Source organism: Methylobacterium ajmalii (genome assembly GCF_016613415.1).
Lineage (GTDB): Bacteria > Pseudomonadota > Alphaproteobacteria > Rhizobiales > Beijerinckiaceae > Methylobacterium > Methylobacterium ajmalii.
Genome location: NZ_JACWCT010000113.1, coordinates 1 through 54,908, shown reverse-complemented (window position 1 = coordinate 54,908; position 54,908 = coordinate 1). Strand labels below are relative to the sequence as shown.

At 71.8% G+C, this 54,908-nt stretch carries 57 protein-coding genes and 1 pseudogene (1 of these 58 running past the window's edge); 43 read left to right on the top strand and 15 right to left on the bottom strand.

The features are described from left to right. Both rplM and HPY23_RS21475 read right to left on the bottom strand, forming a co-directional pair. Positions 1-328 carry the 5' portion of a 50S ribosomal protein L13 gene (rplM, locus tag HPY23_RS21480; RefSeq protein ID WP_060847471.1) on the bottom strand. The gene continues 134 nt to the left of window position 1, outside the view, so only the first 328 of its 462 coding nucleotides appear in the window; the start codon lies at positions 326-328; the stop codon falls past the left edge of the window. Positions 329-513: 185 nt separating this feature from the next. Further along, positions 514-930, bottom strand: coding sequence for a PaaI family thioesterase (locus tag HPY23_RS21475; RefSeq protein ID WP_091891312.1), 417 nt, complete (start codon positions 928-930; stop codon positions 514-516). Between the two features lie 157 nt (positions 931-1,087). Between HPY23_RS21475 and HPY23_RS21470 the strand changes: the two genes are divergently transcribed. Both HPY23_RS21470 and HPY23_RS21465 read left to right on the top strand, forming a co-directional pair. Continuing rightward, a complete protein-coding gene (locus HPY23_RS21470) occupies positions 1,088-1,870 on the top strand; it encodes an enoyl-CoA hydratase (protein ID WP_091891315.1) in 783 nt (260 codons plus the stop codon). Next, complete coding sequence (locus tag HPY23_RS21465; protein WP_060847473.1) at positions 1,867-2,391, top strand: CoA-binding protein; 525 nt, start codon at positions 1,867-1,869, stop codon at positions 2,389-2,391. The genes HPY23_RS21470 and HPY23_RS21465 overlap by 4 nt, the downstream gene beginning before the upstream one ends. A gap of 84 nt (positions 2,392-2,475) precedes the next feature. On the opposite strand, the gene HPY23_RS21460 is transcribed toward HPY23_RS21465, so the two are convergent. The 3 genes from HPY23_RS21460 to HPY23_RS21450 are packed head-to-tail and all read right to left on the bottom strand — an operon-like array spanning position 2,476 to position 4,024. Continuing rightward, positions 2,476-3,051, bottom strand: coding sequence for a DsbE family thiol:disulfide interchange protein (locus HPY23_RS21460; protein WP_060849402.1), 576 nt, complete (start codon positions 3,049-3,051; stop codon positions 2,476-2,478). A gap of 20 nt (positions 3,052-3,071) precedes the next feature. Then, positions 3,072-3,242 carry a heme exporter protein CcmD gene (ccmD, locus tag HPY23_RS21455; protein ID WP_091891362.1) on the bottom strand — a complete coding sequence of 57 codons (171 nt, stop codon included), beginning with the start codon at positions 3,240-3,242 and terminating at the stop codon, positions 3,072-3,074. Positions 3,243-3,256: 14 nt separating this feature from the next. Further along, positions 3,257-4,024 (bottom strand): heme ABC transporter permease, encoded by a 768-nt coding sequence (locus HPY23_RS21450; RefSeq protein WP_091891318.1) that lies wholly within the window; start codon positions 4,022-4,024, stop codon positions 3,257-3,259. Positions 4,025-4,171: 147 nt separating this feature from the next. Between HPY23_RS21450 and HPY23_RS21445 the strand changes: the two genes are divergently transcribed. From HPY23_RS21445 to HPY23_RS33630, 4 genes are all read left to right on the top strand, one after another. Then, on the top strand, positions 4,172-4,345 hold the full coding sequence (locus HPY23_RS21445; protein ID WP_048429188.1) for a DUF1328 domain-containing protein: 174 nt from the start codon (positions 4,172-4,174) through the stop codon (positions 4,343-4,345). Between the two features lie 45 nt (positions 4,346-4,390). Next, the gene (locus HPY23_RS21440; RefSeq protein WP_091891321.1) at positions 4,391-4,852 is read left to right on the top strand and encodes a GNAT family N-acetyltransferase; all 462 of its coding nucleotides are present in this window, start codon (positions 4,391-4,393) and stop codon (positions 4,850-4,852) included. Positions 4,853-4,931: 79 nt separating this feature from the next. Continuing rightward, positions 4,932-5,207 carry a BrnT family toxin gene (locus tag HPY23_RS21435; protein WP_091891324.1) on the top strand — a complete coding sequence of 92 codons (276 nt, stop codon included), beginning with the start codon at positions 4,932-4,934 and terminating at the stop codon, positions 5,205-5,207. Positions 5,208-5,259: 52 nt separating this feature from the next. Beyond that, positions 5,260-5,514: a BrnA antitoxin family protein gene (locus HPY23_RS33630; protein WP_175540094.1), complete on the top strand. Its 255-nt coding sequence runs from the start codon at positions 5,260-5,262 to the stop codon at positions 5,512-5,514. 2 nt (positions 5,515-5,516) lie between these two features. On the opposite strand, the gene ccmB is transcribed toward HPY23_RS33630, so the two are convergent. Both ccmB and ccmA read right to left on the bottom strand, forming a co-directional pair. Beyond that, complete coding sequence (ccmB, locus tag HPY23_RS21425; RefSeq protein ID WP_091891330.1) at positions 5,517-6,185, bottom strand: heme exporter protein CcmB; 669 nt, start codon at positions 6,183-6,185, stop codon at positions 5,517-5,519. After that, positions 6,185-6,832, bottom strand: a complete 648-nt coding sequence (ccmA, locus tag HPY23_RS21420) for a heme ABC exporter ATP-binding protein CcmA (RefSeq protein WP_091891333.1) — start codon at positions 6,830-6,832, stop codon at positions 6,185-6,187. Before ccmA ends, ccmB begins: the two co-directional genes overlap by 1 nt. Before the next feature lie 407 nt (positions 6,833-7,239). Here ccmA and acnA point away from each other — a divergent pair, with 407 nt between their 5' ends. The 10 genes from acnA (at position 7,240) to HPY23_RS21370 (ending at position 17,794) form a co-directional block, all read left to right on the top strand. Next, a complete protein-coding gene (gene acnA / locus HPY23_RS21415) occupies positions 7,240-9,939 on the top strand; it encodes an aconitate hydratase AcnA (RefSeq protein ID WP_091891336.1) in 2,700 nt (899 codons plus the stop codon). A gap of 146 nt (positions 9,940-10,085) precedes the next feature. Beyond that, complete coding sequence (locus tag HPY23_RS21410; protein WP_048429181.1) at positions 10,086-10,391, top strand: hypothetical protein; 306 nt, start codon at positions 10,086-10,088, stop codon at positions 10,389-10,391. Positions 10,392-10,464: 73 nt separating this feature from the next. Then, positions 10,465-11,667, top strand: a complete 1,203-nt coding sequence (locus HPY23_RS21405) for a glycosyltransferase (protein ID WP_091891339.1) — start codon at positions 10,465-10,467, stop codon at positions 11,665-11,667. 226 nt (positions 11,668-11,893) lie between these two features. Beyond that, positions 11,894-12,613, top strand: coding sequence for a metal ABC transporter permease (locus HPY23_RS21400; protein WP_236012497.1), 720 nt, complete (start codon positions 11,894-11,896; stop codon positions 12,611-12,613). Positions 12,614-12,953: 340 nt separating this feature from the next. Further along, positions 12,954-13,166: a NepR family anti-sigma factor gene (locus HPY23_RS21395; RefSeq protein ID WP_060847481.1), complete on the top strand. Its 213-nt coding sequence runs from the start codon at positions 12,954-12,956 to the stop codon at positions 13,164-13,166. Positions 13,167-13,342: 176 nt separating this feature from the next. Next, positions 13,343-14,575 (top strand): dienelactone hydrolase family protein, encoded by a 1,233-nt coding sequence (locus HPY23_RS21390; RefSeq protein ID WP_091891341.1) that lies wholly within the window; start codon positions 13,343-13,345, stop codon positions 14,573-14,575. A 130-nt stretch (positions 14,576-14,705) separates the two neighbouring features. Continuing rightward, complete coding sequence (locus HPY23_RS21385; protein WP_091891344.1) at positions 14,706-15,311, top strand: glutathione S-transferase; 606 nt, start codon at positions 14,706-14,708, stop codon at positions 15,309-15,311. 202 nt (positions 15,312-15,513) lie between these two features. After that, positions 15,514-15,747 carry a hypothetical protein gene (locus HPY23_RS21380; RefSeq protein ID WP_210344619.1) on the top strand — a complete coding sequence of 78 codons (234 nt, stop codon included), beginning with the start codon at positions 15,514-15,516 and terminating at the stop codon, positions 15,745-15,747. Between the two features lie 131 nt (positions 15,748-15,878). Then, the gene (locus HPY23_RS21375; RefSeq protein ID WP_060847485.1) at positions 15,879-16,667 is read left to right on the top strand and encodes an SDR family NAD(P)-dependent oxidoreductase; all 789 of its coding nucleotides are present in this window, start codon (positions 15,879-15,881) and stop codon (positions 16,665-16,667) included. Between the two features lie 239 nt (positions 16,668-16,906). After that, positions 16,907-17,794 (top strand): DUF3313 domain-containing protein, encoded by an 888-nt coding sequence (locus HPY23_RS21370; RefSeq protein WP_060847486.1) that lies wholly within the window; start codon positions 16,907-16,909, stop codon positions 17,792-17,794. A gap of 124 nt (positions 17,795-17,918) precedes the next feature. Here HPY23_RS21370 and HPY23_RS21365 read toward each other — a convergent pair whose 3' ends face one another. Further along, positions 17,919-19,100, bottom strand: coding sequence for a hypothetical protein (locus HPY23_RS21365; protein WP_058618370.1), 1,182 nt, complete (start codon positions 19,098-19,100; stop codon positions 17,919-17,921). A 297-nt stretch (positions 19,101-19,397) separates the two neighbouring features. Here HPY23_RS21365 and HPY23_RS21360 point away from each other — a divergent pair, with 297 nt between their 5' ends. From HPY23_RS21360 to HPY23_RS21335, 6 genes are all read left to right on the top strand, one after another. Beyond that, positions 19,398-20,486, top strand: coding sequence for a lysylphosphatidylglycerol synthase domain-containing protein (locus tag HPY23_RS21360; protein ID WP_060847488.1), 1,089 nt, complete (start codon positions 19,398-19,400; stop codon positions 20,484-20,486). A gap of 4 nt (positions 20,487-20,490) precedes the next feature. Further along, complete coding sequence (locus tag HPY23_RS21355; RefSeq protein WP_244537681.1) at positions 20,491-21,132, top strand: MlaC/ttg2D family ABC transporter substrate-binding protein; 642 nt, start codon at positions 20,491-20,493, stop codon at positions 21,130-21,132. Positions 21,133-21,241: 109 nt separating this feature from the next. Continuing rightward, on the top strand, positions 21,242-22,426 hold the full coding sequence (gene hpnI, locus HPY23_RS21350; RefSeq protein WP_091891349.1) for a bacteriohopanetetrol glucosamine biosynthesis glycosyltransferase HpnI: 1,185 nt from the start codon (positions 21,242-21,244) through the stop codon (positions 22,424-22,426). Positions 22,427-22,517: 91 nt separating this feature from the next. Next, complete coding sequence (hpnJ, locus tag HPY23_RS21345; RefSeq protein WP_048429196.1) at positions 22,518-23,954, top strand: hopanoid biosynthesis associated radical SAM protein HpnJ; 1,437 nt, start codon at positions 22,518-22,520, stop codon at positions 23,952-23,954. A 192-nt stretch (positions 23,955-24,146) separates the two neighbouring features. Then, positions 24,147-25,007, top strand: a complete 861-nt coding sequence (gene hpnK, locus HPY23_RS21340; RefSeq protein WP_091891352.1) for a hopanoid biosynthesis-associated protein HpnK — start codon at positions 24,147-24,149, stop codon at positions 25,005-25,007. Positions 25,008-25,077: 70 nt separating this feature from the next. Beyond that, entirely contained in the window at positions 25,078-25,869 is a 792-nt protein-coding gene (locus HPY23_RS21335) for a molybdate ABC transporter substrate-binding protein (RefSeq protein WP_091891355.1), read from the top strand. Between the two features lie 51 nt (positions 25,870-25,920). Here the strand turns inward: HPY23_RS21335 and HPY23_RS21330 are convergent, their stop codons facing one another. Beyond that, a complete protein-coding gene (locus tag HPY23_RS21330; protein ID WP_200602035.1) occupies positions 25,921-29,055 on the bottom strand; it encodes an autotransporter family protein in 3,135 nt (1,044 codons plus the stop codon). Positions 29,056-29,389: 334 nt separating this feature from the next. Between HPY23_RS21330 and HPY23_RS21325 the strand changes: the two genes are divergently transcribed. The 8 genes from HPY23_RS21325 (at position 29,390) to HPY23_RS21290 (ending at position 36,386) form a co-directional block, all read left to right on the top strand. Continuing rightward, complete coding sequence (locus HPY23_RS21325; protein ID WP_060847494.1) at positions 29,390-29,815, top strand: DUF2852 domain-containing protein; 426 nt, start codon at positions 29,390-29,392, stop codon at positions 29,813-29,815. Positions 29,816-29,993: 178 nt separating this feature from the next. After that, entirely contained in the window at positions 29,994-31,244 is a 1,251-nt protein-coding gene (locus HPY23_RS21320) for a GTP cyclohydrolase II (protein WP_060847495.1), read from the top strand. Between the two features lie 57 nt (positions 31,245-31,301). Beyond that, positions 31,302-32,531, top strand: a complete 1,230-nt coding sequence (locus HPY23_RS21315; RefSeq protein WP_244537680.1) for a URC4/urg3 family protein — start codon at positions 31,302-31,304, stop codon at positions 32,529-32,531. Positions 32,532-32,569: 38 nt separating this feature from the next. Next, entirely contained in the window at positions 32,570-33,232 is a 663-nt protein-coding gene (upp, locus tag HPY23_RS21310; protein ID WP_060847497.1) for a uracil phosphoribosyltransferase, read from the top strand. Between the two features lie 73 nt (positions 33,233-33,305). Then, positions 33,306-34,313 carry an NAD(P)H-quinone oxidoreductase gene (locus HPY23_RS21305; protein ID WP_091891280.1) on the top strand — a complete coding sequence of 336 codons (1,008 nt, stop codon included), beginning with the start codon at positions 33,306-33,308 and terminating at the stop codon, positions 34,311-34,313. Positions 34,314-34,424: 111 nt separating this feature from the next. Then, positions 34,425-34,742, top strand: a complete 318-nt coding sequence (locus HPY23_RS21300) for a hypothetical protein (RefSeq protein ID WP_091748768.1) — start codon at positions 34,425-34,427, stop codon at positions 34,740-34,742. 190 nt (positions 34,743-34,932) lie between these two features. Then, the gene (locus tag HPY23_RS21295) at positions 34,933-35,844 is read left to right on the top strand and encodes a dienelactone hydrolase family protein (protein WP_139235077.1); all 912 of its coding nucleotides are present in this window, start codon (positions 34,933-34,935) and stop codon (positions 35,842-35,844) included. 122 nt (positions 35,845-35,966) lie between these two features. Then, the gene (locus tag HPY23_RS21290; protein WP_060847500.1) at positions 35,967-36,386 is read left to right on the top strand and encodes a response regulator; all 420 of its coding nucleotides are present in this window, start codon (positions 35,967-35,969) and stop codon (positions 36,384-36,386) included. Between the two features lie 5 nt (positions 36,387-36,391). Here HPY23_RS21290 and HPY23_RS33220 read toward each other — a convergent pair whose 3' ends face one another. Genes HPY23_RS33220 through HPY23_RS21280 form a run of 3 tightly spaced genes read right to left on the bottom strand, consistent with a single transcriptional unit; the run spans position 36,392 to position 38,470 of the window. Beyond that, positions 36,392-36,868 (bottom strand): RidA family protein, encoded by a 477-nt coding sequence (locus tag HPY23_RS33220; RefSeq protein WP_060847501.1) that lies wholly within the window; start codon positions 36,866-36,868, stop codon positions 36,392-36,394. Positions 36,869-36,893: 25 nt separating this feature from the next. Further along, positions 36,894-37,319, bottom strand: a complete 426-nt coding sequence (locus tag HPY23_RS33215) for a hypothetical protein (protein ID WP_091891277.1) — start codon at positions 37,317-37,319, stop codon at positions 36,894-36,896. Between the two features lie 23 nt (positions 37,320-37,342). Beyond that, positions 37,343-38,470 (bottom strand): AI-2E family transporter, encoded by a 1,128-nt coding sequence (locus HPY23_RS21280; RefSeq protein WP_091891274.1) that lies wholly within the window; start codon positions 38,468-38,470, stop codon positions 37,343-37,345. Positions 38,471-38,707: 237 nt separating this feature from the next. On the opposite strand from HPY23_RS21280, the gene HPY23_RS21275 reads away from it, so the two are divergent. The 10 genes from HPY23_RS21275 (at position 38,708) to HPY23_RS21230 (ending at position 47,276) form a co-directional block, all read left to right on the top strand. Continuing rightward, a complete protein-coding gene (locus tag HPY23_RS21275; RefSeq protein WP_060847504.1) occupies positions 38,708-38,995 on the top strand; it encodes an acyl carrier protein in 288 nt (95 codons plus the stop codon). Positions 38,996-39,019: 24 nt separating this feature from the next. After that, positions 39,020-39,484, top strand: a complete 465-nt coding sequence (locus HPY23_RS21270; RefSeq protein ID WP_060847505.1) for a 3-hydroxyacyl-ACP dehydratase FabZ family protein — start codon at positions 39,020-39,022, stop codon at positions 39,482-39,484. Further along, positions 39,481-40,632, top strand: a complete 1,152-nt coding sequence (locus HPY23_RS21265) for a beta-ketoacyl-ACP synthase (RefSeq protein WP_091891271.1) — start codon at positions 39,481-39,483, stop codon at positions 40,630-40,632. The genes HPY23_RS21270 and HPY23_RS21265 overlap by 4 nt, the downstream gene beginning before the upstream one ends. Then, positions 40,629-41,903, top strand: coding sequence for a beta-ketoacyl-ACP synthase (locus tag HPY23_RS21260; protein ID WP_091891268.1), 1,275 nt, complete (start codon positions 40,629-40,631; stop codon positions 41,901-41,903). Before HPY23_RS21265 ends, HPY23_RS21260 begins: the two co-directional genes overlap by 4 nt. Further along, entirely contained in the window at positions 41,900-42,664 is a 765-nt protein-coding gene (locus tag HPY23_RS21255; RefSeq protein WP_091891264.1) for an SDR family oxidoreductase, read from the top strand. Before HPY23_RS21260 ends, HPY23_RS21255 begins: the two co-directional genes overlap by 4 nt. 12 nt (positions 42,665-42,676) lie before the next feature. Next, a complete protein-coding gene (locus HPY23_RS21250) occupies positions 42,677-42,979 on the top strand; it encodes an SH3 domain-containing protein (protein WP_091891261.1) in 303 nt (100 codons plus the stop codon). Positions 42,980-43,192: 213 nt separating this feature from the next. Continuing rightward, complete coding sequence (locus HPY23_RS21245; RefSeq protein ID WP_091891258.1) at positions 43,193-44,215, top strand: zinc-binding dehydrogenase; 1,023 nt, start codon at positions 43,193-43,195, stop codon at positions 44,213-44,215. 144 nt (positions 44,216-44,359) lie between these two features. Continuing rightward, a complete protein-coding gene (locus tag HPY23_RS21240; RefSeq protein ID WP_060849407.1) occupies positions 44,360-45,346 on the top strand; it encodes a lipid A biosynthesis lauroyl acyltransferase in 987 nt (328 codons plus the stop codon). A 40-nt stretch (positions 45,347-45,386) separates the two neighbouring features. Beyond that, positions 45,387-46,169 carry a DUF1223 domain-containing protein gene (locus HPY23_RS21235; RefSeq protein ID WP_091891255.1) on the top strand — a complete coding sequence of 261 codons (783 nt, stop codon included), beginning with the start codon at positions 45,387-45,389 and terminating at the stop codon, positions 46,167-46,169. Positions 46,170-46,238: 69 nt separating this feature from the next. Continuing rightward, on the top strand, positions 46,239-47,276 hold the full coding sequence (locus HPY23_RS21230) for an NADP-dependent oxidoreductase (protein WP_197682131.1): 1,038 nt from the start codon (positions 46,239-46,241) through the stop codon (positions 47,274-47,276). Between the two features lie 19 nt (positions 47,277-47,295). Here HPY23_RS21230 and HPY23_RS21225 read toward each other — a convergent pair whose 3' ends face one another. The 3 genes from HPY23_RS21225 to HPY23_RS21215 form a co-directional block, all read right to left on the bottom strand. After that, complete coding sequence (locus HPY23_RS21225) at positions 47,296-48,540, bottom strand: aminopeptidase (protein WP_091891251.1); 1,245 nt, start codon at positions 48,538-48,540, stop codon at positions 47,296-47,298. A gap of 273 nt (positions 48,541-48,813) precedes the next feature. Then, positions 48,814-49,125, bottom strand: coding sequence for a DUF2218 domain-containing protein (locus HPY23_RS21220; protein ID WP_082742546.1), 312 nt, complete (start codon positions 49,123-49,125; stop codon positions 48,814-48,816). Continuing rightward, a complete protein-coding gene (locus HPY23_RS21215) occupies positions 49,122-51,476 on the bottom strand; it encodes a xanthine dehydrogenase family protein molybdopterin-binding subunit (protein ID WP_091891248.1) in 2,355 nt (784 codons plus the stop codon). The genes HPY23_RS21220 and HPY23_RS21215 overlap by 4 nt, the downstream gene beginning before the upstream one ends. Before the next feature lie 152 nt (positions 51,477-51,628). Here HPY23_RS21215 and HPY23_RS21210 point away from each other — a divergent pair, with 152 nt between their 5' ends. From HPY23_RS21210 to HPY23_RS21200, 3 genes and pseudogenes are all read left to right on the top strand, one after another. After that, a complete protein-coding gene (locus HPY23_RS21210; protein ID WP_060847513.1) occupies positions 51,629-51,871 on the top strand; it encodes an acyl carrier protein in 243 nt (80 codons plus the stop codon). Further along, complete coding sequence (locus HPY23_RS21205) at positions 51,868-53,724, top strand: HAD-IIIC family phosphatase (RefSeq protein WP_091891244.1); 1,857 nt, start codon at positions 51,868-51,870, stop codon at positions 53,722-53,724. The genes HPY23_RS21210 and HPY23_RS21205 overlap by 4 nt, the downstream gene beginning before the upstream one ends. Positions 53,725-53,850: 126 nt before the next feature. After that, positions 53,851-54,908 (top strand): annotated as a pseudogene (locus HPY23_RS21200) (heparinase II/III domain-containing protein); the annotation flags it as partial.

Below are 54,908 nucleotides of genomic sequence, written 5' to 3'. Positions count from 1 at the left end.
GCATGCGCTCCACGGCCTTCTCGACGACGCGCTCGGGGAAGCGGCCCTCGAGAATGAACTTGGCCGAGCGCTCCTTGATGCCGCCGGCGTAACCAGTGTGGTGGTAGTACACCTTCTGGTTATACTTGCGGCCGGTGAACTTCACCTTCTCCGCATTGATGACGATGACGTTATCGCCGCAATCGACGTGGGGCGTGTACTGGGGCTTGTGCTTGCCCCGCAGACGCATCGCAATGATCGACGCCAGGCGGCCGACCACGAGGCCCTCCGCGTCGATGATCACCCACTTCTTGTCGACGTCGGCGGGCTTCAGCGAAAAGGTCTTCATCGCGGATAAGTCCCGGAAGTCTTGACGAAAAAAACAGGACGCCGCCGCGGTCAGTGACGAGCGCGCAGCGGCGATGGCCGGGTCAGTAACCGAGGAACGCGCCGGCGTCAAGCGAACCGAAAAACCCGAAACGGGAAAAATGCGAGCGTTTCGAGGGGCTTCGCCACAGAGGTATCATGATACCGCTATTTTGGCGGGATCGCGTAGGTGCCGGTGGCGTGGCAGACCAGCTCCTCCCGATCGAGGCTGCGGATCAGCACCTCGCCCACGGCGAGGGAGCGCCCGAGCTTGAACAGGCGCGCCTCGGCGACGAGGTCGCGTTGCGCGGGCTTGCGCATGAAGTTGAACGACAGGTTGGTGGTGACCGCGAGCGCCACCGGACCGATCTGGGCCAGGATCGCCACGTAGAGCGCCACGTCGGCGAGCCCCATCATCGCCGGGCCGGAGATCGTGCCGCCCGGGCGCAGGTGGCGCTCGTGGTAGGGCAGGCGCATCGTCGCGGTCATCGGCCCGACGCTCTCGACCACCGGGCCGGGTCCGCCGTGATGGATCTGCGGAAACGCCTCGTCGAGGAAGGCCGAGACCGCGTCGCGGTCCATCATCGGGGCGGGGGAGATCGGGGCGGGGAACTCGGGAACGGAAGGCATGCGCGGGGACGTTTCCGGTTATCGTTATGCACGATCTTGCAGCACGGCGCCCGGCACCGGACAATAGGCCATCCGTGTCGCCCCCGATCCGAGCCCGCGAACCCGAGCCGATATGTCAGACCTTCTGATCCTCCGCGACGACCGCGACGGCGTCGCGACCCTGACGCTGAACCGCCCACGGGCCCGCAACGCCCTGTCCCACGCGATGCTGACCGCCCTGTCGGAGGAATTCGCCCGGCTCGCCGCGGACGGGAGCGTTCGCGCCGTGGTGCTGGCGGCCGAGGGCTCCGCCTTCTGCGCCGGCCACGACCTCAAGGAGATGACCGCCTATCGCGGCGAGGCCGATCGCGGTGCGGCCCGGTTCGCGGCGCTGTTCGACCTCTGCTCGTCGGTGATGATGGCGATTCCGGCCCTGCCGCAGCCGGTGATCGCCGCGGTCGAGGGCATCGCGACCGCCGCCGGCTGCCAGTTGGTGGCCTCCTGCGACCTCGCGGTGGCGGGCACCGAGGCGCGGTTCGCCACGCCCGGCGTGCAGATCGGCCTGTTCTGCTCGACCCCGATGGTGGCGCTCTCGCGCAACCTGTCGCGCAAGGCCGCGATGGCGATGCTGCTCACCGCCGAGATGGCGGAAGCCGAGGAGGCCAAGGATCTCGGCCTCGTCAACCGGGTGGTGCCGGCCGGCACGGCGCTGTCCGCCGCGCAGGACCTGGCCGCCGGGATCGCGGCGCGCAGCGCCTACACGGTGCGGGTCGGCAAGCGCGCCTTCTACGAGCAGCTGGAGATGCCGCTGGCGCGGGCCTACGCCCATGCCGGCCGGGTGATGACCGAGAACATGCTGGCGCGCGCGGCGGAAGACGGCATCGCGGCCTTCCTCGACCGGAAGGCCGCCCGATGAGCCACGACCGCTACGACGACGAGGCCCTGAGAAAGATCCTCCAGCGGGTGCGCAGCATCGCGCTCGTCGGCGCCTCCGCCAACCCGGCCCGGCCGAGCTGGATCGTCACCAAGTACCTGCTGGAACGCGGCTACCAGGTGATCCCGGTCAATCCGGGGCTCGCCGGCGGCGAGATCCTGGGCCGGCCGGTGGTGGCGCGGCTCGCCGACCTCGCCCAGCCGGTCGACATGGTCGAGATCTTCCGCAATTCCGAGGCCGCCGGCCCCCTCGTCGACGAGGCTTTGGCCCTCGACCCGCTGCCCCAGGTCATCTGGATGCAGCTCGGCGTGCGCAACGATGCGGGAGCGGCCCGCGCCGAGGCGCGGGGCGTCACCGTGGTGATGAACCGCTGCCCGAAGATCGAGTACGGGCGCCTCTCGGGCGAGATCGGCTGGACCGGGGTGAACTCCCGCATCCTCAGCGCCAAGCGGCCGAAGCTCGCGGCGAAGGGCTTCCAGAAGCTGACGATCGAGGAGCGCTGACGCCGCCCGGGTCTCGACACTGCTGGCGGTCGCATCCCGAGCGCCACGCCGTTCAGGGCCTGTGATGCTCGCGAGCCCCGCCCGCTACTTCATCGCCCGCACCCGCGCCAGGAAGGCGTCGTAGGTCTCCGGCGTCAGGATGCCGACGAGCTTCTCGCGGATGCGTCCGTCGGGCCCGATCACGAAGGTCTCCGGCACGCCGTAGACCCCGAGGTCGATGCCGACGCGGCCGGCCTCGTCTGCACCGACGGCGCGGAACGGGTTGCCGTGGCGGCCGAGGAAGCGGCGACCGTTCTCGGGCTGGTCCTTGTAGTCGATGCCGACGAGGTTCACCCCGTCGCGGGAGAGCCGCATCAGCATCGGGTGCTCGATCTGGCAGGGCGCGCACCAGGACGCCCAGACGTTGAGCACCGTCACCTTGCCCTTCAGGTCCGCCGCCGTCAGGCCCGGCACCGCGGCGCCGTCCACCGCCAGGCCGGGAACCGGCGGCAGCGCGAAGTCCGGCACCGGCCGGCCGATCAGCGCCGAGGGGATGGCCGAGGGGTCGTAGCCCTTCGTCAGCAGCTTGCCGAGGAAGATGCCGGCGAGCGCCGCGAAGGCGAGGAGCGGCAGCAGGAAGATCAGCCGGGAGCGGCGCGGCGCCTCGTCGGCGGGCTCGATCGGGTGCAGGGGGGCGTCGCTCACCGGGCGCCCCGCGCGGAGTCCCGTTTGAGTGGCTCCTTCGCCAGGCGGGCGAGCGCCCGCTCCTGCGCCCGCCGGTCGAGGACCGCGTGCGCGACGAGGCCGAGGATCACCAGGGCGGTGAAGCCGTAGGCGCCGAGGATGAAGGCGGCGTGGGGGCCGAGATTCATGCCGAGATCCATGGTCAGGCCGCCTGCGGCGCCATCAGGGCGGCGTCGAGCCGCTCGGCCTCGAGAATCGTGAGCGTGCGCACGCGCCGGCGCAGGATCTCGGTGCGCATCGCCTGGAGGTGGAGCGCGATGCCGAGCACCGAGGCGGCGGCGATCATGACGAGCAGGGGATAGAGCATCGAGGCGTAGATGGTCGGCCCGCCCATCCGCAGGATCGAGGCCGGCTGGTGCAGGGTCGACCACCAGTTCACCGAGAACTTGATGATCGGCAGGTTGACCGCGCCGACCAGGGTCAGGATCGCGACCGCCCGGGCGGCCCGGCTCGGGTCCTCGATGGTCCGCCACAGGGCGAGCAGCCCGCAATAGATCAGGAAGAGCACCAGCATCGAGGTCAGGCGCGCGTCCCAGACCCAGTAGGTGCCCCACATCGGCTTGCCCCAGAGCGAGCCGGTGACGAGGCAGATCAGCGTGAAGGCGGCGCCGATCGGGGCGGCGGCGCGCTGGGCCACGTCGGCGAGGGGATGGCGCCAGATCAGGGTGCCGAGCGCCGAGACCGCCATGGCGCCGTAGAAGAACACCGCCATCCAGGCCGCCGGGACGTGGATGTACATGATCCGCACCGTCTCGCCCTGCTGGTAGTCGGGCGGCGCGACGAACCAGGTCAGGTACTGGCCGACGGCCAGCAGCACGACCGCGAGACCCGCCACCCAGGGCAGCAGGGCCCCGGACCAGCGCATGAAGTGGCCGGGCTGCGCCAGCCGGGTGAGGAAACCCATCGCCATGGTGGCGGTGTAGCCCGCGCGGGCCTCCCCGAGCAATGCGGACGAACGGCGCAGACGGGCGCGGCGCGCCCGGACGGGCGCCGGAACGAAGCGTGGCGGTGGCGGTTATCGCTGCGACTTGTCGCAAGGCACCGGAGTACCGCCGCGATGTTGAAATGGGCGATCATCTTCTTCGTGATCTCGCTGGTGGCCGGCGGCCTCGGCTTCACCAACGTGGCGTCGGGCGCCCGCGGCATCGCGCGGTTACTGTTCGGGCTCTTCCTGGTGATCGCGGTGGTGATCGTGATCGCCGCGGTGCTGATGGGCCAGGCGGTGTTCTAGCCGCGGCGGCGCTCCCCCGGTGCGCGGCGCCGGGGGAGGGTGCGCATGGCGTACGCGATTCGCGCAGCGGTGACGGACGATGCGGCAGCAATCAGCCGCGTCGTCCTCGCCGCGTTGCACGAGACCAACAGCCGTGACTACGGGCCCGAGACGATCGCGCGGATTGCCCTCGGCTTCACGCCGGAGGGAATCGCCGCGCAGATCGCGGCGCGACAGGTCTTCGTCGCCCTCGACGGCGACCGCATCCTCGGCACCGCGAGCCGCGACGGAGAGGTGGTGCGCGCCGTCTTCGTGACGCCCGAGGCGCAGGGACGCGGCATCGGCAGAGGCCTGATGGGCGAGGTCGACCACGCCGCGCGGGCGGCCGGCGTTGCGACGCTGACCCTGCAATCCTCGCTGACGGCGGTCGGCTTCTATGTGCAGCTCGGGTTCCGGGCGGTGCGCGAGCACCGGCACGGGCAGGAGCGGACCGTGGTCGTGGAACGGGATGTTCCCACGACGGCATGACCGCCGCGAGCCCTACAGATACGTCGCGATTGCTGCAGTCCATATTTTCGTATATACGAAAATATGGAAGACACGAACCATGACGTTCGTGTGGGACGAGCCGAAACGACAGGCAAACCCCACGAGGCACGGCTTCGACCTCGCGGACTTCGAGGATGCGTTCAGCGTCGAGCGCTTCCTCACCATCGATGCCACACAAAGCGAAACCGGACGTGCTAGATTCAAACTGATCGGCACTTGGTACGGAGAGGTCGTCGTGGTGGCGATCGTCTCTCCGCCCGGGTCGGAAGCCACCGCTGTCGTCAGCGTGCGCCGCGCCCACAGGACCCAAAGGGCCGCCTATGCCGTCCCATGACCACGCACCCGGATACGTCCCGAACCCACTCTACTCGCAGGACGATTGGGATGTGGTCGCCGACACCCCGCCGCTGACGGGCGACGAGCTGGCGCGGGCGCGTCCGGGGCCCGACGGCATGCCGGACGAGCTGGCGGCCGCGTTCCGGAGCCGTGCCGGCCGGCCAAGATCGGAGACGCGGCGCGTTCCGGTGTCGTTGCGGATCGATCGCGAGATCCTCGAGACCTTCAAGGCGACCGGTCCGGGCTGGCAGACGCGCATGCACGAGGTGCTGGCCGAGGCGGCCCGAAAGCTGAAGGCGGCCTGAACCTACTCCCCCCACCGCAACGCCGCCGCCGCCGCCAGCGTGCCGATGACCCCGGCCGCGAGGCTCAATGCGCCCAGGATCGCCAGCGGCGTCGTGAACGGCACGGTGCCGCCGAGCGCCGCGTCCGTCGCCGAGACGCCGAAGATCAGGGTCGGCACCATCAGGGGCAGCACCACCACGGCGAGGATCAGGCCGCCGCGTCGGATCGAGGCGGTGAGCGCCGCGCCGACGGCGCCGATGAAGGTGAGCGCCGGGGTGCCGACCAGCAGCGTCAGGCTGGTCGCCGCCATGCCGGTCGGGCTCAACGCCACCAGGAGCCCGAAGAGCGGGGTGGCGAGCGCCAGCGGCAAGCCGGTGGTGAGCCAGTGCGCCGTGACCTTGGCCAGCACCAGCAGCTCCAGAGGTGCCGGGGCGCCGGAGAGGAGGTCGAGGGAGCCGTCCTCATCGTCGGCCTGAAACAGCCGGTCGAGGCCGATCAGCGTCGCCAGCACCGCGGCGATCCACAGGATGCCGGGGCCGATCCGGGCCAGCAGGTTGAGGTCGGGCCCGAGACCGAACGGCACAAGGGCGACGATCATCAGGAAGAAGACGAGGGACAGGGCCCCCGAGCCGCCGATGCGGCCGGCGAGCCGCAGGTCGCGGGCGACCACCGCCAGGAAAGCGCGGCCCATCAGACGATCTCCGCGAAAGGATCGGCGGCGAGTTCGGCCCGGCCGGCGCGAAATCCCTCGACGGAGAGGTCGCGGGCGTTCTCCAGCCCGAGCGCCTGGTGGGTCGCGGCGACGACGAGGCCGCCTCCCGCCAGATGCGCCCGCATCAGCCCGGCGAGCGCGGCTTGCGAGGCGACGTCGAGGGCGGCGGTCGGCTCGTCGAGGAGCCAGAGCGGCCGGCGGCAGACGAGGAGCCGGGCGAGCGCCACCCGCCGGCGCTGGCCGGCCGAGAGATAGGCCACCGGCAGGCCGGCCGCGTGGGCGAGGCCGAGGCGGGCCAGCGCCGCGCGGGGCTCGAGGTCGGCGTCGCTCAGGAGGTCGCGGGCGAAGGCGAGGTTCTCCTCCGCGGTGAGCGCGCCTTTGAGCCCGTCGCGGTGGCCGACGACGTGGAGGCATTCGGGGATCGTGCGCTCGCCCACCCCCTCGGCCGCGAGCCGGCCGGCCTCCGGCCGCAGCCGCCCGGCGAGGATCGCGAGCAGCGACGACTTGCCGGCACCGTTGCGGCCGGTGACGGTCAGCGCCTCGCCGGCCTCCAGGGTGAAGGAGAGCCCGGCGAAGATGCGGCGGCCGGAGCGCCGGCAGGCGAGGTCCTCGGCGATCAGGCGCAAGGGCGGGGGTCCAAGGGCAAGGGCTCCGAGGGGAGGCGCTCCGAGGGGAGGGGACTCCGCGGGCGGGGAGGAGACCGCCCGCGTTTACGCTATGGCCGCCCCGTCGGGAATGACCGACTGCGCGGCCGAGAGACCCGTAGCGGCCAGTTTCGAAGTGTTCTATACGCATCCCCGGCTGCGCCGCGCGACCTTCAGAGGCGTCCAAACCGTCCTTCGCGCATCCCAGTCCGGGCACCCCCGGGGCGGCGCGCGCACCGTTCGATTCTTGGCCGGAAGGCGAGGGCGGGCGGCACACGGGTGTTCCTTGCGTCACGCGAGGCGAACCCGCAGCGCATCCGGCCGAACACTTCGTTGTGGCGCAGGTCGTGCCTGCGCCGTGTTCGACAACCCCTCGCGAGGACCACGCCGTGGCATCGATCGACAGCTTCAAGGCCCGCCAGACCATCCAGGCCGGCGCCAAGACCTACACCATCTACGCGATCCCCCAGGCCGAGAAGAACGGCCTGCCGGATGCGAGCCGCCTGCCCTTCTCGATGAAGGTGCTGCTCGAGAACCTGCTCCGCTACGAGGACGACCGCTCGGTCAAGAAGGCCGACATCGAGGCCGTGGTCGGCTGGCTCGAGAACCGCGGCAAGACCGAGGTCGAGATCGCGTTCCGTCCCTCGCGCGTGCTGATGCAGGACTTCACCGGCGTGCCGGCGGTGGTCGATCTCGCGGCGATGCGCGACGCCATGGTGGCGCTCGGCGGCGACCCGCAGAAGATCAACCCGCTCGTCCCGGTCGACCTCGTCATCGACCACTCGGTCATCGTCGACGAGTTCGGCACCCCGAAGGCGCTGGCCGACAACGTCGCGCTCGAATACGAGCGCAACGGCGAGCGCTACACCTTCCTCAAGTGGGGCCAGTCGGCCTTCGACAACTTCTCGGTCGTGCCCCCGGGCACCGGCATCTGCCACCAGGTCAACCTCGAGTACCTGTCGCAGACCGTGTGGACCAAGCCCTTCGAGGGCCATGAGGTCGCCTACCCGGATTCGCTCGTCGGCACCGATTCGCACACCACGATGGTCAACGGCCTCGCCGTCCTCGGCTGGGGCGTCGGCGGCATCGAGGCCGAGGCCGCGATGCTCGGCCAGCCGCTCTCGATGCTGATCCCCGAGGTCGTCGGCTTCAAGCTGTCGGGCAAGCTGCCCGAGGGCACCACCGCCACCGACCTCGTGCTCACCGTCACCCAGATGCTGCGCAAGAAGGGCGTGGTCGGCAAGTTCGTGGAGTTCTACGGCCCCGGCCTCGACGACATGTCGGTCGCCGACCGCGCCACGATCTCCAACATGGCGCCGGAATACGGCGCGACTTGCGGCTTCTTCCCCGTCGACCAGAAGACCATCGACTTCCTGAAGGTCACCGGCCGCGCCGACGACCGCGTCGCCCTCGTCGAGGCCTATGCCAAGGCGCAGGGCATGTGGCGCGACGCCCAGACCCCGGACCCTGTCTTCACCGACACGCTCGAGCTCGACATGGGCGACGTGAGGCCGTCGCTGGCCGGCCCGAAGCGCCCGCAGGACCGGGTGCTCCTCGACGGCGCGAAGCCCGGCTTCGCGCAGTCGATGGAGACCGAGTTCAAGAAGGCGGCCGACATCGCCAAGCGCTATCCGGTCGAGGGCGCGAACTTCGACATCGGCCACGGCGACGTGGTGATCGCCGCGATCACGTCCTGCACCAACACCTCGAACCCGAGCGTGATGATCGGCGCCGGGCTTCTCGCCCGCAACGCGGTGGCCAAGGGCCTGCGCTCGAAGCCGTGGGTGAAGACCTCGCTCGCCCCCGGCTCCCAGGTGGTGGCGGAGTATCTCGACAAGGCCGGCCTGCAATCGAGCCTCGACGCGCTCGGCTTCAACCTCGTCGGCTTCGGCTGCACCACCTGCATCGGCAATTCGGGCCCGCTGCCGGCGGCGATCTCGAAGTCGATCAACGACAACGACGTGGTGGCCGCCGCGGTGCTCTCGGGCAACCGCAACTTCGAGGGCCGGGTGAACCCCGACGTGCGGGCGAACTACCTCGCCTCGCCGCCGCTCGTCGTCGCCTACGCGCTCGCCGGCTCGATGCAGATCGACATCACTACCGAGCCCCTCGGCACCGGTTCGGACGGCAAGCCGGTCTACCTGAAGGACATCTGGCCCTCGACCGCCGAGGTCCAGGAGTTCATCGAGGCCAACATCACCTCGACCCTGTTCAAGTCGCGCTACGCCGACGTGTTCGGCGGTGACCAGAACTGGAAGGACGTCGAGGTCACCGAGGCCGAGACCTTCGCGTGGAACGGCGGTTCGACCTACGTCCAGAACCCGCCCTACTTCGTCGGCATGGAGAAGACCCCGAAGCCGGTGGAGGACGTGGTCAATGCCCGCATCCTCGGCCTGTTCCTCGACTCCATCACCACCGATCACATCTCCCCGGCCGGCAACATCCGGGCGGCGTCTCCGGCGGGCGCCTACCTGCAGGAGCACCAGGTCCGGGTGCAGGACTTCAACCAGTACGGCACCCGCCGCGGCAACCACGAAGTCATGATGCGGGGCACCTTCGCCAACATCCGCATCAAGAACCAGATGGTGCGCGACGAGGCCGGCAACGTGGTCGAGGGCGGCTACACCCTCTACCAGCCGTCGGGTGAGCGGATGTTCATCTACGACGCCGCGATGCGCTACGAGCAGGAGGGCACCCCGCTGGTGGTGTTCGCCGGCAAGGAATACGGCACCGGCTCGTCGCGCGACTGGGCGGCGAAGGGCACCAAGCTCCTCGGCGTCCGCGCCGTGATCGCCGAGAGCTTCGAGCGCATCCACCGCTCGAACCTCGTCGGCATGGGCGTGGTGCCGCTGGTGTTCCAGGGCGACGCGTCCTGGGCCTCGCTCGGCCTGAAGGGCGACGAGACCGTGACGATCGAGGGCCTGGCCGGCGAGCTGAAGCCGCGCCAGACGCTCACCGCCAAGATCACCTCGGCCGACGGCTCGGTGAAGGAGGTCCCGCTGACCTGCCGCATCGATACGCTCGACGAGCTCGAGTACTTCCGCAACGGCGGCATCCTTCCCTACGTCCTGCGCCAGCTCGCCGCGTAAGGACCGGGTTCCGGCCGCTCCTCCCCGGGGGAGCGGCCGACCGCCGATCCGGGCCCTCGTGGCGGGGGCCCGGCACCAGCAACCGGCGACGGGGGCCTTTTCCGAGCGGGAAGGGCCCCTTTCGCATCTTCGGGAGACCCCGCGCGATGAGCCAGGACGACAAGATCACCGGCCTGACGACCCTCTCGGCCCATCACGGCGAGATGATCGCCCGGCTGTCCGAGGCGCAGTCCGACGTCGCCGTGAAGCAGGTAGCCCTGCAGATGGCGGTGCGCTTCGTCGCCGGCATCCTGCGCGGCATCGATTCCGATCATTACCGCCACCAGCTCGGCAGCTACCTCGCCATGCTGGAGGACGCCCTGAACCGAGAGGATCCGGATTCCGACCTCGCCCGGCGGGTGCTCGAGACCGTCAAGGCGACCCTGGAGCCGGAAGAGGCCGAGGAGGAGTAGGCTCTTCGTCGATCGGGCCGTGCGGCTCCCTGGGCGAGGCCGATTTCGCAAGTCATCCGTCGCGAGGCATGTCGTGAGCCTTCCCGAGATCGTCGTCATCGGACGCAGCGCATTCGACATCAAAAGTCCCGGCCCCGATATCGACGTCGAAACGAGGGAATTGAGCTGCTCGTTCTACCCGGACGATCGCGACCTTGAACGAATCCTCATCGCCAAGCGACCGCACGTCATCGCGACGTTCGGAGAAGAAGCCAGGTTCCAGAACCTGATGCGCGCGCCGTACGAGGTTCGCAAGCGCTGGATCAATTTTGCGGCGGACGTCGATGCCGAGGAGGTCGGGCGGCAGATCTTCTACTGCTTTTTGGACAATGCGACCGCCTTTCGACGCTCGCGCCCCCTGGTGAGCGTCTTCACCCCGGCCTATCGGTCGGGAAGCCAGATCCTGCGCCCGTTCCACTCCCTGCGATCCCAGACCTACGTCGATTGGGAATGGGTCATCGTCGACGATTCCGACGACGACGGCGCGACCTTCTCGGAGCTCGAGGCGCTCGCAGCCCAGGACCACCGCATCCGCGTGTATCGCCCGCACCGCCCCTCGGGCCGCATCGGCGACGTGAAGCAGACCGCCTGCCGCCTGGCCGGTGGCGACCTCCTCCTCGAGCTGGACCACGACGACGAGCTGACGTCCGGCAGCCTGGAGGCGGTGACGCTGGCCTTCCACCAGCATCCCGAGGCCGGGTTTCTCTACACGGACTGGGCCGAGGTCTTCGAGGACGGGCGCAATGCCACCTACGGCGAGCATTGGGCCTTCTTCTACGGCAAGGACCGGACGGAATCCTACAACGGCAGAGAGTACATCGTCCACGAAGCGCCGAGAATCAACGCCAAGACGATACGGCACATCGTCTCCGCCCCGAACCACATCAGGGCGTGGCGCAAGGATTTCTACCACGAGATCGGCGGGCACAATCCGGACCTGGCCGCCGCCGACGATTATGAACTGTGCGTGAGGACATTTCTCAATACACGGATGATTCTTCTGCGAAAATTCTGCTACATTCAATATTACAACACCGCCGGCAACACCCAGAGACTGCGCAACAAGGACATCCAACGACTGACGCGGGCGGTCAGCGAGAAATACGATGCGCGCATCCATCGACGTTTCGTCGAGCTCGGCGTCGACGACTTCACCTGGGATGCCGACCGCAATGCCACGGACTGGTCGCGCGCCAACCCGGCCACCGAGCCGCATTGCAGCCTGATCGTCGGATGAGGGCGGCGCGCGATACTCCCGCCCCCGACGCCGACGATCGGAAACCCCGCGAGGGATCGCGAATCGCGGCGCCCTGCCGTCGTCTCTCGTCGCCGGGGGAGCCGAGCGACGCCGGTGGCGGGGTCCTGCTCCCGTTCACGTGTGCGCGAGACGCATATCCTCCGCCGCGAGGCGAACCATAACGGCCGGGGCACAGATCCCTGAGCCCTGCTTCCCGGAGTTCCCTATGCCCCTTCTCAGGACGTTCGCGGCCGCCGGCCTGATGCTCGCCGCCGGCGGCCCGTTCGCCGCGGCGCTCGCCGCCCCGCAGGTCGAGCGCCTGCGCGGCACGATCGAGCGCGTCGAGGGCGACGCGGTCACCATCCGCACCCGTGCCGGCACGATCGAGACCGTGCGGCTCGGCACCGGCACGCGGGTGGCGCAGCTCGCCCCGGCGAGCCTCGACGACGTCAAGGACGGCAGCTTCATCGGCACCGCCGCCAAGGCCGGGCCGAAGCCCGGCGACCCGCCGGTCGCCCTCGAGGTACTGATCTTCCCCGAGGCCCTGCGGGGCGCAGGCGAGGGGCACTACCCCTGGGACCGCCTGCCCGACGGTGCCGCCAGCGGCCCGGTCGAGACCAGCATGACCAACGGCACCGTCAAGGCGCCGGAGGTCGAGACCAGCATGACCGACGGCACCGTCAAGGCACCGGGCGTCGAGACCACCATGACCAACGGCACCGTCGCGGGCGCGCCCGGCGCCGCGCGCAGCCTCACGGTGTCCTACAAGGGCCAGAGCCTCGCGGTCGCGGTGCCGCCGGGCACGCCGATCGTGAGGCTGGAGCCCGCCGACCGGGCGGTGCTGGTGCCGGGGGCCAAGGTCTTCGCCTCGGCCGTGCGCGAGGGCGACCGGCTGGAGGCGCGCAGCGTCTCGGTCGGCAAGGACGGCCTGACGCCGCCGATGTAGGGTGATCGACAGACAACCAGGACGGGTGGCGCAAGGGAGGTGCGACGCGACGCCCCTGACGGCCGGGGCGAGGCGACGCGGGAATGCCCCGCCGAGAGATCGAGGCGCCACCGCCCCGGTTCCAAGATAGAATCGGCCGCGGCAATGGACTTCGTCATCATCGCCGCGGCCGTCGGACCGGCCGTGCCCGAAAAAAGGGCGCAACTGCACCCCTTGACGCGCGTTGTTCTGTCGAGCCGGCACACCCGGTGCCTCCATAACCTGCACGGGTACGGGCCCCGTGCAACGAACGCCGCCCTCGTCTTGACGGAGCCGGGACCCTGGTCCCGTTTGACGCGCCATGAAGCTGATCCCGAGCAATCACGCCGCGAGCTACGGCCAGACGCGCACCACCGCGTCGTCGCTCGCCGATGCGCTGCTGCTCGCCAAGATCGGGCAGGACCTGCGGGCAATGTACGACGACGTGAGCGACGGTCCGGTCCCCCGCGAGCTCGACGCGCTGGTCGAGCAACTGCACGCCGTCCTCGGCGGCGAGCCCGAAACACGGCGCTGAGGTCGGGCACTCCACGGGAGAAGTCGTTCGCCACCGGCCATGGATGCGTGACCTGTACCGCGGAAACGACAAGACCGGCAGGAACGGGCCCGGCCGGAGCGATCGTGCCTTGAGTACGGGCGCGAAACAGTGTGGGGTGCGGCTCCCGAGCCGCAAGCCCGTCAGCCCCCAGCCTCATGCCGCCGCTTCCCTTCACCCGCCTCGCCCTTTCGCTCGTCCTGGCCTTCGCGGTTCTCGGCGGCGCACCCGGCGCCGGTGCCGCCACGCCGCCCGCCCAGCCCAAGGAGGGACCGGGCGGCCAGGCTTATGCCAGCGCGAGCGTGGTGAAACGGGTGCTCGGCCGGGCCGGCGCGGTCACGCTGGCCTATTACGGCAACGGCGCCGCTCCGGCGCAGGGGCGGCCGGTGGCGGTGGTGCTGCACGCCTGGGGGGCGGTGAACCCGCAGGCTTACGGCTCCTTCATCGAGCATCTGGCACGCTCGGGCTATCTCGTGCTGTTCCCGCGCTTCCAGGAGGTGGGCCGCACCCGGCCGGTGGATGCGAGCGGCTTGGCGGCGACCCTCGTCAAGGACGCGCTCGCCGAACTCGCCGGCGACCAGGAGGCCAAGCCCGACACGACCCGGGTGGCGCTGATCGGCCACCTCGCCGGCGTGCCGCTAGCTGCCAACCTCGCGGCCCACGCGCGTGAGACCGGGCTGCCGGTGCCGCGGCTGATCTTCGGCGCCATGCCGGGCGGCATCGCCCGGGACGACAAGGCGCGGGGCATCGCCCTCCACGACCTCAACGCCATCGACCCCGCGACGCTGATCGTCACGGTGATCGGCGACCGGGACGCCCGGGCCGCCGACGTCGCCGCCCGTCGGGTGATGCGGGAGGCGAGCGCCGTACCGACCGACCACAAGCTGATGGTCCGGGCGCTCTCCGACGACCACGGCTTCCCGGCGTTGTCGGCCACCCTGGCCTCGCCCGCCGGCGTCAACGCGGCCTACGACGTCGCGCAGCTGAAGCTGCCGACCCCCGATCCGAAGCAGAAGCCGGCCCCGTTCAAGTGGTCGGCCGACATGACGCTCACCGGCGAGCAGACCGTGCTGGTGGGGCAGATCAACGGCGCCGGCACCGACAGCCTCGACTACCTCGCGGTCTGGAAGACCTTCGACATGGCGGCGGCCGCCGCCTTCTCGGGCCAGACCGCCACCAGCCTGAAGAGCAACCCGCGCTTCACCGACATGGAGCGCTGGAGCGACGGCTGGCCGGTGCGCCGGCTCTCCGTCGAGACCCCGCGCCCGCCGGCGCCGCCGAAGCCCGGGGCGGCGGTCGCCGCGCCGGTCCCGGCCAAGCCGGTCGCGGCGCCGGGCAAGCCCGCCGCCAAGCCGGCCGCGAAGCCGGCGGGCTCGGCCCGGGGGCAGTGAACGGCCGGCCGACGACGGCGACCGGAACGGGTCCCGCCGTCGCGCCCGCACCGTGACGGGGCGCCTCGTCCGCCGAGCGGAGGAGGCGCCCCGACGACGACGAAAAAGAAGAGAATCCGGAGGAGACCCGATGAAGCTGTTCTACGCCAAGGCCTCGCCCTTCGTCCGCAAGGTGCTGGTCGCCGCCCACGAACTCGGCCTGGCCGACCGGATCGAGCTGCTGCCGGCGGCGGCCCACCCGATCAACCGCGACGCCACGATCCGGGCGGAGAATCCGCTCGGGCAGGTGCCGACCCTGATCCTCGACGACGGCACGGCGCTCGCCGACAGCCGGGTCATCTGCGAGTACCTCGACCATCTCGGGCAGGGCGGCCTGTTTCCGGCGGCGGGGCCGGCCCGCTGGGCGGCGCTGACCGCGCAATCGACCGGCGACGGCCTGCTCGATGCGGCTCTGCTCTGCGTCTACGAGACCCGGGTCCGCCAGGAGGGCGAGCGCTCCGCCGGGTGGGTGACCGGCCAGCGCGAGAAGATCGGCGACGCGCTCGCGCGGATCGACGCGGCGGCGGGCGAGTTCGGCGAGCGGGTCGACATCGCCACCATCACGTATGGCTGCGCCCTCGGCTACCTCGACCTGCGCCTGCCCGACCTCGGCTGGCGCGAGCGCGCCCCGGCGGCGGCGGCCTGGTACGCCCGATTCGGCGAGCGCCCGTCGATGCAGGCGACCCGCCCGGACTGAGCGACGCTCCCGATCGCCGTCGTCGCCCGGTGCGGCGGCGTCGGCCCGAACGGCGTGCCATGAGCGGTACCGAGGCGCCCGGAAGACGTGTGCCGCCGGATAGACGTGGCGCGGCCCTTGCAGGACTCCGGGGCGACGGCCCGGCACAAGCCTGGCCGCGCTACCCTGGCGCCGCACCGCCCCGCCCGCGGGCGGCGCAAAGGTGTCCTCGCCCACGGGGGTCTCGCTCGTGCACGACTTCGTCGCCCTCCTCCTCGCCGCCCTGACCTTCTGCCTCGGCTACTGGATCGCCGGGACCCTCGTGCGTCTCGCCGTGCGGCACGGCCTCGGCCACGCCCATCTCGGCGAGGGGAGCCTGGCGCAGGTCGCCCTCGCGCTGGTCGTCGGCCTCGCCGCCTGGCGCTGGGCCCGGGGCGACCGGCCCGCCGGGGCCTGACACGAGCCGACGGGCAGGGCCGGCGATACCGGTGCAGACATGCGGGCCGAGACTGGCCGCCCTGCTTCCCCGCCGGTTGCGCGCCCACCGCGTTTGCCGCGACTCTCGCCGACGAGCGCGGAGGCCGGGCCATGTCGACACGCCTGCTGAAGAAGGTCGCGATCGTGTTCGGGGCCGGCTCGTCCGGTACCGGCTGGGGCAACGGCAAGGCCGTCGCCGTCGCCTTCGCCCGGGAGGGCGCCCGGGTGATCTGCGTCGACCGGGGGCTCGCCGCCGCCGAAGAGACCGCGCAGATCATCGCCGAGGAGGGCAACGAGGCCGAGGCGCTCGCCGCCGACGTCACCGATTACGACGCGGTGGCCCGTGCGGTCGCCGCCGGCGAGGCCCGCTTCGGCCGCATCGACATCCTGCACAACAACGTCGGCCAGCCCGAGGCCGGCGGGCCGGAGGACCTCGACGAGGAGAGCTGGCACCGGGCGATCGAGGTGAATGTCGGCGGGGTCTGGCGCACCTGCAAGGCGGTCCTGCCGGGAATGCGGGCGCGGCGCTCGGGCGCCGTCGTCAACATCTCGTCGATCGCGGCGCTGCGCTGGGCCGGGGCGCCGTCCTTCGCCTACGCGGCCGCCAAGGCGGCGGTGAACCAGGCCACCGTCTCGGTGGCGATGCAGTATGCCCGCGACGGCATCCGGGCGAACGCGATCCTGCCGGGGCTGCTCGACACTACCCTCGCCGACGAGTGCCGCGGCGCCGGCACCCCCGAATCGGGCCGCGACCGCCGGGTGCCGCTCGGGCGCCTCGGCGAGGCCTGGGACATCGCCCACGCGGCGGTCTTCCTCGCCTCCGACGAGGCCCGCTTCATTACCGGGGTCTGCCTGCCGGTGGATGGCGGCCAGAGCTGCAGCATGGCGGCCCTGGCGTGAGCGGCCATTAGGGGTCCGGCGAGCGGAAACAATGTGGCCGAAGCGTTACAGCCCGGAGCGAAGCGCCGACTCCGGCCAAGCTCGGCTTCCCGACCCGCACGGCGAGGGTTAGGCTTCAGGACATAACGGTGCGGTGGCCCCTCGCGGGGCTCGCCCTGCACCGCCGGGAGCCGGCCTCCGGGAAGCCTCGCCAGGGGCGTCCGCGGAACCGGCTTCGCGCGATCCGGGAAAGCGACCGAATGCGGACGACCATCAAGGCTGGCTTGGGCGCGCGGGCCGCCCGCCGCGTCGCGGCCGTGACGACCCTGGCGCTGCTCGCCGGCTGCGCCACGCCGGTGCTGACCCAGACCGGCCTCCTGACGAGTTACGCCCACCTGACGCCGAGCGAAGCCACCGCCACGAAGTCGCGGATCTTCATCGACAAGGCGGCGATGGCGCGGGTGCGCACCGTGCGCATCATCCCCACCACCTTCCCGGCCGCGGTCGCGGGCCCGACCCTGACCGACAAGGAGCGCCACGTCGTCGCCAACGCGGCCGACCGGGCGCTCTGCTACGAGCTGTCGCTGCGCTACGACGTGGTGTCGTCGGGCCCCGCCGACCTGACCGTGCGGGCCAACGTCACCCGCGCCGGCCTCACCAACGTGCCCGCCTCCGGCGCCGCCATCGGCGCCTCGGCGGCGATCACCATCGCGGCGCAGGTCGGCGTCGGCTTCGCCGACACGATCGGCAAGGTGCCGGTGCCGCGCCTGCCGATCGGGCTCGGCGACCTCACGATCGAGGCCGAGGCCCTGGATGCGCGGCGCCAGCAGCGCGCCGCGATGGTCTGGGCCGGGGGCGCCAACTCCTTCACCAACCAGGCCCGGTTCTCGCAGATCGCCGACATCTACGACCTCGCCGGCGATTTCGGCCAGGATTTCGGCTCCTACCTCGCCACCGGCGAGGATCCGTTCGAGTCCGAGCTGACGATCCCGACCTACGAGCGCATCCGCGTGACGATGCTGGGCGAGATGCCCCGCGATCCCGATTGCCAGGCCTTCGGCCGGGCGCCCGGCGTCGACGGCATCGTCGGCGATTCCTTCGGCCTGCCGCCGGACTGGACCGACAAGGGCGCGACCGCCGGGCGCTGACGACGGCGGCCGACGCGTCCGCGCAGACCAGAAGAGGCCCGCCACCGGAAGGTGGCGGGCCTCTTCGCATGTCGGCACCCGTAATGATGCCCGGCCCGCCCGCGGCGAGCCGGATTTACCGATCCTAGAAGTACGACTTCAGCGGGCCGCGCCGGCGCACGTCGAGCGTGGCGCAATGGAACGAGCCGCCGAACGGGCCGTAGGACAGGAACGGCGTCGGGATCGGGTCGAAGCCCCAGTCCTTGAGCGCCTTGATCAGCGTCGGCTGGCTCGCGTCGACGACGATCTTCTTCTCGTCGATGGCGAGCACGTTGATCGAGGTCCAGGGCGAGCACATCGAGATCTTGCTCATGAAGCCCTCGACGGGGTCGGGGCGCGGGGCGATCAGCACGTCCCACTTCTTGAGCACCGCCGGCAGCTTCTCGACGTCGATGTAGTCGGGGTTGACCAACACCTTGCCGGGGGCGAGCGGCATGAACGACGAATCGATGTGCATCGGCTGCGGGCAGCGGCTCTCGATCTCGTGGATGCGGAAGCCCGGCCCGAGGTGGCGGCGCAGCCACTCGATGCCCATCAGGTTGGTCACGTTCGAGCGGGTGACGAACAGGTCGCGGCCGCAGCGCACGAAGTCGGCCGCGTCGAAGACCGGCTCGAACTCGTTGACCGTGAACTGCATCGGCTCGCCGGCCTTCAGGTTCGGCACCCGGTAGTCGTAGTTGTAGAGATCGTCGGTGAGCTGGGGCCGCGGCGCCGAGGTCCAGCGCGCGCCGGCCCGGAAGTACTCCTTGAACAGCGAGCGGTAGGCGTCGCCCTCGAAGTAGCGCGAGCGCCAGCACATCGGGCTCTCGATGATCTCGTCGCCGATCACCAGGTACGGGTCGCGCGGGCAGGCGACGCAGAAGCCGCGCGAGGACCAGCGCGGCGCCTTGAACTTCTTCGAGAAATCCACCGAATCGGGACGGCGGATCTTCACGCCCTCGCCGGCCAGGATCTTGATGAAGCCGTCCAGCTCCTGCTGGGCCAGCTTCTTCATGAAGCCCGGGTACTTCCAGCCGGAGGCGAGCCGGTAGAACGGCTGGGCCGCCCGCGGCAGGTTGAAGATCACCGTCAGGTGGTGGGTCGGGATCGTGGCGCCGTCGAGCGAGCCGACGATCACCTCCTCCAGCGGATCCCACTCGTTCCAGGCCATGACCGGCGATTGCGGCGCCGGGGCGCGGTCGGCGCCGCCCTGGAACGCCGAAAGGTCGTGCGTGGCCGCATCGTCGAGCGCGCCGCGCTCGGCCTCGAAGGTCGTCTCCCGGTCCATGCCTCGTCCATCCCCTGACGGCCGTCACAAAGCGGCCACTCCTCGCGCGATCCGGCCCCGCCGGCGTGGCGCCGGCCGGTCTCGAAGACGCGCCATAACATAGGCTTGCGGCGATGCTTGGGCGGGCTCGCCGCGCCCGCGGATCGTGCCGCTTTCACCGGCACTGTGTCCGGGCGGTGATAGACAGCGCCCATCAAAGCTGCAACGTGCCGGGATGCAACGGCGCTGCTTTGTTTCGACTCCGTTGCCGGAATGGCGCGCCCCCGGGGCTGCCGCCGCGACGACAGAAAGAGGGTCATGAAGCGACTGACGACACTGGGCCTGATCGCCGGCCTGTGCACCGTGATCGGCCTGTTCGTCTCCTCGGGACCGGAGGCGGTCGCGGCGGCCCTGTGGGCGTCGGGCTGGGGCGCGGTGCTGGTCGTCGTGGCGCGGTTCGTCGCCGTGGCCTGGGCGGGCCTCGGCTGGTGGGTGGTGTTCCCCCGCGGCGAGAGGCCGCTGCTGCGCGACTGCGTCAACGTGCGCTTCGTGCGCGAGGGGGTCAACACCCTGCTGCCGGTGGCGCAGGTCGGCGGCGACCTGATCGGCGCGCGTCTCCTCACCCGCTACCGGGTCTCGGGCGCGCTGTCGGGCGCGACGACCCTCGTCGACCTGATGGTCCAGGCGCTCACGCAGTTCCTGTTCACGGTGGCCGGCCTCGGCGTGCTGGTGGCGCTCGGCGGCGACGGGCCGATCGTGCACTACGTGGGCCTGGGCCTCGTGATCGCGGCGCCGGCGCTCGTCGCCTTCTACCTGGTCCAGCGCCGCTTCGGGCAGAGCCTGCTCCAGGCCGCCATCAACCGCTTCGCCGGCGGGCGCGAGTGGCGGATCTTCGGCGCCGTCGACGTGCTGTTCGAGCGCCTGCGCGGCCTCTACGCCGCCCGCGGCCGCATTCTCACCGCCATCGGCACGCATCTGTTCGGCTGGATCATCGGCACCCTCGAGGTCTGGATCGCGCTGCGCTTCATGGGCTACGAGGTCGGCTTCCTCGAGGCGATCGTGATCGAGAGCCTGGCCCAGGCCGTGCGCGGCGCCGCCTTCGCGGTGCCGGGTGCGCTCGGCGCCCAGGAGGGCGGCCTGATCGCGCTCTGCGCGGTGTTCGGCATCCCGGCCGAGGCGGCGCTGGCGCTGTCGCTGATCAAGCGGCTCGCCGACCTCGCGGTCGGGCTGCCAAGCCTGATGCTCTGGCACGCGATGGAAGACGACAAGGCCGAGCCGGGCCGCCCCGCGGCCGGGTTCGGCGCGGCCCTGCGCGCGTTCATCCGCCCGCGCCGGGCCGGTGGCGGCGGGACGCACGCGCCCGCCTTCGGCTATGCCGCGGCGCCCGCCGACGGCAAAGGAGAGTGACCCGGTGCAGACCCGACGCGAGACCCTGCGCAGCCTGACGATCGCCACCTGCCTGGCGGCGGCGTGGCCGGCCCTGGCCCAGACCCCCGCGGCCCCCGCGGCCGGGGAGGGCGACCCGGCGGTCGCGACCGTGCGCAAGATGACCGACGCCCTCGAGGCGGCGCTGAAGGCCGGCGACGTGCGCGCCCGGGCCGAGACCCTGTCCGGCCCGATGAAGGAGACCTTCGACCTGCCGGCGATGCTGCGCCTGGGCGTCGGCACCCGCTGGAAGGACATCCCGGCCGCCAAGCAGCAGGAGCTGACCGCGGCCTTCGGCCCCTACCTGTCGGCGACCTACGCCACGCGACTCGGCGCCGCGGCCGGTAGCACCTTCGCCATCGATCCCAAGAGCGAGGCCCGCGGCGCCGGCCGCATCGTGCACGTCACGGTGACGGACGGCAGCGGCGACACCTCCCCGGTCGACTACGTGCTGAACGCCGACAACCGCATCACCGACGTCTTCCTCCAGGGCACGGTCAGCGAGGCCGGCACCCTGCGCACCGGCTTCTCGGAGCCGCTGCAGGAGGGCGGGGCCGACGGCCTCCTCGCCCACCTCAAGAAGTCCACCGAGACGATGCTCGCGGCGCCGGCCCCCAAGGCCAAATAAACGCCGGCCCGCCTCCCGACGGCATACCGGCCGTCAACCCTCGGACAAGCATCCTCAACAAGACTGTCCGCCGCGCACCCAGCGCCGCCAACTCCTCCCAGGGATCGCCATGGACTGGACCTGGATCTCCACACTCCTGCTCGTCCTGGCGCTCGCCGGGTGCGGCTACGGCCTGACCACCGCATGGCTCGCCGGACGGCTCGCCCGGCAGCCGGTGCCGCGCCTGCCCGCCGACGCGGCCCGCCCCACCGTGACCCTGCTCAAGCCGCTCTGCGGCGACGAGCCGAACCTGCACCACAACCTGACGACCTTCTGCACCCAGGCCTATGCCGGCGCCGTGCAGGTGATCTTCGGGGTGCAGAACGCGACCGACCCGGCGATCGCCGTGGTGCACCGGCTCCAGGCCGAGCACCCGTCCCTGCGCATCGACCTCGTGGTCGACGCCCGCCAGCACGGGGCGAACCGCAAGGTCTCGAACCTCATCAACATGGCGGGGCTGATCGCCCACGAGATCGTGGTGCTGGCCGACAGCGACATGGTGGTGGCGCCCGACTACCTGGAGCGGATCGTCGCCGAGCTGGCGCGGCCCGGCGTCTCCGGCGTCACCTGCCTGTATCACGGCGTGCCGGCCAATCGCGGCGTCTGGGCCCATCTCTCGACGCTCGCCATCGACACCCAGTTCCTGCCCAACGTCCTGATGGGCACCGGGCTCAAGCTCGCCGATCCGTGCTTCGGCTCGACCATCGCGTTCCGCACCGCGTGCCTTGCCCGCATCGGCGGGTTCGAGGCGATCCGCGACGACCTCGCCGACGACTACGCGCTCGGGGCGGCGCTGCGGGCCGAGGGCGGGATCGTGGCGATCCCGAACTTCACCATCGGGCATACCTGCGTCGACACCTCGCTCGCCGGCCTGTGGCGCCACGAGACGCGGTGGAACCGCACCATCCGCAACGTCGATCCGGCGGGCTATGCCGGCACGCTCGTCACCCACGCCTTCCCGCTGGCGCTGATCGCCGCGCTCCTGCCGGATGCCGGGGCCTACACGCTCGCCACCGCGGCGCTCGCGCTCGCCTGCCGGATCGTGCTGTGCATGCGGGTCGAGCGGGCCTTCGGCCTCGAGCCGCACCCGTACTGGCTCTTGCCGATCCGCGACCTCCTGTCCTTCGCCGGCTTCGTCTGGTGCTTCGCCTCCGGCGCCGTGACTTGGAAAGGTCATGATTATCGGGTCGTTGCGGACGGTACGCTGATCCCGGAATCCGGCCTCGCCCGCGAGTCCGGCGCTCCCTCGACCTGAAGACCCATCGGGCCGCCCGGCGGCCTCACCGGCCGCGACGCGGCCCCACCGGCCGCAAGCGGCCCCGATCAAGAAGACGACACTCCCGATGATGCGGACCCTCTTCCTCCAGGCCCCCACCTTCGACGGCTTCGACGGCGGCGCCGGCTCGCGCTACCAGGCCAAGCGCGAGATCAAGTCGTTCTGGTACCCGACCTGGCTCGCCCAGCCGGCCGCCCTGGTGCCGAACTCCAAGCTGATCGACGCCCCCCCGCACGACATCAAGCTGCCGGAGATCGTGGCTCAGGCCGACGACTTCGACCTCGTGGTGCTGCACACCTCGGTCCCGTCCTTCAAGTCGGACGTGAAGACCATCGAGGCGCTGAAGGCCAAGAACCCGAAGCTGATCGCCGGCCTGATCGGCGCCAAGGTCGCGGTGGACGCCGCCGGCTCGATGGCCCAGGCCCCGGCCGTCGATTTCTGCGCCCGCAACGAGTTCGACTTCACCGTCAAGGAGGTCGCCGAGGGCGTGCCGATGGCGGAGATCAAGGGTCTCTCGTACCGCAACGCCGACGGCGTCGTGGTCCATAACGAGGACCGCGAGATCATGACCGACATGGACCAGCTGCCGTTCGTGACCTCGGTCTACAAGCGCGACCTGGAGATGGAGAAGTACTTCATCGGGTACCTGAAGCACCCCTACATCTCGTTCTATTCGGGCCGGGGCTGCAAGTCGCGCTGCACGTTCTGCCTGTGGCCGCAGACGGTCGGCGGCCACACCTACCGCACCCGCTCGGTCGCGCACGTGATCGAGGAGATCAAGTACTGCCTGAAGGAGTTCCCCCAGACCAAGGAGTTCTTCTTCGACGACGACACCTTCACCGACAACCTGCCGCGCGCGGAAGAGATCGCCCGCGAGCTCGGCAAGCTCGGCGTGACCTGGTCGTGCAACGCCAAGGCCAACGTCCCGCGCAAGACCCTCGAGGTGCTCAAGGCCAACGGCCTGCGCCTGCTGCTCGTCGGCTACGAGTCGGGCAACCAGCAGATCCTCAACAACATCAAGAAGGGCATGCGGGTCGAGGTCGCCGAGCGGTTCACCAAGGATTGCCACGAGCTCGGCATCGCCATCCACGGCACCTTCATCCTCGGCCTGCCGGGCGAGACCCGCGAGACGATCCAGGAAACGATTGCCTTCGCCAAGCGGATCAACCCGCACACCATCCAGGTCTCGCTCGCCGCGCCCTACCCGGGCACCTTCCTGTACAAGCAGGCGGTGGAGAACGGCTGGCTCGACAAGGACAACGCCGAGCTCGTCGACGAGAACGGCGTGCAGATCGCCCCGCTGCACTACCCGCACCTGTCTCACACCGAGATCTTCAACTCGGTCGAGGCGTTCTACAAGAAGTTCTACTTCCGCGCGCCGAAGATCGCCTCGATCGTCAGCGAGATGGTGCGCTCGCCCGACATGATGAAGCGGCGCCTGCGCGAGGGCGTCGAGTTCTGGCACTTCCTGCGCGAGCGCCAGGGCGTGGCTAAGAAGGCGGCGTAAGCGTCCCGGAGACTAGAGCATTTTCGGACGAAGTGGATGCCGGTTCGTCGAAGAAAATGCGGCAAAACAAATACTTAGAGAGCTTCGCGATCGCAGCGTGATCGTGAAGTGCTCTAGGCGTCCCGCCTGGAGCGGGTGCGAGCCTCCCCGTCCGGCCGGACGGGGAGGCTCTTTCACGTCACGAGACCGAGCATGAGCACGCCCACATCCGCCAAGCGCCTCGTCGTCACCTCGGACGATTTCGGCCTGTCTCTGCAAGTCAACGAGGCGGTGGAGCGGGCGCATCGCGACGGCATCCTCACGACTGCCAGCCTGATGGTCTCCGCGCCCGGTGCCGCCGATGCGGTGGCCCGGGCGCGCGCCGTGCCGTCGCTGCGGATCGGCCTCCACCTCGTGATGGTCGAGGCCTGGCCGACCCTGCCGGCCTCCGACCTGCCCGACCTCACCGACGGCGCCGGGCTGATGCGGGCCGACCAGGCGACGCTCGGGCTCGACCTCGCCCGCAATCCGCGCGCGCGCCGCCAGCTCGCCGCCGAGATCCGGGCGCAGTTCGAGGCGTTTCGCGCGACCGGGCTGCCGCTCGACCACGTCAACGCGCACAAGCACTTCCACATCCACCCGATCATCGCCGGGATGGTGCTGCGGATCGGACGCGACTACGGCATGCGGGCGATCCGGGTGCCGCGGGAATCGCGCGAGACCCTGCGCCGGGCCGAACCGGGGGCGAAGCCCGGCCTCGCCCTCGACACCGCGCCCTGGGCGGCGCTGCTCCGGTTCCGGGCCCGGCGCGCCGGCCTCCTCGTGCCGGACGGCGTGCTCGGCCTCGCCTGGTCGGGCGCGATGACGCCCGCCCGGGTCGAGGGATTGCTGCGCCACCTGCCGGACGGGCTGACCGAGCTCTACCTGCACCCCGCCACCGCGGGCGGCTTCCCGGGCGAGGCACCGGGCTACGCCTACGCGGCGGAACTGGCCGCGCTCACGGCGCCGGAGAGCCGGGCGGCCCTGGCGGAATCGGGCGCGGTGAGCGGCGGCTTCTCGGATTTCGCTCGCTGACGGGGAGGGCGGTCGGCTACCGAAGGGGCAGGGGCCGGAGACACGGCCCGTCCGCCGGGAGCCTCCGCGCATGCGCCGCACCACGAATCTGACCCGAATCCTGCGACGCGCGAGCGGGGCGGGGTGCCTCGCCCTCGCGGTGCTTGCCACGCCGGCCCGGGCGGCCGAGATCATGCTTCTCACCACGGGCGCCTACAAGCCGGTCGCGGCGGCTTTGGTCCCCGGCTTCGAACGGCGCACCGGCCACCACGTCGTGATCCGCAACGAGACCGCCGGGGCGGTGGCGCAGGCGATCCGCGACGGCGCCCGGACCGACCTCGTGGTGCTGACGCCGAACGGTTTCGACGCGCTGATCCGCGACGGGCGCCTGTCCGGCGCGCCGCCGGTACCGCTGGCCCGGGTCGGGATCGGGGTGGCGGTACCCACCGGCGCGTCCGTGCCCGGGATCGGAACGGTCGCGGGCTTTCGCGAGGCGCTGCTCGCGGCCCGCGCGGTGGCGATGGTCGATCCGGCCTCGGGCGGGTCGAGCGGCATCTACCTCGCGGGGCTGTTCGAGCGTCTCGGCATCGGGGAGGCGATGAAGGCCAAGCTCGTCTTGGTGCGCGGCGGCCTCGCCGCCGCGCGCCTCGTCACCGGCGAGGCGGACATGGCCCTGCAGCAGACGAGCGAACTGCTCGCCGTCGAGGGCGCCCGCCTCGTCGGCCCGATCCCCGCGGAGGTGCAGGCCTTCACGATCTACGCGGGGATGGTCCCGGCGGGAGCCGCGCAGGCCGAGGCCGCGTCGGCGCTCCTGCGCGATCTCGCCGGCCCCGACGCCGCACCTGTCCTGGCAGCGAAGGGGATGACGCCGCCGGGCCCATGATGGGGAAGGGCGCGGCTCGCGCCGCGCCCGTCACCGGGTCCGTCCTCGGGCTCAGAACCGGTAGGTGAAGCTGCCCTTCACCGCGTGATCCTCCGCCCGCGCTCCGACCTGGCCGGTGTACGACACGCCGAGCGCCGCCGCCGCCGACACCCGCAGGTCCACCCCCGCCGAGGCCACCAGCGCGTCCCGGGTGATCGGGATCCCCGCCGTCACGAAGCTCGGGCCGGTCCCGAAGGCCAGTAAAGCCGTCGGGATCACGTCCCCGAACGCGCGCCGGTAGCCCACCAGACCGTGCAGCGACACCGGGGCGCCGAGGCCCGGATCCACCTCGGTCTGCCCGCGCACGCCCGCCGTCAGGGTCGGGATCTCGGACAGGCGCGAGGCGCCGCTCAGCGCCGCGACGCCGCCGGTCTCGGCGAACCGGTCGCGGTCGATGCCGACATAGGCCCCGCCCACGAACGGCTCGATATATGAGAGAGGCGCGGACCGGCCGGGCAGGCCGGCGCCGAGCGCGATCCGGTAGCCGATCTCGCCGAAACCCTGCACCGTCGAGCCGCCGTAGCGGGCGCTCTCGGTCTCGGAGATGCCCGGGACGATGACCGAGCGGCGCAGGCGCAGGCCGTTGTCGGCGTAGACCGCGCCGAGCCGCAGGGCGAAGGGACCGGCCTCGTACCCGCCGTAGACGCCGCCGAACCCGCTCTCGATCGACCCGCTCGCCGTCTGGCCGGGCGCATCGAGGTTGGTGCGGGTGTAGCCGCCGGCCACGCCGAGCCGGATGCCGCTCTCGAGCCGGACATCGGCGCCGAGCACGAAGCCGGCGGTGTCGCGGTTGAGGGTGACGGCGTTGCCGTCGCTGCGTGCCTGGCCGAAGCTGCCGAAGCCCTGGCCCCACAGGGCGAACACCCGGGGATCGAGGACGCGCACCGGCACCGGGGCGGCGCGCCCGGGCAGGTCGGCGGTGTAGGTGGCCGGCAGGTTGCCGTAGTCGCGGGTCGCCTCGCCCGTCCAGCGCAGCCGGTCGAGGATGGCTTCACGGACGAAGAAGGCGGTCTCGTAGGCGGCCGAGACCGAGCTGGCGTGGATGTCGCCGGTGAGCGCCTGGAAGGCGGCGACGGCCTCCGGGGTGGTGAGCCCGACCGTGCGGTCGTAGAGGCCCGCGCCCGCGCCGGCCCCCTGGATGGCGGTGGCGACGGCGGCCTGGTTGCGGGATTGGGCGATGGTGGCGAAGGCGACGTCGTTGCGGGTCAGCGTCAGGTCGATTTCGGCCGGCTGGTAGCGCAGCGTCGGGGTGAGGAAGGCGAGGTTGGAGGAGACGCCCGCGAAGGTGCCGGAGACGCCGCCCGCGGCCGACAGGATGGTGTAGCCGGTGCGGGGGGCGTAGGCGCCGTTTTGCGCCAGCACCCGGACGGTGCCGCCCTGGATCGTGGCGGTGCCGGTGGCGGCGAGGCGGTCGGACTGGCCGCCCGCATCGGTCTCGACCTGGAAGGTCGAGCCCGCGGCGAAGCTGGCGTTGCCGGCGACCGTGAGGGTGCCGAGGGAGTTGCCGGGGGCGATCGTGGCGCCGGATTGCGCCGCCACCCCGCCGACCGTGCCGGTGCCGCCGAGCAGGCCGCCCGCGCCGACCGTGACCTGGCCGGCCACGGTGCCGTTGGCGTAGAGCGCGCCGGTCTGGCCCACCGTGACGTCGGTGGTCAGCCGGTCGGATGCCGCCATCTGCAGGCTGCCGATTACGTTCCCGAAGTAGCCGGCGGCGGCGTAGAGATCGACGCGGCTCCAGTAGCTCAGCGGCGTGCCGTAGAGCGCCGCGATCGCGTTCGACTCGGTGTTGACGACGATCTGGTTGATCGTGTCGGTGGCGAGGCTGCCGGCGAGGCCGCCGGTCGGGGCGATCCGCTGGGCCGCCGCCGAGCTGCCGCCGTAGATCGGGGCGAGCAGGATCGAGGCGTCGGGCCCGCCCGCGGGCGCCGCCTCGCGCGGCCCTTGAGCGAAGGTCAGGGTCGGCAGGCCGAAGCTCTGGCGCTGCTGGTAGAGGGCCTGGTTCGCCGCCGAGGGCAGGTAGGGGTTGTTGGTGGCAACCCCCGCGCAGGCCGCCACCGAGGCGCCGCACTGGGCCGACAGGTAGCCCTGCATCTGCCCGGCGGCCTGATTGTAGAGGCTCGGCAGGTCGATGGCGGTACCGGTGGTCGCCGCGTTGTTGATGTAGAGCGGGTTGGTGAAGGCCTGCGCCAGGTCGTAGGTCGCCAGCGCACGGCCGCCGATGATGTCGAGCGGGTAGTGCACCCCGAGCACGATGCGGCTCTCGCCGTATTCGGAGGCCCGCAGCAGCATGGACCGGTAGGCCTGCGGCGTGGTCATCGCCAGCAGGATGCCGTCGGTGAAGGCGTAGGTGGTGTGGCCGCTCGGGAAGGACGGGTTGGTGGCGATGCCGTTCAGCGCCGTCGGATCGAAGATCGTGTAGCGGCCCGGCGCGACCTGGATCGGCCGCGACGAGCCGTAGACATCCTGGCCCGGTTGCGTGCTGGTCACGCCGTAGGCGAGGTCGTAGACGCTGTCGCGGGTATTGGGCAGGCCGTTGAAGGTCGGGATGGTGTAGCCCGCCGGCGCCGCGGCCGGGACCGGCACGTAGCCCGCGGGCGTGGTGCTCGGGTTGCTGGCGGCACCGTTGGCGAAGTAGTTCTTGGCGACGCCGAGGTCGTTGCCGGTGAAGCCGTAGGCGCGCGTCAGCAGGTTGACCACGCTGCCGAGGGGGCCGCTCGTGCCCGCGGCGCTGCCGGCGACGTAGATCGGGCCGAGCACCGGGCCGAGGCCGCCGACCGGCTGCTGCGGCGTGATGCCGTTGATCACGGTCTGGGCCGGCAGGCCGCCGGCCAGGTTGGCGCCGGCGCCGTAGAGGCCGAGGCCCACCGACGCGAGGTTGTTCGTCGCCGAGCCGAGCAGGTTCTTGTCGCTGATCGCGAGCTGCTGCTGGCGCAGGCTCGCCCCGTTGTTGTAGCCGACCGCCTGGTCGAGGTTCGCCTGCAGGGCCGTCCGGCCGGTCGCCGTGGCGTTCAAGCTCAGGAAGGGGCTGAGCAGGTTCAGCACGTTGGCGCTGGTCGGCGCGATGGTGGCGGTCTGGGCGCGGGCGCCCTCGGCCGAGAGCGCGGCCGCGGCGAGCGCGACGAGCGAGACGCTGTGTCTGAAGAGCATGGCGAGATCCCCCGGGCTGCCGACCCTCCGGCTCCCCCGTCCGAGGCGCACGCTTAAGAAATAGACACACTCAGCGCATGTTCATAATCTTGTCATAATTTTCGTCGTGCCGGATTGTTGTTGCAAAAACACGATTTGTTGCTGAATTATTCGAGAATAATTTCTGATCTGTACGAGAGAGTATGATGATTTGCCGGCTGGGGCAAAAGCAGACGCGGCCGTACCCCGCCTTTCGGAAGGCGGTGCGATTTTGGCACCGCGCCCTCCTTGAAACCGCCCGGCCGACCCCGCATGTAAATGTCGTTCACATTTACATCCCGCGGGAGATCGTGACGTGTCGTATTCCTCTGCCCCCTGGTCGAGCGGCCGCGCCTGCCGCAACGGCCCGTTCCCGCGCCGCTCCCTCGAGATCGGCGCGATCGTGATCGGTTTCATCTATGCGTGGCCGTTGGCCGCGGCCTACGTGGTGTGGAAGCTCATGGGGTACCCGGCCTTGAACGAGATGAAGTCCTTCGCCGAGCGCTCCTTCCGGAACGGCTTCTCGGGGTTCCCGGGCTTCGGTGCCGCCCGCCACGACAGCGGCAACTGGGCCTTCGAGGAGTATCGCCGCAAGGAGATCGAGCGCCTTGAAGAGGAGCGCCGCCGCCTCGAGGAGGAGAGCCGCGCCTTCACCGAGTTCGTGGACGAGCTGAAGCGCGCCCGCGACCGCGAGCAGTTCGACGCCTTCATGGCCCGCCGCCGCGCCGGCTCGAACTTCTGATCACCGGAGGAGGGTGGTCCCGACGGGGCGGTTCTGCCGCCCCATTGGGCGAAACGGCGCCTCAGGCTTGAGCTTGACGCGCCGAATCGGCTGGGCCACCCTCGTTCAGGTCAAGCACTCGACAGGCTCCTCGCGGCCCCCGCGGGGAGCCTTCTCCGTTGAAGGACGGCGCGTCCGCATGACCAGTTCCAACCGCTCGTCGCATATCCGGCTCACCTCGCACCCGGAGCCGGGCGCCGCCCGCTGGCCGATCCGCTGGGGCGCCGCCGACCCGCGCGAGCGAGGGCCGATCATCGGCACCGTCACCAACCCGGCCGACCGCAACGTGATCGGGGCCAATGGCGGCGCCTACTCGCTCTACCGGGCGCTCGCCATCGCCGGCCGGGCGCTGAACCCCCTGGCTCGGCCGGACCTCACCAACACCCATCCGGTGGTCGGCATCGGCCCGCACCCGCAATGGGCCGACCCGGACAAGATCGTCTCCCTCGACCCCTGGGGCCACATGCCCGGCGAGGTGTTTCGCGACGCGATCGGCACCGGCACCGACATCCGCCCGACCATCGCGGTCACCAAGGCGCGGTTGAACCTGCCGGAGATCCTGGCGGCGATGGGCGCCCACCGGCTCGCCGCCGACGGCACGGTGCTGCACGCCTCCGGCGACATCTCGGTCACCAAGATCGCGGTCGATCCGGTCTGGTACCTGCCGGGCGTTGCCGCCCGCTTCGGCACCAGCGAGACGGCCCTGCGCCGCACGCTGTTCGAGCAGACCGGCGGCATGTTCCCGGAACTCGTGACGCGCCCCGACCTCCAGGTCTTCCTGCCGCCGATCGGCGGCTGCACCGTCTACGTCATCGGCGAGATCGAGGGCCTGTCCGACCCGCGGCGGCGCATCGCCTGCCGGGTCCACGACGAGTGCAACGGCTCCGACGTGTTCGGCTCCGACATCTGCACCTGCCGGCCCTACCTGACCCACGGCATCGAGGAATGCGTGCGCGAGGCGCAGACCGGCGGCACCGGCGTCATCGTCTACAACCGCAAGGAGGGCCGGGCGCTCGGCGAGGTGACCAAGTTCCTGGTCTACAACGCCCGCAAGCGCCAGGAGGGGGGCGATTCCGCCGCCACCTACTTCGAGCGCACCGAATGCGTCGCCGGCGTGCAGGACGCCCGCTTCCAGCAGCTGATGCCCGACGTGCTGCACTGGCTCGGCATCCGCCGCATCGACCGGCTGATGTCGATGTCGAACATGAAGTACGACGCCATCACGGGCTCGGGCATCGAGGTCGGCGAGCGGGTGCCGATCCCGGCCGACCTGATCCCGCCGGACGCCTCGGTCGAGATGGAAGCCAAGAAGGCGGCGGGCTATTACGCGCCGGACGGCGTCACGGAAGCCCTCGATACCGTGAAGGGCCGCGACCTCGAGCGGTTCTGAGGAACCGAGTGGATCCGAGGCCGCCAGTGGCGACGCGAACTATCCCTGGAGATGCCCGTGCCTGAGTTTACGACCGCCCGCAGCCTGCTCTCGGCCCGGGCGGTGCGCGCCCGCGCCGAGACCCTGCTCCAGGCCGGGCTCGACGGGCGGCTGGGTCACTTCGTGGTCGACCTCGACCGCCTGGGTGCGTGCGCCGACGCGGTGGTCGAGACCATCCGCGAGGCCTATCCCGACCTCGCGATCCCGTATCATGCCCGCTGGCGCCATTTCTCGGTCGGCGGGTTCGAGCGCTGGGGCTCGCTCGTCCACGCGGCGCCCTTCGAGGACCCGGCCGAGCAGGCCCGCGCCGCCTTCGACCTCGTGGTGGTGAGCGTGCTGCTCGATGCCGGCGCCGGCCCGACCTGGCGCTACGAGGAGGGCCGCACCGGCGAGACCTACGCCCGCTCGGAAGGCCTGGCGGTGGCGAGCTTCGACATGTTCGTGTCGGGCCTGTTTTCCTCCTCCCCCGAGGACCCGTTCCGGGCCGATGCGCGGGCGCTCGCCAGCCTGACCGAGGCCGAACTCGCCGAGGGCTTCCAGGCCGGTCCGACCAACCCCCTCGTCGGCCTGTCGGGCCGCACGGCGCTCCTCAACCGCCTCGGCCAGGTCGCGGCGGCGGACCCGGAAGGGTTCGGACCCGACGCCCGGCCCGGCTTCCTGTTCGACCGCATCAAGGCCCGCTCCCGCGACGGCGAGGTCCCGGCGGAGGCGGTGCTGGAGGTGCTGCTGACCCATCTCGGCCCGATCTGGCCCGGCCGCATCGTCCTCGACGGCGTCGATCTCGGCGACACCTGGCGCCACCCGCTCGCCGGCGGTACGGGGCCGACCGAGGGGCTGGTGCCGTTCCACAAGCTGTCGCAGTGGCTCGCCTACTCGCTCCTGGAGCCCTTGGAGGAGGCGGGCCTCGCCGTCACCGGCCTCGACGCCCTGACCGGCCTGCCCGAGTACCGCAACGGCGGCCTGTTCCTCGATACCGGCGTGCTGGCCCTGCGCCGGCACGAGGAGGCCGCGCAGGCCCACCCGGTCGACTCGCGCCTCGTCGTCGAGTGGCGGGCGCTCACCGTGGCGCTCCTCGACCGGCTGGCGCCGCTGGTGCGCGAGCGGCTGGAGATCGAGGATCCGGCCGACCTGCCGCTCGCCAAGGTGCTGGAAGGCGGTACCTGGGCCACCGGCCGGCGCTTGGCGAAGGCCCTGCGGCCGGAGGGCGCGCCGCCGCTCTCGATCGCCAGCGACGGCACCGTATTCTGACATCATTCGAGAGCGTGAACGTGAGCGGGGAGACGACGATGCAGGGTGCGGGTGCGCGCGGGGAGACGGGTGTGGCGCCGGTCACGGTGGTCGACCACCCGCTGGTGCAGCACAAGCTGACCCTGATGCGGGACAAGGCGCGCTCGACAAAGGGCTTCCGCCAGCTCCTGAACGAGGTCGGGATGCTGCTCGCCTACGAGGTCACCCGCGACCTGCCGCTCGAGCCGGTCGAGATCGAGACCCCGATGATGACCATGCAGGGCGCCCAGATCGCCGGCAAGAAGCTCGTCCTGGCGCCGATCCTGCGCGCCGGCGTCGGCTTCCTCGACGGGATGCTGTCGCTGCTGCCCTCGGCCCGCGTCGCCCATGTCGGGCTCTACCGCGACCCGGATTCGCTGGAGGCGGTGGAGTACTACTTCAAGGCCCCGTCCGACCTCGGCGACCGCACCGTGCTGGTCCTCGACCCGATGCTGGCGACGGCGAACTCGGCGGTCGCCGCGGTCGACCGGCTCAAGGAGCGCGGCGCCCGCGACCTGCGCTTCGTCTGCCTGCTCGCCGCGCCGGAAGGCCTCGCCAAGTTCCAGGGCTCCCATCCCGACGTGCCGGTCTGGACCGCCTCGATCGACAGCCACCTCAACGAGCACGGCTACATCCTGCCGGGCCTCGGCGATGCCGGCGACCGGATGTACGGCACGCGCTGAGCCGTCTGCCCCTTGCCGGCTCCCGGCCCGCGCGGCAGGTAAGGGCTCACGATCCCGTCGCTCGGAGCCGCCCATGCCCTCGATCCCCGCCACCATGCGCCAGGTCCGCTTCAACGGGGCCGGCGGTCCGGAGGTGATCGGGATCGAGACCGTGCCGGTGCCCCGGCCCGGCCCGAACCAGGTGCTGGTCGAGGTCGTGGCGGCGGGCGTGAACCGGCCCGACTGCCAGCAGCGCGCCGGCAAGTACCCGCCGCCGCCCGGCGCCACCGACGTGCCGGGCCTCGAGGTCGCCGGGCGCATCGTCGCCCTGGGGGAGGGCATGACCGACCTCGCCGAGGGCCAGGAGGTCTGCGCCCTGACGATCAGCGGTGGCTACGCCGAGTACGCCGTGGCGGAGGCGGCTTTGTGCCTGCCCAAGCCCGGCCCGCTCTCCCTCGTCGAGGCAGCCGGCCTGCCGGAGAATTACTGGACGGTCTGGACCAACGTGTTCGAGCGCGGCCGCCTTCGACAGGGCGAGCGCTTCCTGGTCCATGGCGGGTCGAGCGGCATCGGCTCGACGGCGATCCAGCTCGCCAAGCGGTTCGGCGCCGAGGTCTTCGCCACCGCCGGCTCGGCCGAGAAATGCGCCTTCTGCGAGACGCTCGGCGCCGACCACGCCATCAACTACCGCGAGGCCGACTTCGCCGCCGAGGTGAAGCGCCTGACAGACGGCAAGGGCGTCGACGTGATCCTCGACATGGTCGGCGCGGCCTATCTCGAGCGCAACGTGAAGTCGCTGGCGCTGGAGGGCCGGCTCGTCATCATCGCGTTCCTGCAGGGCTTCCTGGCCGAGAACCTGAACCTGACGCCGATCATGATCCGGCGCCTCACCGTGACCGGCTCGACCCTGCGCCCGCGCACCGTCGCCCAGAAGGCCGCGATCGCCGACGGCCTGCGCCGGGAGGTGTGGCCGATGCTCGAAACCGGCACGGTCAAGCCGGTGATCCACGCGACCTTCACGCTGGACCAGGCGCGGGAGGCCCATGCCTTGATGGAATCGAGCGCCCATCTCGGCAAGATCATGCTGCTGACGGGCAAGTAGAGGCCGCCGCCGCACGGGTGGACAGGAACCTCGGCCGATCGGTGACGTTGGCCCGTCATGACGATCACCGCTCGGCGAGATTCTCCGCCGGGCCTCAACCCGAGGTTCCCCATGGATCCCAACCGCACCGTCGAGACCCCGACCGCGGCCCGCCAGGGCGCGAAGGGCCGTCCCGTCCTCTACGTGCTGATCGGCAGCCTGGCCCTGCTCGCCGTCGCCATGGTGGCGCTGCTCGGCTGGAACGGCGCGAACGCCCCGAAGGACTACGCCAGCCAGAGCCAGGACGCCTCGCGCCAGCAGATCACCGGCTCGCCGACCGGCAGCGCCAACGGCGTCTCGTCGGCGAACAGCAGCGGCGTCCCGGCCGGCAACCCGGCCTATCCGGCGCCGGCCGAGCCTAAGTCGACGGGCTCGACCAACGCCAAGTAGGATTTCACGGCATCGCCGGCGCATCGATCGCGCCGGCCGCACGAAGGGCCGCCCCGCACCGGGGCGGCCCTTCGCCGTTCGGAGCGGGCCTGACCGAATCGTGACCGTACCGGGCCCGTTCGCCCTTGCCACGCAGGTATCGGCACGCATGATCGCGCCGCGGGGCGAACCCCGATCGGGAGGGCACGGCATGGCAACGAGCGACGCGGCGCGGCAAGGTGGGCGGCAGGACGGATCGACCGATCTCGAGCAGCTCGACGGCCTGGTGATCCCGCCCTTCTCCCGGCGCGGCTTCGTGATGACGAGCCTGATGACCGGCCTGACGCTGGCCACCACGCGGGTCGAGGCGCAGGCCATCCGCACCGACGAGGCCGGCATCGTCGCCGGGGAGGTGCGGATCCCGGTCGGCGACGGGCCGATGCCGGCCTACCGGGCGATGCCGGAGGGAGCCGGGCCGTTCCCGATCGTCCTGGTGGTCGAGGAGATCTTCGGGGTCCACGACTACATCAAGGACATCTGCCGGCGGCTCGCCAAGGCCGGCTACACCGCGGTGGCGCCCGAGCTCTTCGCCCGCCAGGGCGACGTCTCGAAGATGACCGACGTACAGGAGATCGTCCGCGAGGTGGTGTCGAAGACCCCGGACGCGCAGGTGATGGGCGACCTCGACGCCACCGCCGCCTGGGCGGCCTCGGAGGCCAAGGGCGACGCCGGCAAGGTCGGCATCACCGGCTGGTGCCGCGGCGGGCGCACCGTGTGGCTCTATGCCGCCCACAGCGCCAACCTGAAGGCCGGTGTCGCCTGGTACGGCAATTTCGGCGGTACCCGCAGCGCGATCCAGCCCAAGACCGCCGCCGACGTGATCGCGGACATCCGCGCACCGATCCTCGGGCTCTACGGCGCTGCCGACACCGGCATCCCGGTCGCCGACGTCGACAAGGCGCGGGAGGCGGCGAAGGCCGCCGGCAAGGACGTCGAGATCGTGGTCTTCCCGGACGCGCCGCACGGCTTCCATGCCGATTACCGCCCGAGCTACCGCAAGGGCCCGGCGGAGGACGGCTGGGGCCGGATGCTGGCATGGTTCCGGCAGCACGGCGTCGCCTGAGCATCCGTCCGAATCCCCGTCGGTGTCGCGGTAAGCCTTGCATTGCCGCAACACCTCGGGAAGGATGAACACAGGGTCCCGGGAGCTATGCAACCAGTGGGCCGCAAGCTCGTTCCCTGCTCATGACCGAGTCCAGCGCCGCCGCGAAGACACAGCCCGTGATCCTGGTCGTCGAGGACGAGCCGGAGGAGCGTTTCCTGGCGGCTACGCTGCTGGAGGAGACGGGCTTCCGGGTCATCGAGGCCGAGACGGCCGAGAAGGCCCTGGCGATCCTGCGCGAGCGGGGCGACGAGGTGAACGTCGTCTTCTCGGACGTGCGGACCCCGGGCCAGATCGGCGGGTTCGAGCTCGCCCGCATCATCGGCGTCACCTGGCCGCGGGTCCACGTCCTGCTCACCTCGGGCGATGCCGGCGACCAGCCGAGCGACCTGCGGATGTCGGCCACCTTCATCCCGAAGCCCTGGCGCGCCCTCGATGTTCTCACCCTGGTCGAGCAGGCCGCCGGCTACCACACCGGCGGCGACGCGCGCGACGCGCACTGAGGCTCTCACCGCACCTCGAAGATCCCGTCGACCTCGACGCTGGCATTCCCCGGCAGGCTCGCGACGCCGATCGCCGTGCGGGCGTGGCGTCCGGCCTCACCGAACAGCTCGGCCATCAGGTCGGAGGCGCCGTTGACCGCCTTCGGCACGTCGGGCCAGCCCTGTTCGACCTGAACGAAGCCGCCGAGGCGGTGGCAGCGCACCACCCGGTCGAGGTCGCCGTCGAGGGCGAGGCTCAAGGACGCCAGCAGGTTCAGGGCGCAGATCCGCGCCGCCTCCCGACCCGTCGCGATGTCGGTCACCGGCCCGGTGAAGCGCACCTCGCCCTCCCACTCGCAGATCTGCCCGGCGAGCCACAGCGTGGAGCCGATGCGCGAGAACGGCAGGAAGGCGCCGCGCGGCTCGGGAACCCGCGGCAGAGTCAGGCCGAGGGCGGCGAGGCGGCGGACGGGCTCGCCGCGGAGGGTGGGGGCTTGGTTCAACGTAACCTCTCGACACGTATCCAGATCAGTAGCGGCGGGCGCCGGGGATCGGCGGCGGCACGACGAAGACCCCGCCGGGCGCGGCGGGAGCGACGGGCGCGCCGTAGGAGGGGCCGTAGTAGCGGTCGTACGGGTCGTAGCGGCCGCCCGACCGGGACCGGTCGTCCCGCCAGCGGCCCTCGGCGTCGCGGCGGTCGCGGTCGTCCCGGTCCCGGTCACGGCGGCGGGGCATGATCTCGTCCGGGTCGTCCCGGCCGAAGGCGCGGCGATCGCGCCGGTCGAGGCCCCGCCCATCGTCGTCGGCGCGAAAGCGCGGGCCGTCCCGGTCGCGTCGACCGTAGCCCTCGTCCTCGGTGCCGCGGCGGGACCCGGTGGCCTCGTCGTCCCACTGCGCCGGCGCCGGGGCGGCGGAGAGGCCGACGAGCAGGGATGCGGCGAACAGGATTCTCATCGGGGCGGCGGTCCTTTCTCGGGTCAGGCGACGGCGTGGTCGTCGCCCGCCGTATATTCGCGCCACAGCAGTACCAGAGCCGCCATCACGGCGGGCCCGAGGAACAGGCCGAGCAGGCCGAAGCTCTCGACGCCGCCGAGGATGCCCAGCAGCACCCACAGGAAGGGCAGGCGGGTGGCGCCGCCGATCAGCACCGGGCGCACGAAGTGGTCCGCCACGAAGGTGACGACGAGGCCGGCCACCGCCACCACGATCGCCGCGGTGACGCCGCCCTGGGCGGCCGCGAGCAGGGCCGCGAGCCCGAAGGCCACGGGTGCCCCGAACGGAATCATCGCGGCGAGCGCCGTGAAGGCGCCGAGCAGCACCGGATGCGGCACGCCGGCGAAGTAGTAGACGACGCCGAGCAGGAAGCCCTCGCCGAGGCCGACCAGCACCAGCCCGTCGACCGTGCCGTGGACCGAGGCCGCCATCTGGCGCGCCACCCGCTCGCCGCGCGGGCCGAACAGGCGGCGGGCCGCCGACAGCCCTTGGGCCGCGAGACCCGGCCCGTCGCGGAACAGGAAGAACAGGGCGAGCAGGGTGAAGCCGAACAGCATCGCCCGGTGGACGATCTGGCTGCCGAAGGTGCGCCCGAACCCGACCAGCGACGAGTGGTTGATCGACTGGTCGACGCGCTTCAGGACCTCGGACGAGCCCTGCGGGTGGCTCAGGTTCTCCTGCCACCAGGCCGAGACCTGGGAGGCGCCGAACGGCAGGTGCGAGACGAAGTCCGGCACCGGCCAGCCCTGCTCCTCGATCTGGCGCCAGAACGCGACCGCGTCGTGCGCCTCGCGCGCCGCCTGGATCGCCACCACGACCAGCGGCACCAGGATCACCAGGGCGACCGCCAGCGTGAGGACGGCCGGCCACAGGAGGTTGTGCTTGCCCGGCGGCTTGATCCGCACCAGCCGCTCGCGCAGCGGCCACAGGGCGATCGCCAGGATCACCGCCCAGACCAGCGCCGGCAGGAACGGATGCAGCACCCACAGGCCGAGTGCCCCGAGCGCGATCACCAGGGCTGCGCGGGCAAAGGCGGAAGTCCCCGTCGCAGGCGGCGGCGGGGCGGGGGGGTGTCCGGGTCCGGGGACGGTCGGGGGTTTCACGTGTTCCATGCCGGAATAATCCTCCGCCGCGCGGCGGGTGCGTCATCCGACCTGACCTAGGGCACGCCGCGCCCACGGAAACGCCGCGCGGTTGCCGGCCCGTCCCCCCTCGTGTATGCGGGCCCCTCGACCGGGCCCTGCCCGGCGGACCCGTTTCGGGTAGGCGGTTTCGTGGCCGGGGTGCGGGCGGTGCCCGGAGGTCGCGCCGTTCGAGCCAGATCTCAGCAGGAAGACGGCTGCACGTCCATGTCCGACACCTTCGACCGCGTCGCCACCATCATCGCCGACGTCGCCGACATCCCGCGCGAGAAGATCACGCCGGAGAGCCACGCCATCGACGACCTGGGCATCGACAGCCTGGCCTTCCTCGACATCGCCTTCGAGATCGACAAGACCTTCGGGATCAAGCTGCCCCTCGAGCAGTGGACCCAGGAGGTCAACGAGGGCAAGGTTCCGGCCGAGCAGTACTTCGTGCTCAAGAACCTGTGCGAGCGCATCGACGGCCTGGTGGCCGAGAAGGCCGCCAAGGCCTGATCCGGTTCTGAAGCGGTCGCCGGGATGCGCCTCGAATATTTCGACATGATCGACCGGGTCGTCAGCCTCGACCGCGAGGGCGGGCGCCTCGTCGCCCGGTCCACGGTGCCGCAGGAGAGCCCGGTCTTCGAGGGACACTTTCCCGGTCACCCGCTGGTGCCGGGCGTGCTCCTCACCGAGACGATGGCGCAGGCCTCCGGGTACCTGCTGCTCGCGCGTGCGTCGTTCAGCCACATGCCGTTCCTGATGGGCGTCGACAAGGCGCGCTTCCGGACCTTCGTCGGCCCCGGGGCCGAGCTGGAGGTCGAGGCGAGCCTGGAGCACGACGGCTCGGGCTATGCCGTGACGAAGGCGGCGATCCGGGCCGAGGGCAAGCCGATCTGCAACGCCGAATTGCGGTTCCGGACCATGCCGTTCCCGGATGGGCTCGGCGCGCTGATGCGCGAGCGCACCGCCCGGATCGGCCTGCCCGACGGAGCGGATTCATGACAGCGGTCCCGACCCGCCCCGTGGTCGTCACCGGCCTCGGGCTCGTCTCCTGCGCGGGCGAGGGGGTGGAGGCGCATCTCGCCGCCTATCGCTCCGCACAGGCCCCGCGCACCGACGCGACGACCTTCGCACCCTATCCCGTCCACCCGGTCGCGCCGCTCAGCCTCGACGGCCAGATCTCGAAGAAGTCCGACCAGCGGCAGATGGAGCCGTGGCAGCGCCTCGGCGTCTACGCCGCCGGCCTTGCCCTCGACGCGGCGGGCGCCAAGGCGGATGCGGCGCTTAAAAGCGCCATGCACCTCGTCGTGGCGGCGGGCGGCGGCGAGCGCGACTACGCGGTCGACGGCCAGATCCTCACTGGCCTGCGCCAGGCGGCGGATCCCGGCGCCTACCTCAACGAGCGCCTCCAGAACGACCTGCGGCCGACGCTCTTCCTCGCCCAGCTCTCGAACCTGCTCGCCGGCAACATTGCCATCGTACACGGGGTCACGGGCGCCTCGCGCACCTTCATGGGCGAGGAATCGAGCGGGGTCGACGCGCTCCGCATCGCGCAGGCCCGCATCGCCGCCGGCCAGCTCGACATCGTCCTCGTCGGCGGCTCCTACAACGCCGAGCGGGCCGACGTGCTGCTGATCCACGAAATGGGCGGCCACCTCTCCAAGCCCGAGTACCGGCCGGTCTTCGAGCGTGCCGCCGCCCCCGGCTTCATCCTCGGCTCCGGCGCCGCCTTCCTGGTGCTCGAGGCCGCCGACCACGCCGCGGCCCGCGGCGCCCGGGCGCTCGCCCGGCTCGACGCGGTGGCGAGCGACCGCACGAAGCGCCGGGACGGCAGCGTCACGGACAGCCTGACGGATCTCTGGGGCCGGGCCGGCCTTGCTCGGCCCGACGCCGTGATCTCGGCCGCCACCGGCTGCGCCGGCATCACGGGCGAGGAGCGGGACGCGTTGACGGCCCTGGCGCCGCAAGCGCCGGTCCGGGCGCTCGGCGACCTGACCGGCCACACGCTCGAGGCCGCCGCGCCCTTCGGCGCGGCGCTGGCGGCCGCCCTGGTGGCGGCGGGCGAGGCGCGCGAGGTCGCCGTCACGGCGGTCGGCCATCGCCGGGGCGAGGGCGTGCTGCGCCTCACCACCGCAGGGGACAGCCGATGAGCCGCGACCACGACGCGATGGGACGCTCCCTGGTGGCGGTCACCGGCCTCGGCGTGGTGACCTCGCTCGGCCGGGGCGTCGCCGACAACTGGGCCGCGCTCACCGCCGGCCGCTCGGGCATCCACGCCATCACGCGCTTCCCGACCGAGGGCCTGCGCACCCGCATCGCCGGCACGGTCGACTTCATCGCCGCCGACCCGATGGTGGCACCGATGCTCTCCGAGCGCTTCGCCGAGGCCGCGGCCGACGAGGCCGTCGCGCAGGCGGGGATCTCGGGCGATTTCCCGGGTGCATTGTTCATGGCGGTGCCGCCGGTCGAGATCGAGTGGCCGCAGCGCCAGGCGCTCGCCGAGGCCGCGGCCCCGAACGGCGACGTGACCTATGCCGACCTGCTGCGGGCGGCCGGCAGCCGGCGCTTCGACGACTGGCACGACCTGTTCATCTTCGGCACGGTGGCCGACCGCATCGCCGACCGCTTCGGCACCAAGGGATCGCCGATCTCGCTCTCGACCGCCTGCTCGTCGGGCGCGACCGCGATCCAGCTCGGCGTCGAGGCGATCCGCCGCGGCGAGGTCGAGGCGGCGCTCTGCATCGGCACCGACGGCTCGGTGAACCCGGAATCGCTGATCCGGTTCTCGCTGCTCTCGGCCCTCTCGACCCAGAACGACCCGCCGGAGGCCGCCTCCAAACCCTTCGCAAAGAACCGCGACGGCTTCGTGATGGGCGAGGGTGCCGCCGCCCTGGTGCTGGAGAGCGTGGCGAGCGCGCGAGCCCGCGGCGCCAGGATCCTCGGCTACGTGCTCGGCTGCGGCGAGAAGGGCGACGGCTTCCACCGCACCCGCTCGAGCCCGGACGGCGCGCCGATCATCGCGGCGATCCGTGCCGCCATCGACGATGCCGGCCTGCATCCCGACCAGATCGACACCGTGAACGCCCACGGCACCGGCACGCCGGAGAACGACAAGATGGAGGCGATGGGCTGCCTTGCCGTACTCGGCGAGCGCATGCGTTCCGTGCCGATCTCCTCCAACAAGTCGATGATCGGCCACACGCTCACTGCCGCCGGCGCGGTCGAGGCGGCGTTCTCGCTGCTGACCATCGCGCATGGCCGGGTGCCGCCGACCCTGAACTACGCCGTGCCCGATCCGGCGATCCCGCTCGACGTGGTGACGGCCGCCCGCGATGTGCCGGTACGGACCGTGCTGTCGAACTCCTTCGGCTTCGGCGGGCAGAACACCTGCCTGATCTTTGGGGCGGAGCCCGTCCGATGACCGCGATCCACAACCGGCGCGTCCTCGTCACCGGGGGTGCGCGGGGCCTGGGCGCCGCGATCGTGCGGTCGCTGATGGCGTCCGGCCACGACGTTGACTTCACCTATCGCGGCTCGCGCGAGGCGGCGGAAGCGCTGGCGCTCGAACTCGCCGCCCTCCACCCCGGGCAGCGCCTGCGGCCCCATGCCCTCGACCTCGCCGACAAGGCGGCGCTCGACGATTTCTGCGGCGTGATGGAGGGCGAGGGCATCTTCGGCCTCGTCCACAATGCCGGCCAGCCCTGCGACAGCCTCGCCGCCGTCCTCGACCAGGACCGGGCGGAAGCCGCGATGCAGGTCAACTTCTGGTCGCTGACCCGCCTCGCCAAGGCGCTGGTGCGGCCGATGACCCGGGCGAAGGCCGGCCGCATCGTGGCGATCGGCTCGGTGGCGGCGCTCCGGGCCAATCCGGGCAACGCGGCCTACGCGGCGAGCAAGGGCGCCTTGATCGCCTATTGCCGGACCCTCGCGATCGAATCGGCGCGCCGCGGCGTCACCGTCAACGTGGTGGCCCCGGGCTTCATCGACACCGACATGATGGCGCCCTACGCCGCCTACCGCGCCGGCATGGAGAAGCAGATCCCGTCCGGGCGCTTCGCCGCGCCGGCGGAGGTGGCCGATCTGGTCGCATTCCTGGTGAGCCCCGCGGCGGGCTACATCACCGGCACCGTGCTGCCGGTCGATGGCGGCCTCACCGCGATGATGGGCATCCATCGCACCTGACGAACCGGAATCATGCGGTACCCCCTCGCGTGCGCCGCCGTGGCGGCAGCCTTCCTCCTCGTTCCGGCGCCGGTCCGGGCGCAGGATTTCGGCCGGCTGGAGTTCTTCCGGGTCGAGGGGCTGCCCCCGGGCGACACGCTCAGCATCCGCGAGGCGCCGGACGCCGAGTCGCCGGCCATCGGTCAGGCGCCGCCCCGCGGGCGGCTTCGCGGGTTCGGCTGCACCAACGACACCCCGAGCCGCCTGACCTGGTGCCGGGTGAAGCTCGGTCCCATCGTCGGCTGGGCGCGGCGGCGCTACCTGACGCCGGAGTGAGGCGGCGTTGCCGAGGCGGCGCCCTCCGTTTAAGTCCCGTTCCAACGATCCTGTCCTTTCACATTGCAGTGCGCCTCTCCTCCCCCTTGTGGGGAGGAGCCGGAGGTGGGGGTGGTGCCGGATAGAGCTCACAGGTGCCTCCTGCACCACCCCCACCCCTGACCCCTCTCCACAAGGGGGAGGGGACACGCGCTCGTCCGACGAAAGACCCCCATGAAAGCCCTCCAGCTCTTCGGCGACCGCGACCTGCGCCTGACCGAGGTTCCCGACCTCGACGCCCCCGGCCCCGGCGAGGTGCAGATCCGGGTCCGTGCCGTCGGCCTCAACTTCATCGACGTCTGGGGCTTTCGCGGGATGGCCTTCGCCAAGCGCAAGCTGCCGCTCACCGTCGGGGCCGAGGCCTCCGGTGAGATCGCGGCGCTCGGCGAGGGCGTCGAGGGCTTGAGCGTCGGCGACAAGGTCGCGCCCTACGGCGCGCTCACCTGCGGGAAGTGCCGCGCCTGCCGCGAGGGCCGGGACAACCTGTGCGAGGAGGTCGGCGGCGTGCTCGGCTTCCACGTCGACGGCTTCGCCCGCGAATTCGTCAACCTGCCGGCGCGCCTCGTCGTGCGGGTGCCCGATTCCGTCAGCTTCACCGACGCGGCCTGCGCGCCGATCGCCTTCGGCACCGTGCAGCACATGCTGTTCGACAACGCCAAGCTCGAACCCGGCGAGACGATCCTGGTCCATGCCGGGGGATCGGGCATCGGCACGACCGCGATCAAGATGGCGAAGGCGATCGGCTGCACGGTATTCACGACCGTGGGCGACGACGCCAAGGGCGAGAAGGCGCGGGCGCTCGGCGCCGACCACGTCGTCAACTACCGCACCGAGCGCTTCGAGGGCGAGGTGCGCAAGGCCACCAAGCGCAAGGGCGTCGACGTGGTGTTCGAGCATGTCGGCCCCGAGACCTGGAACGGCTCGCTGCTGTGCCTCAAGCGCGGCGGGCGCCTCGTCACCTGCGGGTCGACCTCGGGCGTCTCCACCACCATGAACCTGATGCAGCTGTTCCAGCAGCAATACCGCATCACCGGCTCGTTCGGCTGCCGCATCGCCAACATCCGCGAGGCGCTCGACAAGATGGCCGACGGGATCACCCCGGTGATCGACACCGTGCTGCCGCTCGGCGATTTCGCGCAGGGGCTGGAGCGGCTGGAGTCGCGCAAGGTGTTCGGGAAGATCCTGGTCACGCTCTGACGGCCACGCCCGTCGAAGAACGGCGCGCAGGACATTGTCGCGCTCTTGCGCAAACCGGCTGGGCAGGAGAAGAGGCGAGGCGCGAGGTTCGCAAAACCTGCGCCGTCCCGCCCTCTCGTATCCGGAATGCTTCGTGAGATCGTCGTGCTGCGCCTGAAGCTGAGGCTCTACCGCGCCCTGTCCCGCCTCGCCGGCCTGCCGATGGTCCTCGTGGTCCGCGCCCTGTTCGCGCTGGCGCGCCTGCTCGGGCCGGCCCGTGCCGCCGCGGCGGGCGCCGCGATCGCCCGGGCGCTCGGGCCACGCCTGCCCTCGCACCGCACGGCGCTCGACAACCTGCGCCGCTCCTTCCCGGAGAAGGACGAGGCCGCCATCGCCGCGATCGCGCTCGGAGCCTGGGACAACCTCGGCCGCACCGGCGCCGAATACGCCCATCTCGGCGACATCTTCGACTACGACCCCGCCGCCGCCACGCCGGGGCGGATCGAGGTCGAGGGCATCGAGCACTTCTTCTCCCTGCGCGACGACGGCAAGCCGGGCCTGATCTTCTCGGCCCATCTCGGCAACTGGGAACTGCCAGCGATCTGCGCCGCCCGCTTCGGGCTCGAGGCGAGCGCGGTGTTTCGCCCGCCGAACAGCCCGGCCGCCGCGCAACTGGTGCAGGAGGTGCGCCGCGCCACCATGGGGGGCCTGACGGCGGCCGGCCCCGGCGCCGCCTTCAAGATGCAGGGTGTGGTCGAGCGCGGCGGTCATCTCGGCATGCTGGTCGACCAGCACTTCACCCGCGGGGTGGTGGTGGATTTCCTCGGCCGGCCGGCGCTGGTGAACCCGCTGCTCGCCAAGCTCGCCCGGCACTACGATTGCCCGGTCCACGGGGTGCGGGTGATCCGGCTGCCCGGCGACCGCTTCCGCCTGGAGCTGACCCCGGCGCTGGCCCTGCCGCGGGACGCCGGCGGCAGCGTCGACGTGCAGGGTGCCATGCAGGCGATGAGCGACGTCATCGCCGGATGGGTGCGCGAGCATCCCGAGCAGTGGCTGTGGATGCACCGGCGCTGGCGCCCGTCGATGTTGCCCAAGGCGCCGGCCCGCGCGCCGGCGGTCCAAGCCTCAAGCTCGATCCAGGCCTCAAGCTAACGTGACTTCTCTCCGCGCTCCCGCCGGGTGTTGATGGCACATGACGCGTGCGCCCTCCCACCGCTGGCTCGCCGGCCTCGTCGCGGCCTGCCTCGGCCTTCCCGGCCCCGCAGGCGCGCAGGACGTCGCCCCGCGGAGCCAGGAGATCGCCCGCCGGGACGAGGCGCCCCGGGCGGTGGTCGAGCTGTTCACCAGCCAGGGCTGCTCTGCCTGCCCGCCGGCGGACCGCCTGGTGACCGAGCTCGCCCGTGATCCGGGCGTGATCGCCCTGACGCTGCCGGTGACCTACTGGGACTATCTCGGCTGGAAGGACACGCTGGCCAGCACCTCGTTCACCGCGCGCCAGCGCGCCTATGCGGGCATGCGCGGCGACCGCCAGGTCTTCACGCCCCAGGTGGTCGTCAACGGCGCCACCACGGTGGTCGGCTCCGACCGGGTGGCGCTGGAACGCAGCATCCGTGAGCCCGGCACCGCCGCGAGCCTGCCGGTGCCGATCCACAGCGAGGCCGCTCCCGACCGCATCCTGATCGATGTCGGGCCGGCCCGCGAGGCCGGCCGCACCGCCGAGGTCTGGCTGCTGCCCGTCGCCCGGGCCCGCGAGGTCGCGATCGGACGGGGCGAGAACCGCGGCCGCACCGTCACCTACCGCAACGTGGTGCGGGGCATGCACCATGTCGGCGCCTGGCGCGGGGTGGCAGCTCACTACGAGGTACCCCGCACCGCGCTGGCGGCGGCCGACGCCGATTCCTACGTCGTGGTGCTCCAGGCCGAGAATAGCGGGCCGGGGCGCATCCTGGGGGCGGCCAAGGGGCCGGGCTTGTAAGAGCCTGATCGAGGTCGAGAATGGGATCAGGGCGGCGCCGGACGAACGCGCCGCCAGGAGGAGACGCGCGTGACCGGCCCGATCGACATTCCCGCCTACAGCCTGCCCGACACGAACCGCCGGGTGCTCCTCGCCCGCCGGCCCGTCGGCATCCCGCAGCCCGATGATTTCGAGCTCGAGGCCGGGCCGGTGCCCGAGCCGGGCCCGGGCGAGATCCTGGTGCGCAACCTCTACCTCTCGGTCGATCCGGCCCAGCGCGGCTGGGCGAGCGCCGAGGCCAACTATTCCCAGCCCGTGCCGCTCGGCGGGCCGATGCGGGCGCTGGCCGTCGGCATCGTGGTGCGCTCGAACAGCCCGGAGGTCGCCGAGGGCGAGGTCCTGTACGGCTGGTTCGGCTGGCAAGAATACGCGGCGGTGCCGGTCTCGGCGATCTTCCGGCGCTGTACCGAGGCGGTGCCGCTCTCGGCCCATGCCGGGCTTCTCGGCCTCAACGGGCTCACCGCCTATCTCGGGCTGACCGTGCTGGGTCGGCCGCAGGCCGGCGAGACCGTGCTGGTCTCGACCGCCGCCGGGGCGGTGGGCAGCCTCGTCGGCCAGATCGCCCGCAACCTCGGCTGCCGGCCCCTCGGTCTTACCGGGGACGATGCCAAGGTCGCCCGCTGCCGCGAGGCCTACGGCTACGCCGCCGCCTGGAACTACCGCACCGACGACTGGAGCGCGGCCCTCGCCGCGGAGGCGCCGGAGGGGGTGAACGTCTATTTCGACAATGTCGGCGGGCCGATCCTCGACGCCGCGTTGCGGCGGATGGCGGTCGCGGGGCGCATCGTCCAGTGCGGCACCGCCTCGGTGGCGAGCTGGACCGAGGTGCCGACGGGTCCTCGCGTCGAGCGCGAGATCCTGACCCGGCGCCTGGTCTGGAGCGGCTTCGTGGTGCTCGACCACAAGCCGCGGTTTGAGGAGGCGGTGGCGGCCCTGGCGGGGTGGTACCATGAGGGCCGAATCCGCCTCGACGAGGACGTCACCGAGGGCATCGAGGGTGCGCCCGGGGCGATCGCGGGGCTCTACCGCGGCGAGAACCGCGGCAAGCGCCTGATCTACGTCGGGTAGGGATGCCCGGGGCCACGGGTCAGTCGACCCACTCGCCCCGGCGCATCAGCGGCTCGGACCGGCCGTCCGGCGTCACCCCGTCGACGTCGACCTCGGCCGAGCCGATCATCCAGTCGATGTGGATCAGGCTGCGGTTGGCGCCGCGCGCGGCCAGGTCCTGCTCGCTGAAGCCCGCACCGCCGTCGAGGAAGCACTTGCTGTAGGCTTGGCCGAGCGCGATGTGGCTCGCCGCGTTCTCGTCGTAGAGGGTGTTGCAGAACAGGAGGCCCGAGGCCGAGATCGGCGAGGAGGCCGGCACCAGGGCGACCTCGCCGAGGCGGCGCGCGCCCTCGTCGGTGTCGATCACCTTGGCGAGCACGTCGGCCCCGGTGCGGGCCCGCGACTCGACGATGCGGCCTTCCTCGAAGCGCACCGCGATCCCGTCGATCAGGGTCCCCTGGTAGGAGAGGGGCTTCGTCGCGCTGACATGGCCCTGCACGCGCAAGCAGTGCGGCGTGGTGAAGACCTCCTCGGTCGGGATGTTGGCGTTGCAGACGATGCCGTTTTTCGCCGTGGTGGCGCCGCCGCACCATTCATGGTCGTCGGCGAGCCCGACGGTGAGGTCGGTGCCGGGCCCGCGGAAATGCAGGGCGGAGTAGCGCCGTGCGTTGAGGGCGGCGGTGCGGTCGCTGAGCGCCCGGTTGTGGGCCTCCCAGGCGCCGACCGGATCCGGCCCGTCGACCCGCGAGGCGGCAAAGATCGCGTCCCACAGCCGGGCGACCGCCTGATCCTCGGGCAGATCCGGAAACACCGTGCGGGCCCAGGCCGGATTCGCCGCCGAGACGATGGTCCAGTTGGTGGCGAAGTTGGCGATCTGCTCGAGCGCCGGCATGTAGGCCTTGGACCGGGCGCGGTTGGCGCGCGCCACCTTGTCGGTGTCCTGGCCGGCGAGGAGCGAGGGATCGTCGCCCGAGATCGCGAGCCGCGCGGCCCCGGTGCGATAGGCCTGCGCCATGCCCTCGTAGAGCCAGCCGGCGGCCTTGTCGAAGGCATCGTCGTGGCCGTGCTCGAAACGCGCCAGGGTCGCCTGGTCGTCGGCGAGCAGCGTCGTCACCACCGAGGCGCCGGCCTTGTAGGCCTGGACGGTGATGCGGCGGGCCAGCGGCAGCGCGTCGAGGGGCGCCGTCATCACCAGTTCCTGCCCGGGCCGAAGCCCGAGCCCGACCCTCACGGCGACCTCGGCGAGCCGGTCGAGGCGGGCGTCGAAGTCAGGGGCTTTCGTCATGGATGCGGATACCTCCGGTTCGGTCGTGGTCGGCGCGGAAGAACCGAGCGTGAAGCGATGTCGGCCGACCCCGCGCCCCTTCCGGCATTGTCCATCCCACCCACGACCTCATCCCGAGGTGCGAACGGAGTGAGCCTCGAAGGGGGGCTCCAGAAATCGCCGACACTCGAAATCGCCGAGGCTCTTGGAGCCCTCCTTCGAGGCCGCTACGCGGCACCTCGGGATGGGGTCGCGGGTGGGACAGATCCGATCATGCGGTCGGATAGTGGGGTCTCACACCACCCGCGTCCAGGCGATCCCGCCGAGATCCTCCCGGAAGGCGAAGCGGGCGAGGTGCTCGGCCACCACGCCCTGCATCCGGGTCAGCGTCTCCAGGTCCGGCGCCTCGACCCGCAGGGTCAGGCCCTCCGGGTCGGCTTCCGCCGTGAAGCGGCGGTCCTCCCCGAACGGCACCACGCCGCGCTCCGGCGTGAAGGTCGTTTCGGGGAACTTGTGGCTCCAGTGCTTGCACAGCTGGGTGAGATAGCGGCTGCCGTTCTGCGTATCGACGCGGGCTTGCGCCGCCAGGGTCACGGGCTCGCTCACGCGGAGGCTCCTTGCTGCAGCGCCGACCAGATGGCCTGCGGCGTCGCCGGCATGTTGATGTGACGGATGCCGCGGGGCCGCAGGGCATCGACGAGGGCGTTCATCACCGAGGGCAGCGAGCCGGCGCAGCCCGCCTCGCCGCAGCCCTTCACCCCGAGCGGGTTGGTGGTGGCGGGCACGGCGTGGCTCTCAAATCCCATGAACGGCGCGTCGGAGGCCCGCGGCAGGCAGTAATCCATGAACGAGCCGGTCACGAGCTGGCCCTGCTCGTCATAGGCCGTGCGCTCCATCAGGGCCTGGCCGATGCCCTGCACGATGCCGCCGTGGAGCTGGCCCTCGACCAGCATAGGGTTCACCAGCGTGCCGAAATCGTTGACCGTGGTGTAGCGCACGACCGTGGCGACGCCGGTCTCCGGGTCGACCTCGACCTCGGCGACGTGGCAGCCGTTGGGGAAGGCCGAGGGCGATTCCTTGTGGGTGTGGGCGACGTCGAGGCTCTTGGGGGCGGCCGGGTCGGGCAGGCCCGCCCGCACCTTGGCGGCCAGTTCCAGGAGGCCGATGCCCCGGTCGGTGCCCGCGATGGTGAAGCGACCGTCGTGGAACTCGATGTCGGCGGGGCCGGCCTCCAGCAGGGCGGCCGCGGCCTCGCGGCCCTTGGCGATCACGAGGTCGCCGGCCTCGACCAGAGCCGTGCCGCTCGCCATCAGCGACTTCGAGCCGCCGGTGCCGCCGCCGGCGATGAGCTGGTCGCTGTCGCCCTGGACGAGCCGGACGCGGTCGACCGGGATGCCGAGGCGGTCATGTAGGATCTGGGCGAAGGGCGTGAGGTGACCCTGGCCGTAATCGAGGGTGCCGGTGACGATCGTCACCGTGCCGTCGGCCTCGAAGCGGATGCCGCCCATCTCGTTGGTCGGCGGCGCGGTGATCTCCAGGTAGTCGCCGATGCCGATGCCGCGCAGGCGGCCGTTGGCCTCGCTCTCGGCGCGGCGGGCGGGAAAGCCGTCCCAGTCGGCGGCCTGGAGCGCCCGGTCGAGCACGGCCGGGAAGTCGCCGCTGTCGTAGGTGAGGCCGGACGGGGCCTTGTACGGCATGTCGGCCGGGCGGATGTGGTTGCGGCGGCGCAAGTCCACCCGGTCGTGGCCGGTCTCGGCGGCGGCGGTGTCGATCAGCCGCTCGATGAAGTAGTTGCCCTCCGGCCGGCCGGCGCCGCGATAGGCGCCGATCGGCGTGGTGTTGGTGTAGAGGCACTCCACCGCCACGTCGAAGGCCGGGGTGCGGTACACGCCGACCATGTTGCGGGCGATGTTGACGGTCTGGAACAGCGGCGAGAGCGGGTTGAGGTAGCCGCCCATGTTGGCGCGGCCCCGGACCCGGAAGGCGAGGAAGTGTCCTTGCGCGTCGAGGGCCAGTTCCGCCCTCACCGCGACGTCGCGGCCGTGATGGTCAGACAGGAAGCTCTCGGAGCGCAGGTCGGTCCACTTCACCGGCCGGCCGAGGCGCTTCGATGCTTCGAGCAGCGGCAGGTACTCGGGGTAGACCGGGGCCTTCATGCCGAAGGAGCCACCCACGTTGCCGGTCAGCACCCGCACCTTGTCGCGGGGCTGCTTCAGCACGCCGTCCGCCAGGGAGTTGCGCAGGCCAAACACCCCCTGCGAGCCGACATGCAGGGTGAAGCGCCCGCTCTCCGCCTCGTACACGCCGATCGCCGACCGCGGCTCCATCGGGTTGATGACGAGGCGGTTGTTGACGAGGTCGAGGGAGGCGACGTGCGCGGCCTGCGCGAAGGCGGCTTCCGTCGCCGCTTGGTCGCCGGTGCGGAAGTCGAGGGCGAGGTTGCCGGGGGCGTCGTCGTGCAGGAGCGGAGCGCCCGCCGCGGCGGCCTCGTCCGGGGTGGTCACCACCGGCAGGTCCTCGATGTCGACGACCACCGTCTCCGCGGCGTCGCGGGCCTCGGCCAGGGTCTCGGCCACCACCAGGGCGACCGCCTCGCCGACGTAGCGCACCCGGTCGGTGCTGAGCGAGGCCTGGGGCGGCTTGCGCATCGGCGTGCCGTCCTGGTTCTTGAACGGCAGGCCGTTGCCGATCGCCCCGTAGCCGTCGAGGTCGGCGGCGGTGAGCACGGCCAGCACGCCCGGCAGGGCGCGGGCGGCCTCCGCGTCGATGCCCCGCAGGAGGCCGTGGGCGACCGGGCTTCGCACGAACACCCCGTAGGCCTGGCCGTCGAGGGCGAGGTCGTCGGTGTAGCGGCCCTCGCCCCGGACCAGCACCGGGTCCTCGGCCCGCCGCACGGGCTGGCCGATGCCGAATTTCTGCGGGCCGGCGAAGTCGCGGGCGTCGGGACGGGCGTTCATGCCGGTGCTCTCCGGAATTCTTGTCAGAGTCAGCTAGCAACTCGGCCATGGCATGCAAGACGCGGGCGGGCAGGCCACCCCGGCGCGCAGGGCACGGCTCGCGATGCGGTCGCGACCTGCGCTACATCCGGGGCGAACCGGAGAGCCCCGCCATGACCGAAGACGCCGCGCTCGCAGCCCTCGCCCCGCTCTTCGAAGACGTGTTCGGCGAGCCGGTGCCGCTCAGCCCCGGGCTCACCGCCGAGGACGTCGAGGGCTGGGACTCGACCCGGATGATCGAGCTCGTCATCGCGGTCGAGGCGCGCTTCGGCATCAAGCTCACCACCCGGGAGGTCGACGGGCTGGGAAGCGTCGGCGACCTCGCGGCGGTAATCGCCCGCAAGGCGCCGCGGTGACCGCCGACCTCGCCTGGCTGCCGCAGCCGCCGGCGGACTTCGCCGCCCGCCTCGCCGCGGCCGAGGGGCGGCCCGACCGGGAGGCCTGGGACGCGCTCGCGGACCTCGCGCGCACCCGCCTCGACCCGGCGCGCACCGCCCGGCTCGACCGGGTGCTGCAGCGACGCTTCCCGGAGGCGTCGCCGGCCGGCCCGGCCTGGCGCCTCGCGCTGCTCGGCTCCTCGACGCTGTCGCACCTCGCCGCCGGCATCCGGGTCGGGGCCCTGCGCCGCGACCTGCGCGTGACGGTGCACGAGGGCGCCTACGGCCAGTCCGACCGGGAGGTCGACGGCGAGGCGCTGCATGCGCTCCGGCCCGACACCGTGCTGCTGGCCCTCGACGCCGACGCCCTCCTGGGACCGGCTGGGGACGTCGGCGCAGCCCTCGACCGGCTGAAATCGCTCTGGGCCCGGGCCCGGGCGGCGCATGGCTGCACGGTGATCCAGCAGACGCTGCTGCCGGCCGCGATCCCGCTGATGGGCGGCAACGAGCACCGGATGCCGGGCTCGCTCGCCGCCCGCACGGCGCGCCTCAACGCCGGCCTGCGGGACGCGGCCGTGGAGGAGGGCGTCGACCTCCTCGCCCTCGACGACGCGGTGGCGCGGCACGGGCTCGACGCCTGGCACGATCCCGCCCTGTGGCTGCGGGCCCGCCAGGCGGTGACGCCGGCCGCCGCCCCGCTCTACGGCGACCTCGTCGCCCGGCTCCTCGGGGCCCGCCTCGGCCGCTCGGCCAAGGCCCTGGTGCTCGACCTCGACGACACGCTGTGGGGCGGCACGGTCGGGGAGGAGGGGCTCGCCGGCCTGATCGTCGGGCAGGGGAGCGCCGCGGGCGAATCGTTCCTGGCGCTCCAGGCCCATGCCCGCGATCTGGCGCGCCGCGGCATCGTGCTGGCGGTCTGCTCGAAGAACGATCCCGAGGTGGCCCGGAGGCCGTTCCGCGAGCATCCCGACATGCTCCTGCGCCTCTCCGATTTCGGCGCCTTCGCGGCCAACTGGGACGACAAGGCGACCAACCTCCGGCGCATCGCCGCCGAGCTGCGCCTCGGCCTCGATTCCCTCGTCTTCGTCGACGACAACCCGTTCGAGCGCGCCCTGGTGCGCGAGCACCTGCCGATGGTGGCGGTGCCGGAGGTGCCCGACGAGCCGGCGCTGGTCGCCCGCTGCCTTGCCGATGCCGGCTACTTTGAGGCGGTGGCGCTGACGGCCGAGGATCGCGGGCGGGCGCAGGCTTACGCGCGCGACCGCGCCCGCCGGGACGAGGCGGGCGGGGGGACGACCGACCTTGCCGGCACGCTCGCGGGCCTCGGCATGCGGCTGACCTGGCGGAGCTTCGACGCCGTCGGGCTTCCCCGCATCGTCCAGCTCGTCAACAAGACCAACCAGTTCAACCTGACGACCCGGCGCCTGCGCGAGGCCGAGGCCGCCGCGCTGATCGACGATCCCGCGGTGCTGACGCTGCAGCTGCGCCTCGCCGACCGCCTCGCCGAGCACGGGATGATCGCCGTCGCGATCGGCCGGCTCGTCGGCCGGGACCTCGTGATCGAGACCTGGCTGATGAGCTGCCGGGTGCTCGGCCGGCGGGTGGAGGAGGGGATCCTGGCGATCCTCGCGGCGCAGGCGGCGGGCCGGCGCGCGCGCCGCCTCGTCGGCCTCTACCGGGCGAGCGGGCGCAACGGGATGGTGGCGGACCTCTACCCCCGCCTCGGCTTCACCCCCGCGCCACCGGAACCCGACGGGGCGGAACGCTGGGTCCTCGATCTCGCCGCCTACGCCCCGCCCACCGACCTGCCGATGACGCTGGGGACGTTCTGACGGGCTCCATCGCGTCCGGGGCCGGACAGCGAGCGGTGCGCAGCGTGGCCCGGCGCCTTGACAGGCAGGGCCCGTCCCCGGCACTGGCCGGAGGTATTCCTTCCGCCCGCGGCCCTTCCTCGCCCCATGCTTCCGGCCCTGCTGCCCTCCGAGCCGGTGCTTCTCCCGGTCCAGGCCCGCTACGCGGGCGGCGCCGGGCCGGGCGCGCACGAGGGCGAGCACGCGATCACCGCCAACAACCGCTGGTCGCGGGCGCTCCTGACCTTCCGCGACCTGCCGGCGGGGGCCTGGTGCTGCCTCGAGGCGCGGCTCGCCTGGTCGGCCGAGGAGGAGGGCGGGCTTGCCGCCGATTTCGTGCTCGCGGGCTTCGACTTCCTGGCCGGCGACGGGTCGAGCCTCGACGTCGAGCAGGTGCCGGGCCTGTCGCGCACCCTCCTCGATCCCCACAGCGCCTGGATCGCCGGGCCGGCCTGCCAGCCCGCCGGCAGCGAGCTCCTGCGCATGGCGCCGGTGCGGGTCGCCTTCGGCGTGCCGCCCCAGGCCCGCGGCCTCGTCCTCACGCTGCGCTCCTGGCGCAACACCGAGGGCGTGACCATCGCCGAGCCCTGCCTGCGCCCCGTGACGCCGCTGACGCCCGCGCCCTTCCGCAGCCGCAGGCTCGGGCCGAACCCCGCGCCGTCGCGCCACAGCCTGGTGCCGGGCCTCGGCCTCGTGGTGCGCGGGCAGCTCCACGCCTCGCGGGTGAAGGAGCACGCCGCGCGGGTGAGCCTCGTCTACCGCGACCGCGACGGGGCCGAGATCCCGCCGCCCTATCCGGGCACCGTCTCGGTCCCGGGCTCGGAGGAGGCGCCGGGCCTCGGCGCCAGCGTGAACCTGCCGGCCCAGCCGCAGGCGCGCCGCTTCACCCTGGACCTCGAACCGCCGCCGGGCGCCCACACCCTCGACCTCGCCTTCTGCACCTGGGAGGAGGAGGGCGAGGCCGGCCCCGCCGTCGCGCTGCTCGGCCCGCCCGAGGTGGCGCTCGAGGACGGATTCCGGCTCGAGAGCCTGTGCGGCGACGACCTCCTCGACGCGCCGGGCTTCCTCGCCCGGCTGTCGGCCCGGCTCGGCCGCGATCCGGGCGCCGAGGCGGCCTGGATCCCGGGCCCGGGCGAGGCCGGCGCCGCGGCGCTGCCGCTCGCCCG

Excerpts from the sequence above, each read along its gene's own strand:
- HPY23_RS21470 (WP_091891315.1), top strand. The coding sequence starts at position 1,088 with ATGTCAGACCTTCTGATCCTCCGCGACGACCGCGACGGCGTCGCGACC.
- HPY23_RS21465 (WP_060847473.1), top strand. The coding sequence starts at position 1,867 with ATGAGCCACGACCGCTACGACGACGAGGCCCTGAGAAAGATCCTCCAG.
- HPY23_RS21445 (WP_048429188.1), top strand. The coding sequence starts at position 4,172 with ATGTTGAAATGGGCGATCATCTTCTTCGTGATCTCGCTGGTGGCCGGC.
- HPY23_RS21450 (WP_091891318.1), bottom strand. The coding sequence starts at position 4,024 with ATGGCGATGGGTTTCCTCACCCGGCTGGCGCAGCCCGGCCACTTCATG.
- ccmB (WP_091891330.1), bottom strand. The coding sequence starts at position 6,185 with ATGGGCCGCGCTTTCCTGGCGGTGGTCGCCCGCGACCTGCGGCTCGCC.
- HPY23_RS21390 (WP_091891341.1), top strand. The coding sequence starts at position 13,343 with ATGCCGCCGCTTCCCTTCACCCGCCTCGCCCTTTCGCTCGTCCTGGCC.
- HPY23_RS21475 (WP_091891312.1), bottom strand. The coding sequence starts at position 930 with ATGATGGACCGCGACGCGGTCTCGGCCTTCCTCGACGAGGCGTTTCCG.
- HPY23_RS21435 (WP_091891324.1), top strand. The coding sequence starts at position 4,932 with ATGACGTTCGTGTGGGACGAGCCGAAACGACAGGCAAACCCCACGAGG.
- HPY23_RS21210 (WP_060847513.1), top strand. The coding sequence starts at position 51,629 with ATGACCGAAGACGCCGCGCTCGCAGCCCTCGCCCCGCTCTTCGAAGAC.
- hpnI (WP_091891349.1), top strand. The coding sequence starts at position 21,242 with ATGGACTGGACCTGGATCTCCACACTCCTGCTCGTCCTGGCGCTCGCC.
- HPY23_RS21410 (WP_048429181.1), top strand. The coding sequence starts at position 10,086 with ATGAGCCAGGACGACAAGATCACCGGCCTGACGACCCTCTCGGCCCAT.
- HPY23_RS21440 (WP_091891321.1), top strand. The coding sequence starts at position 4,391 with ATGGCGTACGCGATTCGCGCAGCGGTGACGGACGATGCGGCAGCAATC.
- HPY23_RS21245 (WP_091891258.1), top strand. The coding sequence starts at position 43,193 with ATGAAAGCCCTCCAGCTCTTCGGCGACCGCGACCTGCGCCTGACCGAG.
- HPY23_RS21370 (WP_060847486.1), top strand. The coding sequence starts at position 16,907 with ATGCGGACGACCATCAAGGCTGGCTTGGGCGCGCGGGCCGCCCGCCGC.
- HPY23_RS21225 (WP_091891251.1), bottom strand. The coding sequence starts at position 48,540 with ATGACGAAAGCCCCTGACTTCGACGCCCGCCTCGACCGGCTCGCCGAG.
- HPY23_RS21290 (WP_060847500.1), top strand. The coding sequence starts at position 35,967 with ATGACCGAGTCCAGCGCCGCCGCGAAGACACAGCCCGTGATCCTGGTC.
- HPY23_RS21215 (WP_091891248.1), bottom strand. The coding sequence starts at position 51,476 with ATGAACGCCCGTCCCGACGCCCGCGACTTCGCCGGCCCGCAGAAATTC.
- upp (WP_060847497.1), top strand. The coding sequence starts at position 32,570 with ATGCAGGGTGCGGGTGCGCGCGGGGAGACGGGTGTGGCGCCGGTCACG.
- HPY23_RS21255 (WP_091891264.1), top strand. The coding sequence starts at position 41,900 with ATGACCGCGATCCACAACCGGCGCGTCCTCGTCACCGGGGGTGCGCGG.
- HPY23_RS21375 (WP_060847485.1), top strand. The coding sequence starts at position 15,879 with ATGTCGACACGCCTGCTGAAGAAGGTCGCGATCGTGTTCGGGGCCGGC.
- HPY23_RS21260 (WP_091891268.1), top strand. The coding sequence starts at position 40,629 with ATGAGCCGCGACCACGACGCGATGGGACGCTCCCTGGTGGCGGTCACC.
- hpnJ (WP_048429196.1), top strand. The coding sequence starts at position 22,518 with ATGCGGACCCTCTTCCTCCAGGCCCCCACCTTCGACGGCTTCGACGGC.
- HPY23_RS21360 (WP_060847488.1), top strand. The coding sequence starts at position 19,398 with ATGAAGCGACTGACGACACTGGGCCTGATCGCCGGCCTGTGCACCGTG.
- ccmD (WP_091891362.1), bottom strand. The coding sequence starts at position 3,242 with ATGAATCTCGGCCCCCACGCCGCCTTCATCCTCGGCGCCTACGGCTTC.
- HPY23_RS21280 (WP_091891274.1), bottom strand. The coding sequence starts at position 38,470 with ATGGAACACGTGAAACCCCCGACCGTCCCCGGACCCGGACACCCCCCC.
- HPY23_RS21300 (WP_091748768.1), top strand. The coding sequence starts at position 34,425 with ATGGATCCCAACCGCACCGTCGAGACCCCGACCGCGGCCCGCCAGGGC.
- HPY23_RS21305 (WP_091891280.1), top strand. The coding sequence starts at position 33,306 with ATGCCCTCGATCCCCGCCACCATGCGCCAGGTCCGCTTCAACGGGGCC.
- HPY23_RS21250 (WP_091891261.1), top strand. The coding sequence starts at position 42,677 with ATGCGGTACCCCCTCGCGTGCGCCGCCGTGGCGGCAGCCTTCCTCCTC.
- HPY23_RS21385 (WP_091891344.1), top strand. The coding sequence starts at position 14,706 with ATGAAGCTGTTCTACGCCAAGGCCTCGCCCTTCGTCCGCAAGGTGCTG.
- HPY23_RS21295 (WP_139235077.1), top strand. The coding sequence starts at position 34,933 with ATGGCAACGAGCGACGCGGCGCGGCAAGGTGGGCGGCAGGACGGATCG.
- HPY23_RS21270 (WP_060847505.1), top strand. The coding sequence starts at position 39,020 with ATGCGCCTCGAATATTTCGACATGATCGACCGGGTCGTCAGCCTCGAC.
- HPY23_RS21330 (WP_200602035.1), bottom strand. The coding sequence starts at position 29,055 with ATGCTCTTCAGACACAGCGTCTCGCTCGTCGCGCTCGCCGCGGCCGCG.
- HPY23_RS21275 (WP_060847504.1), top strand. The coding sequence starts at position 38,708 with ATGTCCGACACCTTCGACCGCGTCGCCACCATCATCGCCGACGTCGCC.
- HPY23_RS21335 (WP_091891355.1), top strand. The coding sequence starts at position 25,078 with ATGCGCCGCACCACGAATCTGACCCGAATCCTGCGACGCGCGAGCGGG.
- HPY23_RS33215 (WP_091891277.1), bottom strand. The coding sequence starts at position 37,319 with ATGAGAATCCTGTTCGCCGCATCCCTGCTCGTCGGCCTCTCCGCCGCC.
- HPY23_RS21395 (WP_060847481.1), top strand. The coding sequence starts at position 12,954 with ATGAAGCTGATCCCGAGCAATCACGCCGCGAGCTACGGCCAGACGCGC.
- HPY23_RS21235 (WP_091891255.1), top strand. The coding sequence starts at position 45,387 with ATGACGCGTGCGCCCTCCCACCGCTGGCTCGCCGGCCTCGTCGCGGCC.
- HPY23_RS21400 (WP_236012497.1), top strand. The coding sequence starts at position 11,894 with ATGCCCCTTCTCAGGACGTTCGCGGCCGCCGGCCTGATGCTCGCCGCC.
- HPY23_RS21320 (WP_060847495.1), top strand. The coding sequence starts at position 29,994 with ATGACCAGTTCCAACCGCTCGTCGCATATCCGGCTCACCTCGCACCCG.
- HPY23_RS21365 (WP_058618370.1), bottom strand. The coding sequence starts at position 19,100 with ATGGACCGGGAGACGACCTTCGAGGCCGAGCGCGGCGCGCTCGACGAT.
- HPY23_RS21265 (WP_091891271.1), top strand. The coding sequence starts at position 39,481 with ATGACAGCGGTCCCGACCCGCCCCGTGGTCGTCACCGGCCTCGGGCTC.
- hpnK (WP_091891352.1), top strand. The coding sequence starts at position 24,147 with ATGAGCACGCCCACATCCGCCAAGCGCCTCGTCGTCACCTCGGACGAT.